General features: G+C 66.5%; 51 protein-coding genes (1 of these 51 only partly in view). 31 read left to right on the top strand and 20 right to left on the bottom strand.

Annotation, left to right across the window (positions count from 1 at the left end; translation table 11 throughout):
* Positions 1–1,293 carry the 5' portion of an adenylosuccinate lyase gene (purB, locus tag HTS88_RS09415; protein WP_174177701.1) on the bottom strand. The gene continues 150 nt to the left of window position 1, outside the view, so only the first 1,293 of its 1,443 coding nucleotides appear in the window; its start codon is at positions 1,291–1,293; its stop codon lies beyond the left edge, outside the window.
* Positions 1,294–1,532: 239 nt separating this feature from the next.
* On the opposite strand from purB, the gene HTS88_RS09410 reads away from it, so the two are divergent.
* Together HTS88_RS09410 and HTS88_RS09405 are read left to right on the top strand one after the other, a co-directional pair.
* The gene (locus HTS88_RS09410; protein WP_174177699.1) at positions 1,533–1,835 is read left to right on the top strand and encodes a hypothetical protein; all 303 of its coding nucleotides are present in this window, start codon (positions 1,533–1,535) and stop codon (positions 1,833–1,835) included.
* The gene (locus tag HTS88_RS09405; protein ID WP_174177697.1) at positions 1,836–3,206 is read left to right on the top strand and encodes an alpha/beta hydrolase family protein; all 1,371 of its coding nucleotides are present in this window, start codon (positions 1,836–1,838) and stop codon (positions 3,204–3,206) included.
* Between the two features lie 9 nt (positions 3,207–3,215).
* Here the strand turns inward: HTS88_RS09405 and HTS88_RS09400 are convergent, their stop codons facing one another.
* A complete protein-coding gene (locus tag HTS88_RS09400) occupies positions 3,216–3,641 on the bottom strand; it encodes a phage holin family protein (protein WP_174177695.1) in 426 nt (141 codons plus the stop codon).
* A gap of 272 nt (positions 3,642–3,913) precedes the next feature.
* Between HTS88_RS09400 and HTS88_RS09395 the strand changes: the two genes are divergently transcribed.
* The 7 genes from HTS88_RS09395 (at position 3,914) to HTS88_RS09365 (ending at position 12,852) form a co-directional block, all read left to right on the top strand.
* Complete coding sequence (locus tag HTS88_RS09395) at positions 3,914–5,287, top strand: pectate lyase family protein (RefSeq protein ID WP_174177693.1); 1,374 nt, start codon at positions 3,914–3,916, stop codon at positions 5,285–5,287.
* Positions 5,287–7,173 (top strand): pectinesterase family protein, encoded by a 1,887-nt coding sequence (locus HTS88_RS09390; protein WP_174177691.1) that lies wholly within the window; start codon positions 5,287–5,289, stop codon positions 7,171–7,173. The genes HTS88_RS09395 and HTS88_RS09390 overlap by 1 nt, the downstream gene beginning before the upstream one ends.
* A 59-nt stretch (positions 7,174–7,232) precedes the next feature.
* Positions 7,233–8,351 (top strand): histidinol-phosphate transaminase, encoded by a 1,119-nt coding sequence (locus HTS88_RS09385; protein WP_174177689.1) that lies wholly within the window; start codon positions 7,233–7,235, stop codon positions 8,349–8,351.
* A 149-nt stretch (positions 8,352–8,500) separates the two neighbouring features.
* Positions 8,501–9,736: a pyruvate dehydrogenase (acetyl-transferring) E1 component subunit alpha gene (gene pdhA / locus HTS88_RS09380; protein WP_174177687.1), complete on the top strand. Its 1,236-nt coding sequence runs from the start codon at positions 8,501–8,503 to the stop codon at positions 9,734–9,736.
* Positions 9,736–10,716 (top strand): alpha-ketoacid dehydrogenase subunit beta, encoded by a 981-nt coding sequence (locus HTS88_RS09375; protein ID WP_174177685.1) that lies wholly within the window; start codon positions 9,736–9,738, stop codon positions 10,714–10,716. Before pdhA ends, HTS88_RS09375 begins: the two co-directional genes overlap by 1 nt.
* A 21-nt stretch (positions 10,717–10,737) precedes the next feature.
* Entirely contained in the window at positions 10,738–12,225 is a 1,488-nt protein-coding gene (locus tag HTS88_RS09370; RefSeq protein ID WP_174177682.1) for a dihydrolipoamide acetyltransferase family protein, read from the top strand.
* Between the two features lie 9 nt (positions 12,226–12,234).
* Positions 12,235–12,852 carry a phosphatase PAP2 family protein gene (locus HTS88_RS09365; protein WP_174177830.1) on the top strand — a complete coding sequence of 206 codons (618 nt, stop codon included), beginning with the start codon at positions 12,235–12,237 and terminating at the stop codon, positions 12,850–12,852.
* Between the two features lie 7 nt (positions 12,853–12,859).
* Here HTS88_RS09365 and HTS88_RS09360 read toward each other — a convergent pair whose 3' ends face one another.
* From HTS88_RS09360 to HTS88_RS09335, 6 genes are all read right to left on the bottom strand, one after another.
* On the bottom strand, positions 12,860–13,195 hold the full coding sequence (locus tag HTS88_RS09360; protein WP_174177680.1) for a hypothetical protein: 336 nt from the start codon (positions 13,193–13,195) through the stop codon (positions 12,860–12,862).
* 151 nt (positions 13,196–13,346) lie between these two features.
* A complete protein-coding gene (locus tag HTS88_RS09355; RefSeq protein WP_104186955.1) occupies positions 13,347–13,775 on the bottom strand; it encodes a universal stress protein in 429 nt (142 codons plus the stop codon).
* A 44-nt stretch (positions 13,776–13,819) separates the two neighbouring features.
* Positions 13,820–15,112 (bottom strand): aminotransferase class I/II-fold pyridoxal phosphate-dependent enzyme, encoded by a 1,293-nt coding sequence (locus HTS88_RS09350; RefSeq protein ID WP_174177668.1) that lies wholly within the window; start codon positions 15,110–15,112, stop codon positions 13,820–13,822.
* Between the two features lie 84 nt (positions 15,113–15,196).
* Positions 15,197–16,024 carry a hypothetical protein gene (locus tag HTS88_RS22170; RefSeq protein ID WP_246256128.1) on the bottom strand — a complete coding sequence of 276 codons (828 nt, stop codon included), beginning with the start codon at positions 16,022–16,024 and terminating at the stop codon, positions 15,197–15,199.
* A 150-nt stretch (positions 16,025–16,174) separates the two neighbouring features.
* A complete protein-coding gene (ligD, locus tag HTS88_RS09340; protein ID WP_174177666.1) occupies positions 16,175–17,419 on the bottom strand; it encodes a non-homologous end-joining DNA ligase in 1,245 nt (414 codons plus the stop codon).
* A gap of 134 nt (positions 17,420–17,553) precedes the next feature.
* The gene (locus HTS88_RS09335; protein ID WP_174177664.1) at positions 17,554–18,111 is read right to left on the bottom strand and encodes an NAD(P)H-dependent oxidoreductase; all 558 of its coding nucleotides are present in this window, start codon (positions 18,109–18,111) and stop codon (positions 17,554–17,556) included.
* A gap of 126 nt (positions 18,112–18,237) precedes the next feature.
* Between HTS88_RS09335 and HTS88_RS09330 the strand changes: the two genes are divergently transcribed.
* The 6 genes from HTS88_RS09330 to HTS88_RS09305 all read left to right on the top strand — a co-directional run bounded on the left by HTS88_RS09330 (position 18,238) and on the right by HTS88_RS09305 (position 26,410).
* Positions 18,238–18,852 carry a TetR/AcrR family transcriptional regulator gene (locus tag HTS88_RS09330; RefSeq protein WP_374724865.1) on the top strand — a complete coding sequence of 205 codons (615 nt, stop codon included), beginning with the start codon at positions 18,238–18,240 and terminating at the stop codon, positions 18,850–18,852.
* A gap of 360 nt (positions 18,853–19,212) precedes the next feature.
* Entirely contained in the window at positions 19,213–20,196 is a 984-nt protein-coding gene (locus tag HTS88_RS09325; protein WP_174177660.1) for an ABC transporter permease, read from the top strand.
* A gap of 2 nt (positions 20,197–20,198) precedes the next feature.
* A complete protein-coding gene (locus HTS88_RS09320; protein ID WP_174177658.1) occupies positions 20,199–21,188 on the top strand; it encodes an ABC transporter permease subunit in 990 nt (329 codons plus the stop codon).
* The gene (locus HTS88_RS09315) at positions 21,185–23,422 is read left to right on the top strand and encodes an ABC transporter ATP-binding protein (protein ID WP_174177656.1); all 2,238 of its coding nucleotides are present in this window, start codon (positions 21,185–21,187) and stop codon (positions 23,420–23,422) included. The genes HTS88_RS09320 and HTS88_RS09315 overlap by 4 nt, the downstream gene beginning before the upstream one ends.
* Positions 23,423–23,474: 52 nt before the next feature.
* On the top strand, positions 23,475–25,193 hold the full coding sequence (locus tag HTS88_RS09310; protein WP_174177654.1) for an ABC transporter family substrate-binding protein: 1,719 nt from the start codon (positions 23,475–23,477) through the stop codon (positions 25,191–25,193).
* A 143-nt stretch (positions 25,194–25,336) separates the two neighbouring features.
* The gene (locus HTS88_RS09305) at positions 25,337–26,410 is read left to right on the top strand and encodes a Gfo/Idh/MocA family protein (RefSeq protein ID WP_174177652.1); all 1,074 of its coding nucleotides are present in this window, start codon (positions 25,337–25,339) and stop codon (positions 26,408–26,410) included.
* A 91-nt stretch (positions 26,411–26,501) separates the two neighbouring features.
* Here the strand turns inward: HTS88_RS09305 and ald are convergent, their stop codons facing one another.
* On the bottom strand, positions 26,502–27,620 hold the full coding sequence (gene ald, locus HTS88_RS09300; protein WP_174177650.1) for an alanine dehydrogenase: 1,119 nt from the start codon (positions 27,618–27,620) through the stop codon (positions 26,502–26,504).
* A gap of 233 nt (positions 27,621–27,853) precedes the next feature.
* On the opposite strand from ald, the gene HTS88_RS09295 reads away from it, so the two are divergent.
* Positions 27,854–29,074 (top strand): PucR family transcriptional regulator, encoded by a 1,221-nt coding sequence (locus tag HTS88_RS09295; protein WP_174177648.1) that lies wholly within the window; start codon positions 27,854–27,856, stop codon positions 29,072–29,074.
* On the opposite strand, the gene HTS88_RS09290 is transcribed toward HTS88_RS09295, so the two are convergent.
* Positions 29,071–29,478, bottom strand: a complete 408-nt coding sequence (locus HTS88_RS09290) for a helix-turn-helix domain-containing protein (protein ID WP_174177646.1) — start codon at positions 29,476–29,478, stop codon at positions 29,071–29,073. The genes HTS88_RS09295 and HTS88_RS09290 overlap by 4 nt on opposite strands.
* Before the next feature lie 48 nt (positions 29,479–29,526).
* On the opposite strand from HTS88_RS09290, the gene HTS88_RS09285 reads away from it, so the two are divergent.
* Positions 29,527–30,309 carry an alpha/beta fold hydrolase gene (locus tag HTS88_RS09285; protein ID WP_174177644.1) on the top strand — a complete coding sequence of 261 codons (783 nt, stop codon included), beginning with the start codon at positions 29,527–29,529 and terminating at the stop codon, positions 30,307–30,309.
* 33 nt (positions 30,310–30,342) lie between these two features.
* Here HTS88_RS09285 and ptsP read toward each other — a convergent pair whose 3' ends face one another.
* On the bottom strand, positions 30,343–32,028 hold the full coding sequence (gene ptsP / locus HTS88_RS09280) for a phosphoenolpyruvate--protein phosphotransferase (RefSeq protein ID WP_174177642.1): 1,686 nt from the start codon (positions 32,026–32,028) through the stop codon (positions 30,343–30,345).
* 161 nt (positions 32,029–32,189) lie between these two features.
* On the opposite strand from ptsP, the gene HTS88_RS09275 reads away from it, so the two are divergent.
* The 3 genes from HTS88_RS09275 to HTS88_RS09265 all read left to right on the top strand — a co-directional run bounded on the left by HTS88_RS09275 (position 32,190) and on the right by HTS88_RS09265 (position 36,269).
* Complete coding sequence (locus tag HTS88_RS09275; protein ID WP_174177640.1) at positions 32,190–32,918, top strand: TetR/AcrR family transcriptional regulator; 729 nt, start codon at positions 32,190–32,192, stop codon at positions 32,916–32,918.
* 79 nt (positions 32,919–32,997) lie between these two features.
* Positions 32,998–35,106, top strand: coding sequence for a PTS mannitol transporter subunit IICBA (locus HTS88_RS09270; RefSeq protein WP_174177638.1), 2,109 nt, complete (start codon positions 32,998–33,000; stop codon positions 35,104–35,106).
* Entirely contained in the window at positions 35,106–36,269 is a 1,164-nt protein-coding gene (locus HTS88_RS09265) for a mannitol-1-phosphate 5-dehydrogenase (protein WP_174177635.1), read from the top strand. The genes HTS88_RS09270 and HTS88_RS09265 overlap by 1 nt, the downstream gene beginning before the upstream one ends.
* A gap of 112 nt (positions 36,270–36,381) precedes the next feature.
* Here HTS88_RS09265 and HTS88_RS09260 read toward each other — a convergent pair whose 3' ends face one another.
* The gene (locus HTS88_RS09260; RefSeq protein WP_174177633.1) at positions 36,382–36,666 is read right to left on the bottom strand and encodes a hypothetical protein; all 285 of its coding nucleotides are present in this window, start codon (positions 36,664–36,666) and stop codon (positions 36,382–36,384) included.
* A gap of 149 nt (positions 36,667–36,815) precedes the next feature.
* Between HTS88_RS09260 and HTS88_RS09255 the strand changes: the two genes are divergently transcribed.
* Complete coding sequence (locus HTS88_RS09255) at positions 36,816–37,304, top strand: GNAT family N-acetyltransferase (protein ID WP_174177826.1); 489 nt, start codon at positions 36,816–36,818, stop codon at positions 37,302–37,304.
* A gap of 81 nt (positions 37,305–37,385) precedes the next feature.
* On the opposite strand, the gene HTS88_RS09250 is transcribed toward HTS88_RS09255, so the two are convergent.
* The 3 genes from HTS88_RS09250 to rraA all read right to left on the bottom strand — a co-directional run bounded on the left by HTS88_RS09250 (position 37,386) and on the right by rraA (position 41,293).
* A complete protein-coding gene (locus HTS88_RS09250; RefSeq protein WP_174177632.1) occupies positions 37,386–38,825 on the bottom strand; it encodes a sugar porter family MFS transporter in 1,440 nt (479 codons plus the stop codon).
* 210 nt (positions 38,826–39,035) lie between these two features.
* Positions 39,036–40,688 (bottom strand): MDR family MFS transporter, encoded by a 1,653-nt coding sequence (locus tag HTS88_RS09245; protein ID WP_174177630.1) that lies wholly within the window; start codon positions 40,686–40,688, stop codon positions 39,036–39,038.
* Positions 40,689–40,792: 104 nt separating this feature from the next.
* Positions 40,793–41,293 carry a ribonuclease E activity regulator RraA gene (gene rraA, locus HTS88_RS09240; protein ID WP_174177627.1) on the bottom strand — a complete coding sequence of 167 codons (501 nt, stop codon included), beginning with the start codon at positions 41,291–41,293 and terminating at the stop codon, positions 40,793–40,795.
* Positions 41,294–41,413: 120 nt separating this feature from the next.
* Here rraA and HTS88_RS09235 point away from each other — a divergent pair, with 120 nt between their 5' ends.
* From HTS88_RS09235 to HTS88_RS09210, 6 genes are all read left to right on the top strand, one after another.
* The gene (locus HTS88_RS09235) at positions 41,414–42,691 is read left to right on the top strand and encodes an MFS transporter (protein WP_174177625.1); all 1,278 of its coding nucleotides are present in this window, start codon (positions 41,414–41,416) and stop codon (positions 42,689–42,691) included.
* A 138-nt stretch (positions 42,692–42,829) separates the two neighbouring features.
* On the top strand, positions 42,830–43,438 hold the full coding sequence (locus HTS88_RS09230) for a TetR/AcrR family transcriptional regulator (protein ID WP_174177623.1): 609 nt from the start codon (positions 42,830–42,832) through the stop codon (positions 43,436–43,438).
* 280 nt (positions 43,439–43,718) lie between these two features.
* Complete coding sequence (locus tag HTS88_RS09225; protein WP_174177621.1) at positions 43,719–44,918, top strand: NAD(P)-dependent malic enzyme; 1,200 nt, start codon at positions 43,719–43,721, stop codon at positions 44,916–44,918.
* 98 nt (positions 44,919–45,016) lie between these two features.
* The gene (locus HTS88_RS09220) at positions 45,017–45,520 is read left to right on the top strand and encodes a DUF456 domain-containing protein (RefSeq protein WP_174177619.1); all 504 of its coding nucleotides are present in this window, start codon (positions 45,017–45,019) and stop codon (positions 45,518–45,520) included.
* A gap of 40 nt (positions 45,521–45,560) precedes the next feature.
* A complete protein-coding gene (locus HTS88_RS09215) occupies positions 45,561–45,935 on the top strand; it encodes a nuclear transport factor 2 family protein (RefSeq protein WP_174177617.1) in 375 nt (124 codons plus the stop codon).
* Between the two features lie 71 nt (positions 45,936–46,006).
* Positions 46,007–46,984 carry a hypothetical protein gene (locus HTS88_RS09210; protein WP_174177615.1) on the top strand — a complete coding sequence of 326 codons (978 nt, stop codon included), beginning with the start codon at positions 46,007–46,009 and terminating at the stop codon, positions 46,982–46,984.
* Between the two features lie 6 nt (positions 46,985–46,990).
* Here the strand turns inward: HTS88_RS09210 and HTS88_RS09205 are convergent, their stop codons facing one another.
* Positions 46,991–47,647, bottom strand: coding sequence for a LysE family translocator (locus HTS88_RS09205; protein ID WP_174177613.1), 657 nt, complete (start codon positions 47,645–47,647; stop codon positions 46,991–46,993).
* Between the two features lie 105 nt (positions 47,648–47,752).
* Between HTS88_RS09205 and HTS88_RS09200 the strand changes: the two genes are divergently transcribed.
* On the top strand, positions 47,753–48,208 hold the full coding sequence (locus tag HTS88_RS09200) for an Lrp/AsnC family transcriptional regulator (protein ID WP_082874273.1): 456 nt from the start codon (positions 47,753–47,755) through the stop codon (positions 48,206–48,208).
* A 42-nt stretch (positions 48,209–48,250) separates the two neighbouring features.
* On the opposite strand, the gene HTS88_RS09195 is transcribed toward HTS88_RS09200, so the two are convergent.
* On the bottom strand, positions 48,251–48,709 hold the full coding sequence (locus HTS88_RS09195; protein ID WP_174177824.1) for an Lrp/AsnC family transcriptional regulator: 459 nt from the start codon (positions 48,707–48,709) through the stop codon (positions 48,251–48,253).
* A gap of 340 nt (positions 48,710–49,049) precedes the next feature.
* On the opposite strand from HTS88_RS09195, the gene gluQRS reads away from it, so the two are divergent.
* Both gluQRS and HTS88_RS09185 read left to right on the top strand, forming a co-directional pair.
* Positions 49,050–49,931 carry a tRNA glutamyl-Q(34) synthetase GluQRS gene (gluQRS, locus tag HTS88_RS09190; RefSeq protein WP_174177611.1) on the top strand — a complete coding sequence of 294 codons (882 nt, stop codon included), beginning with the start codon at positions 49,050–49,052 and terminating at the stop codon, positions 49,929–49,931.
* A gap of 9 nt (positions 49,932–49,940) precedes the next feature.
* Positions 49,941–50,615, top strand: a complete 675-nt coding sequence (locus tag HTS88_RS09185; RefSeq protein ID WP_246256126.1) for an HD domain-containing protein — start codon at positions 49,941–49,943, stop codon at positions 50,613–50,615.
* On the opposite strand, the gene HTS88_RS09180 is transcribed toward HTS88_RS09185, so the two are convergent.
* The 3 genes from HTS88_RS09180 to HTS88_RS09170 form a co-directional block, all read right to left on the bottom strand.
* Complete coding sequence (locus HTS88_RS09180; RefSeq protein ID WP_174177609.1) at positions 50,593–51,849, bottom strand: low temperature requirement protein A; 1,257 nt, start codon at positions 51,847–51,849, stop codon at positions 50,593–50,595. The two genes, HTS88_RS09185 and HTS88_RS09180, sit on opposite strands and share 23 nt — an antisense overlap.
* Positions 51,850–51,894: 45 nt before the next feature.
* Entirely contained in the window at positions 51,895–53,220 is a 1,326-nt protein-coding gene (locus tag HTS88_RS09175) for an ATP-binding protein (RefSeq protein WP_104187045.1), read from the bottom strand.
* Between the two features lie 138 nt (positions 53,221–53,358).
* Complete coding sequence (locus HTS88_RS09170) at positions 53,359–54,306, bottom strand: L-lactate dehydrogenase (RefSeq protein WP_174177607.1); 948 nt, start codon at positions 54,304–54,306, stop codon at positions 53,359–53,361.
* Between the two features lie 166 nt (positions 54,307–54,472).
* Here HTS88_RS09170 and ggt point away from each other — a divergent pair, with 166 nt between their 5' ends.
* Positions 54,473–56,362 (top strand): gamma-glutamyltransferase, encoded by a 1,890-nt coding sequence (gene ggt, locus HTS88_RS09165; protein ID WP_174177605.1) that lies wholly within the window; start codon positions 54,473–54,475, stop codon positions 56,360–56,362.
* The last annotated feature ends 113 nt before the right edge of the window (positions 56,363–56,475 follow it).

The following is a 56,475-nucleotide window of genomic DNA, read 5'->3' as shown; positions in this document are numbered from 1 at the left end:
GTCCTTGAGGCGTTCGTAGGGGTTTTCCATGCCTTCGACGCCGGCGATCGCCTCTGCGCGCATGACCATCTGGATGGCTTCACCCAGGACTTCCCAGTTGGTGTCCAGGTCTCCGGCCAGCACATCTTCAGCCACGTCCAGGCGCTCCAGGCCCTTGGCAACGTTCGAGATTGCCAGCAGTGAGTGGCCGAATGCCACGCCGATATTGCGCTGGCTGGAGGAGTCGGTGAGGTCCCGCTGCCAGCGGGAAGTCACCAGCGTGGACCCCAGGACGTCCAGCAGTCCGCACGAGATTTCGAGGTTGGCCTCCGCGTTCTCGAAGCGGATCGGGTTCACCTTGTGCGGCATGGTGGAGGAGCCGGTGGCGCCGGCAACCGGGATCTGGGCGAAGTAGCCGATCGAGATGTAGCTCCAGATATCCGTGCAGACGTTGTGCAGGATCCGGTTGAAGCGGGCGACGTCGGCGTACAGTTCCGCCTGCCAGTCGTGGCTCTCGATCTGGGTGGTGAGCGGGTTCCAGGCCAGGCCCAGTCCCTCCACGAAGGACTTGGAGACCTGCTGCCAGTCAGCGCCGGGCACGGACGCCACGTGGGCGGCGTAGGTGCCGGTGGCGCCGTTGATCTTGCCCAGGTATTCAGTCTTCTCGATCCGGTCCAGCTGGCGGGTGAGCCGGTGCGCGATGACCGCAAGTTCCTTGCCCAGCGTGGTGGGCGTGGCGGGCTGGCCGTGCGTGCGGGACAGCATGGGGACCGCGCGGTTTTCCTCGGCCATTGCGCTGATCTGGGCTACCAGCGAGCGTGCGGCCGGCAGCCACACGTCCTCCACGGCGCCCTTGACGCCCAGCGCATAGGACAGGTTGTTGATGTCCTCGGAGGTGCAGCCGAAGTGGACCATCGCGGTCAGGTTTTCGATGCCGATGGCCGGCAGGCGGCGGCCGATGTAGTACTCCACAGCCTTGACGTCGTGGACCGTGACGGCTTCGATGTCCGCGAGTTCGGCCACCGAGCCGGCGTCGAATTCGGTCACGATGGCCCGCAGCTGGTCCTGCTGTGCGGCGGTCAGCGGCCCGGCGCCCGGAAGGACGTTGTTGCTGGTGAGGTGGATCAGCCATTCAACTTCCACAGCAACACGGTCACGGTTGAGGGCCGCCTCGGAGAGGTAGTCCACCAGGGGCGCGACGGCTGACTGGTAGCGGCCGTCCAGCGGGCCGAGCGCGATCTTTTCCGGGGACGCGGCAAGGGCCAGGCGTCCTGAGGGCGTACGGGTGTCAGCTGTGGCGGCAGTTTCAGGCATGTGCTGATTCTTTCACGAACTCCGGCGGCCCCTTAAGCGGCGGTCATCCACGTTACTTGTCCACATAGCCGACGGCGGCCCTACAGCCCGGGACAGTCCTTCCGTAGCGTCGGGGAAGGGAAGAGGGCCGGGCGGTGTGTCCTGGCGGGCGCTACGGAAGTGGGGCGGCATGGAAGGGACAGTTGCGGGATGGGAACGGGACTTGTGGCGGCGGTGCGGGGCGTCCGTGGGGCGGAAGGGTGAGCATTGAGCAGGCAGGGGCGGACCTGCAGGCCGACTTGCACCGGGTTTCCCAGGTGGACCAGCTGGCTGCCCGTGTGGCGGCCTGCGTGGTTCGGGGAGAGGAAGTGCTTGCGGGATTCAGGGACATCCAGCTCCTGCAGTGGGAGTCGCCGGCAGGGCGGGCCTACCGGGACACCGTGGCTCTGCAGGCGGCGGCCCTGCGGCGCTCCCTCGAATCATTGATGGAAGCAAAGGCGGCCGTGGAACGGCACAGCCGCGAGACCCTGGTTGCCGGCTGCTCATACGGCGGCAGGTTCTAGATGGCCGAGGCGACGCCGTCCGGCACCGGCGGCCCTGTCCGGGTCACCGGCCCGGAACAGGACGGCCCCCTCACAATCCGGGGCGGGGTGGGCGGCATCAGCTTCCAGCTGGAGGAGCTGGCCGCGGGCGCGGAAAAAGTGGATGCCCTGGCGGGACGGCTTGCCGGGGTGGAGGCCGAGGCCCGCCGCATTTGGGAAGAGCTCATTCCGTTCCAGGACCAGCCCCGGTGGACCGGGACCATGGCCCTGAGCGCGGTGGGCGAGTCAGAACGGAGCCTCCAGGCCGTGCGGACCGAACTCCAGCGCATCAGCAGCCAGGTCCGGGCGTGCAGGCAGGAGTACGAAATGGCGGAGGCGAGGGCAGCCATGGAGCGGTCCTTGGGGATGATGAGTATTGGAGACCTCGGCAATGCCCTTGTGAATGCGTCAATCACAGGCGCCGCTGACGAGAGGACGATGGAAACACTCGTCGCGTCCCTCGGACTCGACGCCCAGGGAGTGAAGATGCGCATTGAAAGGGAACCCTGGCCGTGGGAGGTGCTGGAGGACGCAGGCGCGTTCAACCGTCCCCTCGTCCTGGACCGCCAAGAGACGGTTTCCGTTGATCTCGACTCCTCCCCGGCCGGCCTGCTGGAGCGCATCCGCCTCATCGATGCCCGTGGCCCGGGATTCATCGAGGTCATCCAGGTCCAGGTGGGAGGAGAAAGTGCCTATGTTGTGGTGATTCCAGGCACGCAGCCCGAACTATTGGGCGCCGGCGGTGCCAATCCCCTTGACGAGGTGGGGGTGGGTGAGGCGATGCTCTACGGCTCGGACGAAATGAACATTGCGGCCCTGCAGGCTTTGAATGCCGCAGGTGCCGGGCAGGGAGACCCGGTGGTTGCCGTGGGATACAGCCAAGGTGGGATTCACGCCATGAATTTGGCTGCAGATCCCCGGTTTCTCCGGCAATACGACCTGCGGTACGTCCTGACGGCGGGTTCCCCTGTCGCCGGGATCAACGCCGCGCCGGGAGTGCAGTCTCTTCACCTCGAGCATCGCGCAGACTGGGTGCCGGGCTCCGACGGTGCACCCAATCCGGACACGAAGGGCCGTGTGACCGTGTCCATGGGCCATGCCCCCAGGGCAGTGGACGGGGAGGGCGGCCTCGGCACCGGCCACACCCTCACTACTTACCAGGACGGCGCCCGGCTGGTGTCAGCAAGCTCCGATCCGTCGCTGGTGCAGTCCACTGCCGCGCTGGGTGCTGTCCTCGGCGCCGGGGGCGCGGCAACGGCCATGCGGTTTTCCCTGGCACGGACACCGGCGCCTGCGTCACATCTCCACGCCGCGGACCTCCGCCGGCGGGAACGCGGGCATGGCGGGCGGTAGGCAGGCCTGTTAGCGGCGCACTCCGGTAATCCGGCCGGCCACCAGCGAGATCAGGGTGATGATGATGGCAGCGAACACGGCCGTCCAGAAGAACGAATCGATGGTGAAGTGCACCGGTGTGAAACTGCTGATCCAGGAGGTCAGGTACAGCATGGCGGCACTGATGACGATGGTGAAGAGGCCCAGCGTGAGGATGGTGATCGGAAGGGACAGGAAGCTCACCAGCGGGCGGATGAACGCATTCACCAAGCCAAAAATCAGGCCGATGAACACATACGCCAAAGCCGTTCCGGCCACGTCCGTTCCCTGCGAGACACCCGTCTGGGCTACCGCGTCTGTTGTTGCCGCTGTGGAGATTTCCAACCCGGGAAGGATCCAGCTTGCAATCCACAGTGCCAACCCGTTGATGAGGACGCGGCCAATGAAAGAGAGCATGCGCCCATGTTTTCACACCTGCCTGTGAGCCAGGTGCAGGAGACGGCTGTCCCCTCGGGGCGTCGGCTGGAGTCGGCCCTGCGCAGGCACCCTCCCGCAGCGACTGTCACACGCTTGCATGCCACTGTGACAACGCTGCAATTCCTTTGTCAAGGATCAACTAAGGCCTTGACATTCAGAAAGCGGTTTCTCATAGTAGAGAAATCGCTTTCCGACGTGCAGGCCGTCGCCTGTGCCGAAGCGTGGTTCGTTCCAATGGAGGAAGAGAGATCATGCGTCACAAGAAGCCCCTAACACCCGTGTCTGTGGTGGCGGCCCTTGCCGTTTCACTGCTGGCAGCACCAGCCCCCGCGTTGGCATCGCCCGCGCCGCAGGCGGACCCAACAGCCCAGACCGCCCGGCAGCCGCTCGAACGCCAAGTACTGCCGGAAAACGACGGTTGGGCGGCGGCGGGTGCCGGCACCACCGGCGGGTCCACCGCCGGCGCGGACCGCGTGTACGACGTTTCCAGCAAAACCGAACTCCTGGCCGCCTTCGCAAGTGGCGGCACGGACCCGAAGGTCATCCGGGTCCACGGGGACATCGCGGCCAACGTGGACGCGAGCGGCTCTCCGCTCAGCTGTGAAGACTATGCCAGCGGCACCGGCTATTCCCTGGCGCAGTACCTTTATGATTTCGATCCCGCCCGGTATGGGACAACCAGGGAACCTGAGGGCGCCCAGGAAACTGCGCGGCGCGCAGCAGCGGCCAAGCAGGCCGCCACCATCCGCTGGGACATCCCGAGCAACACCACCATTGTGGGCGCTGGCCCGGACAGCAGCATCACGGGTGCAGTACTGCGGATCAACCGCGCCGGGAACGTGATTTTCCGGAACCTCACCGTGCGCGATGCGGCAGACTGCTTTCCGGCCTGGGATCCGACCGACGGCGCCACCGGCAACTGGAACAGTGAGTATGACCTGCTGCAGATCATCAACGGTTCCACCAACGTCTGGGTTGACCATTCCCACTTCACCGACGCCCCCAACCTGGACAGCGCCCAGCCCAGCTACTTCGGCCGGCCCTACCAGGTCCATGACGGAGCGGTTGACGTCACCAACGGCTCGGACCTCGTCACCATGTCCTACAACCGGTTCTCCGACCATGACAAGCTCCTGCTCATCGGATCCACGGATTCCACCAACCGGGGTGACGCCGGCAAGCTGCGCGTAACAATCCACCACAACGTGTTTGAGAACGTGGGCCAGCGGGCACCGCGGGTCCGCTACGGCCAGGTGGACGTCTACAACAACCACTTCAAGGCCTCCGCTGACTCTGAGGTCCCCTACGGATATACCTTCGGGGCAGGGGTGGAATCGCACCTCTACGCTGAGGCCAACGCCTTTACCCTTCCCGCAGGTACCCCCGTCGCCTCGCTTATCGCCTATTTCAAGGGCAAGGCCATCGCCACCACCGGAAACGCGGTCAACGGCAAAATCGTCGATCTGCGGGCAGCCTACAACGCAGCTGCTCCGGCGGACCGTCAGCTGGGTGCCGATGACAGCTGGACGCCGGTGCTGCGGACCCATGTGAACGCCGCCCAGGCCGTTCCCGCCCTTCTCGCGGACGCCGTCGGGCCCGTCTTTACGGCTGGGGAGGCCAACTGATGCGACGCCTCAAGCCCAGCCGCCGTTCAATCCTGGCTGCTGTTGCGGCAGGAGCAGCGACGGCCGCGGCGGTAATCTCCGGACCGGGCGCTGCGCGCTCGCAGGCCGCCGTCCGCCCCGCCAATGCGTCCCCGCAGGGCCGGACCCGTCCGGTGATCTTCGTGGTGGGGGACTCAACCTCGTCGGCCTACCAGCAGTCGGAACGGCCCCGCGCAGGCTGGGGCCAGGCGCTCCCCCTGCTGCTGGGGCCGCAGGCGGAGGTGTTCGACTACGCATGGTCGGGCGCGTCGTCCAAGAGTTTCGCCGACGCCGGCCTCCTCGATGAGGTGGCGGCAATGCTCCAGCCGGGGGATTACCTGCTGATTTCTTTCGGACACAATGACGAGAAGGTCCAGGATCCGGCCAGGGGCACAGACCCCCAGACCACGTTCAAGGAATACCTGCAGAAGTACATCGACAGTGCCAGGGCCCGCGGCGCGAAGGCGGTGCTGGTCACGCCTGTAGAACGTCGGCGGTTCAGCGCGCTCGGCGTTGCCCAGGATTCGCACGGCGCCTACCCCCAGGCTGTCCGGGAGCTTGCCGCTGCGACGGGGACGCCCCTCGTGGATCTCACCGCCTCCTCCAAGGACCTGTGGCAGAAGCTCGGCCCGGAAGGGACAAAGTCGCACTTCCTCTATGCGTCGCCCGGCCAATATCCGCAGTACCCGGAGGGCGTGGCGGACAACACCCACTTCCAGGCGGAAGGTGCCCTTGCCGTGGCCGGGCTGGTGGCCTCGGAGCTGCAGGCGCAGCAGGCAGTCCCGCCGGGATACTTCCAGCATGTTGATGCCCAGCTAGACCCCCTCGGCGGAATCCACTGGCCCAGCGAACGTCCCGTCGACAAGCCCGTGGTCCTGGAGGTCGGGGCAGCATCCGTGTTCCGGACCGTGCAGGCAGCCGTGGACGCCGTCCCGGCCGGAAGCACCCATCGCACGCAGATACGCATCGCTCCCGGAACCTACCGGGAACTCATCAGGGTGCCGGCCAACAAGCCCAGGATTTCGTTCATTGGTCTGGGGGAGAGGGCCGGGGATGTTGTGCTGGTCTACAACAACGCCTCCGGCACCGCGAAGCCTGACGGCACCGGACCTTATGGCACGGGCGGAAGCGCCAGCGTGCGGATTGACGGGGCGGATTTCACGGCGGCGAACCTCACGTTCAGCAACGACTTCGACGAAGCCGCCAACCAGGAGATGAAGAACCGGCAGGCGGTGGCGCTCTTCCTGACGGGCGACCGGGCGGTCCTGCGCAATGTCCGGTGCCTGGGAAACCAGGACACCCTGCTGGTTGATTCGCCTGCCCGGGGAGTGCAGTCACGGTTCTTCTTCAGCGACTGCTACGTAGAAGGGGACGTGGACTTCATCTTCGGCCGGGGTACGGCGGTGTTTTCCGGCTGCGAGATCCGGTCCCTGGACCGGGGATCTGACAGCAACAACGGCTACGTGTCGGCCGGCAGCCTCAACATCCAGATCAAACACGGCTACCTGTTCACGGGCTGCCGGTTCGTCTCGGATGCCGCGGCAGGCACCGTCCACCTGGGCCGTCCCTGGCACCCGAGCGGCGACGTGGAGGCGGTTGCCCAGGTGCTCATCAGGGACTCCTGGCTGGGCGCCCACATCTCCGGTCAGCCCTGGACGGACATGAGCGGATTCTCCTGGCAGGAAGCGCGCTTCCACGAACTCAACAACAACGGTCCGGGATCCCGGGTCACCCCCACGCGGCCCCAGCTCGACCCGGCCCTGGCCGGGGAGTACACGCTGGAGGCCTACCTGCGCGGCACGGACGGCTGGGCGCCGCAGCTGGCGGGCACCAGGGCGGACAGCGCCGCAGCACCGTCCGGCGCCTAGGCCAAGAGCATGCGACCAGCCTGCTTCCCTCGTGCAGCACGGGAAGTAGGCTGGTCTGCATGACGTCTTCTGAGACCCTCACGGGTGGTGTCCAGCCCCGTCCCGTGGTGGCCGGCCTGCCGCGCTATGCCGCTGGGAAGCCGCCCGCCGCCGTTGACGGGATGGCCAGCTACAAGCTGTCCTCCAATGAAAACCCGCTGCCCCCGCTACCCGCTGTCCTTGAGGCCATAGCGCACCAGGCCGACTTCAACCGGTACCCCGATCCGCTCAGCAGCAGGCTGCGCGCGGAATTGTCCGGCTTCCTGGGCGTGCCCGCCGAGGATATTGTCACTGGCGCGGGCAGCCTGGGCGCACTGAACCAGCTTCTGGCCACGTTTGCCGGACGGAACGACGACGGCACACCGGACGAAGTGGTCTACGCCTGGCGCTCCTTCGAGGCGTACCCCATCAGCGTGGGACTCTCCGGGGCCAAAAGCGTGCGCATTCCCGTCACTGCCGACGGCAGGCATGACCTCCGGGCCATGGCGGCAGCCGTGACCGCCCGGACCAGAATGGTCCTCCTGTGCACACCCAACAATCCCACCGGACCCGTCCTGGGCACTGCCGAAACAGAGGAATTCATCAGGCGCGTCCCACCGCACGTGGTGGTGGTAATCGATGAGGCCTACCAGGAATTCGTCAGGTCTGAAGATGCCGTGGACGGGCTTGCCATGTACCGCAAATTTCCCAATGTGGTGGTGCTCCGGACCTTCTCGAAGGCACACGGCCTGGCCGGGCTCAGGGTCGGCTACAGCGTGTCCAGCCCCGTCCTGACGCAGCACATCAGGGTGGCAGCCACTCCCTTTGCCGTGTCCCAGATTGCCGAGACGGCCGCGATTGTTTCGCTGCAGAACTACCCCCAGGTTGTAGAAAGGGTACAAAGCCTGGTGGAGGAACGCGAGCGTGTCACGGCGGGGCTGCGGAGCCTTGGCTGGGCTGTTCCTGACGCGCAGGGGAACTTCGTATGGCTGGACCTGGGCGAACACAGTGCCGGATTTGCTGAACTTGCGGGCACCCAGGCGCTGTCAGTGCGGGCGTTCCCCGGCGAAGGGGTGCGGGTGAGCATCGGCGAGGTGGAGGCCAACACCAGGTTCCTCCAGCTGTGTGCGAACTATACAAACGCGCCACGGGGTTCCTAGCGCTTAACAAGTAGCTCGGCGCGTACCTACTGAAGATAAAGTTAGGATCAGTAAAGCAATATATATGCCGCGCCGGGAATCTATTCCTCTTGAGGCATATATCCCAGCGACATTGCACTGCATCCGCATGCGGCAAGCGAGGAGACGGTATGGGCACACATCTGCCTTCCACCGAGTTCGACGGAACAGCGGTAGACGACCAGCGTGAGGCTGATGCCGAGGCGGTCATGGGCGAGCCCCCCGCGCAGATGGTCCAGCTCCTGGGCCCCGACGGGAAGCTGGGCTTCGACCCCGTCTTCACCGGGTACGCGGAGAAGGTTACCCCGGAGGTTCTCCGCGGCCTTTACGCGGACATGGCGGCCATCCGGCGCTTCGACGTGGAAGCCACCGCGCTGCAGCGGCAGGGACAGCTCGCGCTTTGGGTCCCGCTGACCGGCCAGGAGGCCGCACAGATCGGCTCCGGCAGGGCCAGCCGGCCACAGGACTACATCTTCCCCACCTACCGTGAGCACGGCGTCGCCTACACCCGCAACGTGGACCTTGCCGAGCTCCTCCGGCAGTTCCGCGGAGTGTCGAACGGCGGCTGGAACCCCAAGGACACGAACTTCCACCTCTACACCCTGGTCCTGGCCGCCCAGACGCTCCACGCCGTCGGCTATGCGATGGGCATCCAGCGCGACCAGAAGCTGGCGGCAGCGCAGGGCAGTGGGGACGAAGCCGCGGTCATCGCCTACTTCGGTGACGGGGCCAGTTCCGAGGGGGACGTCCACGAGTCAATGGTCTTCGCCTCCTCCTACAACGCGCCCGTCGTGTTCTTCTGCCAGAACAACCACTGGGCCATCTCCGTCCCCACCAATGTCCAGACCCGCGTGCCGCTGTCCAACCGCGCCAAGGGCTACGGCTTCCCGGGGATCAGGGTGGACGGCAACGACGTCATCGCGGTCCACGCCGTCACCGAATGGGCCCTGGAACACGCCCGCCAGGGCAAGGGCCCTGTCCTGATCGAGGCCTTCACCTACCGGGTGGGCGCCCACACCACCGCGGACGACCCCACAAAGTACCGCCACTCCGCAGAGGAAGACGCGTGGCGGGCAAAGGATCCGCTTGCCCGAGTGGAAAAGTACCTGCGCGCCGAAGGCCTGGCCGACGACGCGTTCTTCGCGAAAGTGAAGGCCGACGGCGACGAACTCGCCGCGTACGTCCGACGCACCACCCATGACCTTGAAACCCCGGACATCCGCTCCGCCTTCGCCAACACCTACGCCGAGGCGCATCCCCTGGTGGCGGAGGAGCTCGCATGGTTTGAGGAATACACCGCAGGGTTCGAAGGCGGAGACCTGCCGGCCGAACCTTCCGGACAGCCCGCAGCAAAGGCAGGCCACTAATGACAACCATGACCATTGCCAAGGCCATCAACGAGGGCCTTCGCGAGACACTCGCCAGCAATCCAAAGTCCCTGCTGATGGGGGAGGACATTGGTCCGCTGGGCGGGGTCTACCGCGTCACGGACGGCCTGATCGGCGAGTTCGGCCCCGACCGGGTGGTGGACACGCCGCTGGCTGAATCGGGAATCATCGGAACTGCCATCGGCCTTGCGCTCCGGGGGTACCGGCCGGTCTGCGAAATCCAGTTCGACGGGTTTGTCTTCCCCGGCTTCAACCAGATCACCACGCAGCTGGCCAAGATGCACGCGCGCAGCAATGGCAACCTCACCGTCCCGGTAGTCATCCGCATCCCCTACGGTGGCGGCATCGGTTCCGTTGAGCACCACTCCGAATCGCCGGAGGCACTGTTCGCCCACACTGCCGGCCTGCGCATCATCACCCCCTCCAACGCGCATGACGCCTACTGGATGGTCCAGCAGGCCGTGGAGTGCCAGGATCCCGTCATCATTTTCGAGCCCAAGCGCCGCTACTGGCTCAAGGGCGAGGTGGACACCGCCGCGCCGGGCCGGGCAGAGGATCCATTCAAGGCCCACGTCCTCCGCGAGGGGACGGACGCCACCGTCGTGGCATACGGCCCCTTGGTGCCGGTCGCGCTGGCGGCCGCGAACGCCGCGGAAGAGGACGGCCGCAGCGTGGAGGTGATCGACCTGCGGTCCATTTCCCCGCTGGACTTCGACACTGTCGCAGCCTCCGTGCAGAAAACCGGGCGGCTGGTGGTGGCCCACGAGGCGCCCACCTTCGGCGGAATCGGCGGTGAAATCGCCGCCCGGATCAGCGAGCGGGCCTTCCACTCGCTCGAGGCGCCGGTCATCCGGGTAGGCGGCTTCCACATGCCCTACCCCGTTGCCAAGGTGGAGGAAGACTACCTTCCGGACATCGACCGCATCCTGGAGGCGCTGGACCGCGCCCTTTCCTACTGAGGCTTCCCAACCGAGGACACCATGACTCTCAACAAGTTCAACCTGCCTGACGTCGGCGAAGGGCTCACCGAGGCCGAGATCGTCTCCTGGAAGGTCAAGCCGGGCGACGCCGTCGCCATCAACGACGTCCTCTGCGAGATCGAGACGGCCAAGTCCCTCGTGGAACTTCCCTCGCCCTTCGCCGGGACCGTCACTGAACTGCTGGTCCCGGAAGGGGTGACCATCGACGTGGGCACCGCCATCATCAGCGTCAGCGACAACGTGTCCGGAGACCCCACCCCGGCGGATGTCCGCGCGCCTGAGGCTCCTGCGCAGCCGCTCTACGGCAAGCTTCCAGCGTCCGACGGCGGCACGGCAGACAGTGCGCAGGCCGCGGAAAGTGCCCTGGCAGGCGGGCCCCTGGTGGGCTCCGGCCCCAAGGCTGACGCCGTCAAGCGCCGGCCGCGGAAGACGTCCCCCTCCTCCTCCCTTTCGCGCAACGCTCCGGAGGGGGAGCCCGTCCAGCCCCATTCGCCGGCCGAAGTGACCCAGGACCCGGGCCCGGCAACAAGCCCGGGCGCCGACGTCGACAACCGTCCCACCCTGGGAGGCACCATCACCGGGCTGGTCAGCCGCGTGCTCGCAAAGCCCCCCGTCCGCAAGATCGCCCGCGACCTGGGCATCGACCTGGCAGACGTGGTGGCCACCGGATCCCGCGGCGAGGTGACCCGCGAGGACCTGGTGAGCTACCAGGCCCAGCGGGACGCGGAACTGGACAAGGCGGACGGGTTCTGGGGCAAGGCGGGCAAGCCGCAGGACCAGCGCATCGAGCGCATTCCCGTCAAGGGCGTCCGGAAAGCCACCGCAAAGGCCATGGTGGATTCCGCGTTCGCGGCACCGCACGTCAGCATCTTCGTGGACGTGGACGCCAGCCGCACCATGGAGTTCGTCAAAAGGCTCAAGGCGTCCCGGGACTTCGAGGGCATCAAGGTTTCACCTCTGCTCATCCTCGCCAAGGCAGTCATCTGGGCCGCTGCCCGGAACCCCAGCGTCAATGCCACGTGGGTGGACAACGCCGACGGAACCGACGGCGCGGAAATCCAGGTCAAGCACTACATGAACCTGGGCATTGCGGCAGCCACGCCGCGGGGGCTGATGGTGCCGAACATCAAGAACGCCCAGGACCTTTCCCTGAAGGAACTGGCACTGGCGCTCAACAACCTGGCCGTTACGGCCCGGTCCGGAAAGACGAAGCCCGCCGAGATGCAGGGCGGCACGCTGACCATCACCAACATCGGAGCCCTGGGGATCGATACCGGCACACCCATCATCAACCCCGGCGAGGTTGCCATCGTGGCCTTCGGAACCATCAAGCAGAAGCCGTGGGTCCTTGACGGGGAAGTGATCCCGCGCTGGATCACCACGCTGGGCGGATCGTTCGACCACCGGGTGGTGGACGGCGACCTGTCCGCCCGCTTCATGGCCGACGTCGCCGCCATCCTGGAGGAGCCCGCGCTCCTCCTCGACTAGGACAGGACACTGGCAATCAGCGGCAGCACCCTCCGCGCGAAGAACAGGGCCGCGCGATGGGTGACGGAGGCCTTCCAGCCGCCCGTGGTGGTCAGCATCCAGCTGCTGATCAGTCCCATAACGCAGCCGGGCTTTCCCGGAACAGTGGGGTACGGTGCGCTGGCAGCCCTGTTCGTCTGCGTGCTTCCGCTGTTCCTGCTGCTGATGCTCGTCCGGCTGGGGAAAGTCACTGACCACCATGTCAGCGACCGTCGTCAGCGTGCCCCCGTGCTGCTGATGGCGCTGGCTTCCATCCTGGCCGGGCTCCTGGTGCTGGCGGCAGCGGGCGCCCCGCAAAGTGTGGTGGTGATGGTCCTCGCCGTGGTGGCAGGGGTGGTGGTGCTGGCGGCAGTCAGCCCGTTCTGGAAGATCAGCGGGCATGCGGCGGCGATGTCCTCGGCGGCAGTGATCAGCGTGCTCATGCTTGGTCCGGCGTGGCTCCCGCTGCTGCTCCTGGTGCCTGCCGTCGGCTGGTCCAGGGTGGTGCTGCGCGCCCACACCGTTGCGCAGGTGGTCGCCGGTTCGCTCTTCGGCGGCGTGGTGATGGCCGGGATCTGGTTCGCCCTCCAGGGCCGGATGGTGGCTTAGCCCGGCCTCAGTAGGCGGTGTAGGCGGTCAGCATCTCAAGGGTGGCCGGGTCCGCGGTGGTACCCAGGGCCACGGCAGCACCCGTCATGAGGACAGCCATGGCCGCTGCCATCCCGCCCCAGGCCGTCAGGAGCTTCCAGTCCTCCCGGAGCACGCTGCCCACCGTCTCGGGGAGCTTGATCCCCGGCGTGATGAGGTTGGGGGCGCTGTCCACGCTGCCATCATCCAGTAAAGCCACGACGCGGTCGTTGCTGCGGTCAACGCGCATGGAGCAGATGTGGTTGCCATGGCGGGCGAGGAGGATGTCGTGGCCGGCAAGCTGGCGGCGCTGGAGGGTGATCAATGGGGCCCCTTGATGGTGGTGGATGCTGGGTGTCCGCACCGTTGGGGGCTCCTCCAATTTTATCGCCGGGGTAGAGCCGGGAACGCGCTTTCGGGCGTGAGAACGGACACCATGCGGGACGCGCTGACCGCATGGTGTCCGTTAAACTCTGCTATTCGGCGTCGTACGTATTGGCGATGTAGACGTCGCAGGGCGCGTTGTGGGCCACGCTGTTGGCAACGCTGCCAAGCACGCGCCCGATGCCGTGCATCCTGCGGTTTCCCACCACGATGATCCGTGCGTCCATCCGCAGGGCTTCCTTGATGAGGGCGTCGGCCGGCCTGCCGCGGGCGGCGGAGTACGTGACCTTGATATCCCTGCCCAGCGACTCCGCAACTGTCCGCGCCACATGCTCGGCGGCATCGGCGTCGGACACGATCCAGCGGTCACTGCCACTGCCGAACACCTCGGTTCGGTCGCTGTCGAAGGCGGATACCACGTGGAGCGAGGCGCCAAGGGCTGCTGCGAGGTCGCGGGCCGATTCGGCCGCCTTCTTGGCAGTTGCGCTGCCGTCAACCCCTACAACGATGATTCCGCTCATGTGTGCTCCTTTGCTTGGTTTCAGTAGCGCTGGTCAGGCCAAGGCTACAGCGCGGCGATGGCTTGCTGAAGCACCGGCGCCAGGCGGCGTACCCCTTCGGCGATGGCCTCGGGCGGGACGGCGCTGAAGGCGAGGCGCAGCTTGTTGGAAGGGTCGTCCGACGGCGTGAAGGCGGCTCCCGGGATAAACACGACCCCGGCGTCGATCGCCTTGCGCAGCAGGGGGTAGGTGTCCACACCCTCGGGGAGGGTCACCCACACGAAAAAGCCGCCTTCCGGACGGGTCCATGTGGTGCCCGGCGGCATGTGTTCCTCAAGGGCTGCCAGCAGTGCGGCGCAGCGCTCGGCGTACAGCCCGCGGTATGTCTCGATCTGGCCCCTCCAGTCGTAGTCGCGGAGGTAGGCCGAGACCAGCATCTGGTTGAAGGCGGGCGGGCAGAGCGTTACGGCCTCGGCTGCCAGGTAGTAGCGGCGCTGGAGGTGTTCCGGGACAAGCGCCCAGCCGATCCTGAGGCCCGGGGCGAAGATCTTGGAAAAGGACCCCATGTAGATGACGTCATCCGGATTCGCCGCCCGCAGCGGTGCCAGCGGCTCGCCGCTGAAGCGGAGCAGTCCGTACGGGTTGTCCTCCACCACGAGAATATTCGCACTGCGGCATATATCGACGATCCGTTGGCGCCTGCCCGCCGGCAACGTGATGCCCGAAGGGTTGTTGAAGTTGGGGATGGTGTACAGGAACTTGATGTTCTTGCCGGCCAGTTGAAGGGCGGCAATCCGTGCCTCCAGCTGCTCCGGAACCAGGCCTTCGTCGTCCATCTCCACGGTTTCCACCTGGACCTGGTATGCCTCGAAGGTGTTGAGGGCGCCCACATAGGTGGGATCCTCCACCAGGACCACGTCGCCGGGGTTGCAGAAGACCTTCGTGGCCACGTCCTGGGCGGACTGCGAACCGGCGGTGATCACCACGTTCTGCGGCAGCGCGTCCGTGATGCCTTCTGCGGCCATCACTTCGCAGATTTGCGTGCGGAGTTCCTCCGATCCCTGCCCGCTTCCGTACTGCAGGGCGGTCAGTCCGTCCTCGGCAATGATCTTGGCGGCTGTTGCGGCAAGGCGGTCCAGCGGGAGGGACTGCAGATAGGGGCTTCCGCCGGCGAGCGAGACGAGCCCGGGCCGCATGGAGATATCGAAGACGTCCCGCACTGCTGACTGCCGGATATTCGCGGCGCGTTCCGAAAAGAGTTCTTCGTGGCGGTGCGCGGAGGTCGCCGCCCGCTCGATGGCATCAATGGCTTCTGCTGGCAGCGTCCCTGCTGCGGCGTCGAGTGTTTCGTGGCTCACATCATCAGGATACAGCGAGGTGTTGCCCTAAAAGCAACACCTGTTTATATATACGCCACAGGTTGAGGCTGACGCCCACGCCCGTTATTCGAGGCTCAGCACTTCCTCAAGGGTGAGGCCATTGACGTAGATCTCTGCCCTGATGGCGCCGACGGCAGCCACCGCTGTCTGCGTGAGCTGCGCTTCCAGCCGGGGGAGATCGCACGCTCCGCCGGGGCGGAGGCTTCCGGCCAGGTAAACCGTCACGGTGGTCCCGTCAAAGCTGCCAGAGAGGAACTTCAGGCGTGAGCTGGCAAGGGCGTTGTAAAGATCCGCTTCCGGACCTCCTGCAGTTGCGTTGCCTGGCGGGTCAATCAGCGCGCCGACCGCCGCAGGAAGGGCTTCCCCGGCAGCGGAAGTTTCATGGGGGACGCCCACCAGGCTGTCGTTGCAGCCAAAACGCACACCGTTCCGGCCGCCGTCGTCCAGGAGCACGTAGTACGCCGTCACCGTGTGCGGCGCGGCCGGAGTGCCGGTGGGCCCGGGCTTGCCGGAAGCCCGCAGCACTGCAGCACCGCCAAGGTCCTGCGGGGCTTCGGTGCCGGGAGCGGGGGTACTTGGCGTGGAAACATCCGGTGCCGGGGCGCTGGGCCCGCCGGCCCCGGCGGAGAAACCGGCCGATGCCTGGTTCAGTGATCGGGCAGGGGGAGCGGCCGTCTCCGTCCGGGCAGCATCCTGCGGCTGCGGGGAGGGAGCAACGGGTGGCGGGGCGGCCTGTGTACTGCTGCTGATGGCGAGCGGAGCGGGCGGCGCGGGGGTGGGTTCCAGGGGTGCTCCTGCCGCGCAGGCGCCGAGCCACAGCGGAAGCGCCAGGCTGGCTGCTGCTGCCGTCCGCAGCCCTGCCCTGCGCCTTCCTGCACTCCGTGCCCGCATGCCTCCACCGCAATCCCGTCCGGTTTGGTGGATTAACGTTACGGCTGGCGCCCCGGCCCGGGAATGCCGGGAAGGTACCGGTTGGGACAAGAGTTGATCACGGGGCAGCGCCAGCCCGGACCCGCGCCAAGTTCGCGGACGGAGCCGCCGTCAGGACGCCGGCCGGCCCGGCCACTCTTTGCCCGCCCAGGGGTCGTAATCGGCTATCAGGTCTTCCTGCGGCGGACGCTCGCCCTCTGGGACGTGCTGCAGGTTCACCCGCACCCGGTACCAGAGCGAGCTCGATCCGCGCATCCCGTCCACCAGCACGTCGGCCGGATGCAGGGCCGGAACAAGGTCCGCGTGGCGGGATTTCCATTCGTCGAGGGCGGCCTGCGCTTCGGGCTTTGTCCTGGTCCGGGCAACTTCAATGAGCGGCATCGCCGACTGCCGGCGGCCGGAGCCGTCGCCGCTGCGCGGTGGCTTTTCCGCAGGGCCGAGCTCCTCGGCCAGTGCCAGGAGCCCATCCAGGCTGCCCGCGGCGTCATCGATACCGGCGTGCGGGTCGCCCAGGTCCGCGAAACGCCGGGGCACCGTGAGCACCGTGAACTGGTCCGGCCTGGCGGTCCGGACCTCGTCCCAGGTCAGGGGGGTGGAGACCCGGGCGTCGGGCAGTGGCCGCACCGAGTAGGCGGACGCCACGGTGCGGTCCTTGGCGTTCTGGTTGAAGTCAACGAACACACTCTCGCCGCGCTCCTCCTTCCACCACCGCGCGGTGGCGAGGCCGGGAGCGCGGTTCTCCACCTCGCGGGCAAGGATCTCGGCGGCGAGCCGGACCTCCCGGTAGGTCCACCGCGGCGCGATGCGCACCAGGATGTGCAGCCCGCGCGAGCCGCTGGTCTTCGGCCACCCCGCCAGGCCGGCGTCGTCGAGCACGTCCCGGGCCACGAAGGCGGCGTCCACGATCTGGGACCAGTCCACGCCCGGCATCGGATCGAGGTCCACCCGGAGTTCGTCGGGGTGTTCCAGGTCCTCTGCGCGCACGGGGTGGGGGTTCAGGTCGAGGCAGCCGAGATTAACCACCCAGGCCAGTCCGGCGGCGTCCCGGATGACGGCTTCCTCCGCTGACGTCCCCGAGGCGTAGTGCAGGGTGGCGGTGTCGATGAAGTCCGGGTGGTTTTCGGGCACGCGTTTCTGGAAAAACGGCTCGGCGTCGATGCCTTTGGGGAAGCGCTTGAGGACCATCGGCCGTCCCCCGGCCCCGCGGAGGGCCCCGTCGGCGACGGCGAGGTAGTACTCCACCAGGTCGAGCTTCGTCAGCCCGGGTTCGGGGAACAGCACCCTGTCCGGGCTTGAGATGCGGACCTCGGTCCCGGCGATGGTGAGGATCTCGGCCGGGGTCTTTGAGGGACTCATGCGGTCACGGTAGCAACGATCAGGTGCGGCAGCCAGAGCAGCGCCGGCGCGGCCGGGCGCCGGGGTCAGCTGCCGGGCGGGTTTAAAAAGGCTGTACCCGGCGCATTGGCTGCGCCGGGTACTGGAGGCATTGGTTAAGCCGCGGGCCGGGAGGCGGTGAGTGCGTCGAACACGCCCTTGATCTGCTCCACGACCTCTGCGTCGTCTTTCGGGTGGACCTCAGCGAAGCGGACCATGGATCCCGGCACGGCAAGCTTGACGTCCTCAAGGATCTGCGCGCCGGCAATGCCTGCTGCCTTGCGTGCCTCATCCTGGGCCCAGACCCCGCCGTACTGGCCGAACGCGGTGCCGACGACGGCGGTGGGCTTGCCGGCGAGGGCGCCGGCACCGAAGGGGCGGGACAGCCAGTCGATGGCGTTCTTCAGTGCGGCAGGCACGGTGCCGTTGTGCTCCGGGGTGACGAGCAGCAGCGTGTCTGCCTCATTCGCCGCGGCGCGCAGGGCTGCCGCCGCCTCGGGGACCTGGCCTTCGACGTCGATGTCTTCGTTGTAGAACGGGATGTTGCCCAGGTTCCCGTGGATCACCACGTCGACCTGCTCCGGTGCGTTCAGCTGGATGGCTTCGGCCAGCTTCTGGTTGGTGGACTCGGCGCGGAGGCTGCCGACGAGGGTAAGGACGGTGCTCTTGGTCATGGGAACTCCTGGGGTCTGGGTCCGCGGGAGGGCCGCGGGCCGGTCTAAGCTGAGGCTTGTCAGTGCCTTCACCCATCTAAACGGACTACGGTCCGCTTATTATTCCCGAGGTGTGGAATGTCGGATGTGAGTTCCATCCCACCGCGGCCCGGCCTCCCTGCGGGGGCGGGGGCGGCGGCGGAACGCCGGGACGCCGCAAGGAACCGGGAACGCCTGCTTGCGGCTGCCCGGGAGCTGATTGCTGACTGCGGGGCAGAGGGGCTGACCATGGATCGGCTGGCCGAACACGCCGGGGTGGGCAAAGGCACGGTCTTCCGGCGGTTCGGCAGCCGTGCGGGACTGATGCTGACCCTGCTGAGCGAGTCCGAGGCCGATTTCCAGGCCCGGTTCATGTTCGGGCCGCCGCCGCTGGGCCCGGGTGCGCCCGGGATGGAACGCCTCATCTCCTTTGGGGCGGAACGGATCTCCTACGTCATGGAGTTCGGGGACCTGGTGCTCGCCGCCGAGCATGCCTCGCGCGGGCGCTTTGAAGCCCCCGCCGCCGTCCTGTGGCACCGCCACATCGAGATCCTCCTGCGGGAAGAGGGTTTCGGGCCCGACCCCTGGCTGATGGCCGGCTCCCTGGCGGCGACCCTGGATCCGGAGCGCCTGTTAAGCCTTGTCAAGGTTCACGGAGTCAGTCCCGAGAGGCTCACCGCCTCCTGGCGGGATCTTGTCACACGCGTGGTCCGCGGCGCTTAGGTTACGCCACAGCTCGGATACGCGTCCAGTCACACCAACTTCACAGAACTATTCATAACGATCTGATACGGGCGGGTAGCTTTCCGGGCATTCGCCCGCATTTTCGGTTCCGGCTTGTGATAGTTTCCTCTGGAATGTGACCCGCGACATAGTCCACAAGGACTAAGCCCTGACAGGCTGCGGGACGCCAGCTACCCGCTGGCAAGGACCCGGTAAGGCGGCGCAACCCCCGCTGATCACGGGAAAACGGAAGGATCCAGCACGTGATTGTTGATTTGCCCAACAGCCTGGCCCGCCTGCGGATGACGCGGTGTCTGACCGTCTGGCTGCCGGCGGCGACGATCCAGAAGTAGCTGCCGCATGCTCAGGTATCTCGCCAAGCGGGGCATCACGTATGTCTTCATGATCTTCCTGACAACGTCGGCGGGATATTTCCTCGCCGTCAGTTCCCTCAAGCCCGCGCTGCTTGAACAGGAACGGATACCCCGTCCCACCCCTGAACAGGTGGCGAACTCCATGCGCCTGAAGGGCCTCGACCCCGACCTCAGCCCCTGGGAACGCTATGTCGAATGGCTTACGGCGATTGTCACGCGCTGGGACTGGGGCCGCAGCCCCAACGGCGCCTTCATCAACGCCGAGTTCGGGGACCGGGTCTGGATCTCCACCCGCCTTTTCCTGGCCTCCATCATCCTCACCCTGGTGATTGGGGTTGCCCTCGGCGTCTATTCGGCCGCACGGCAGTACCGGTTCCAGGACCGCGTCATCACTTCGTACAGCTACCTCGCGTACATCGTGCCGGCCCCCATTGCCTACTTCCTGGTGCAGCTGGGTGCCATCAACATCAACGAGACCGTGGGCGAACGCATCTTTTTTGTCACCGGCATCTCCACCCCGGGGATGGAACCGGGCTGGGCCCAGTTCATCGACATGCTCGCGCACTACGCCGTGCCCACTGTTGCCATCACACTGGTGGGCTGGGGGTCCTACCAGATTGCCCAGCGCCAGTACCTCCTGGACAACGTCAATGCCGACTTTGTCCGGACCGCCCGCGCCAAGGGACTCACCAGGAACCAGGCCATCTCGCGGCACGCGCTGCGGGTCTCGTTCATACCCGTGGCCCAGAGCATCGCCTTCACCATCCCGGCCATCTTTGCCGGCGGCTTCTTCGCGGAGAAAATCTTCGCCTGGCCCGGCGTGGGTTCCTGGAGCATCGACGCCATCTCACTCCAGGACGTCAACGCCGCCACGGCCACCCTGGCCTATGGTTCCGTGATCTTCGCCCTGGGAGCCATTCTGGCGGATTTCGCCACCACCCTTGTTGACCCGAGAGTGCGGGTGCAGTAACCGTGACCAACCTCAATGCAGTAGACCCCGCCGCCGTCGCGCAGGACGCCCACCTGGAGAGCGCCGACGTCGTCATCGGCAAGAACACCATCATCTTCCGCCGCTTCATGCGGAACAAGACAGCCGTGGCAGGGCTTGCCATCTTCCTCGCCCTGACCGTTTTCTCCTTCGTGGGCGGGTACTTCACCGAGTGGGACAAGCAAACCATCGACCCCTTCAACATCGGCATGCCGCCGTCGGCCGAACACTACCTGGGCACCTCCCAGGCCGGGATCGACCTCTACGCAATGACGGTGGAAGGCACCAGGATCTCCATCCTGATCGGACTGATCGTCGGGCTCGTGTCCGTCCTCGTCGCCGCCGTCTACGGGTGCACCATGGCCTACTTCGGCGGCAAGGTGGACAAGGTGATGCTCTTCATCCTCGAAGCGCTCATCATGATGCCGGCCCTCCTGGTGGTGGCTGTGGCCACCAGCGGCGGAGGCGAAGGGCTCAGGCGGGACCTGCCGTCCTGGCTGCTGCTGATCATTGTGCTGCTCGTCTTCAGCTGGATGGGAACAGCGAGGCTCATCCGGTCCCTCTCCATGTCACTCATGCAGCGGGACTTCGTCAAGGCCGCCCAGTACATGGGTGTTCCGGCGCGCCGGATCGTGTGGCGCCACCTCGTGCCCAACATCGGGTCGCTGCTGGTCCTGGACATCACCCGTGGAGTCACCGGCGCCATCCTCGCGGAAGTTGCCTTCTCCTTCATCGGCATCGGCATCAAGGTTCCGGATGTGAGCCTCGGCGTCCTGATCGGCGGCGCGACATCCCAGGTCCAGACCTTCCCCTGGATGTTTTGGGTGCCGTTGACCGTCATGTTCCTCCTCACGGGCTCGCTCGCGATGATGAACGACGGACTGCGCGACGCCTTCGATCCAAGCTCAAGCTCTTCCGGCAGCGCCAAAAAGCGTACCGCCCTGAAAGCCCGTGTTAAGGGGAACGCCTCATGAGCAGCGAAATTGCCGCCGGACCGGTTGACCAGCCCCAGTCAGCTGTGGAACGGCTGCACGTGGCCGGCCTTCACGCGCCGGCGGACGCAATCCTGTCCGTCAGGGACCTGAACGTACGCTTCAACACCGAAAACGGTGTGGTTCATGCAGTCCGGGGTGTCGACTTTGACCTCATGCCTGGAAAAACGCTCGGCATCGTGGGCGAATCCGGCTCCGGCAAATCGGTCACGTCCCTGGCCATCATGGGCCTCCTGCCCACCACGGCGGAGGTCACCGGCTCGGTACGGCTGAAGGGCAGGGAACTGCTGGGCCTCAGCGACAAGGCCATGTGCGAGTTCCGCGGCAATGAGCTTGCCATGGTCTTCCAGGATCCGCTGTCCTCGCTGACGCCCGTCTACACGGTGGGCAACCAGATCATCGAAGCGCTGACCATCCACAACCCCGCCATGAGCAAGCAGGCGAAAGAAGCCCACGCCGTCGAACTTCTTGCCATGGTGGGCATTCCCAGCCCCAAGGAACGCCTCAGGGCCTTCCCGCACGAGTTCTCCGGCGGCATGCGCCAGCGCGTGATGATTGCCATTGCCATCGCCAACAACCCGCGGGTCCTCATCGCAGATGAGCCGACGACGGCGCTGGACGTCACCATCCAGGCGCAGGTGCTGGAGGTGCTGCATACGGCGCAGGAGGAGACCGGAGCCGCCGTCGTGATGATCACGCACGACCTCGGCGTTGTGGCGGGCATGGCCGACGACATCATGGTGATGTACGCAGGCAGGCCGGTGGAGACCGGAGCGGTGGATGACATCTACTACAACCCTCGGATGCCGTACACCATGGGCCTGCTCGGGGCCGTTCCGCGCGTTGACGTTGCGGAGAAGTCATCGCTGGTGCCCATCGAGGGCATGCCGCCGAACCTGATCCACGCGCCCACCGGCTGCTCTTTCGCGCCCCGTTGCCCGCTCGCCACGGACGCGTGCCTGGAGGGTGAACCGGCGCTGGCGCCGGTTCCGGGGCCGGCCGCCCACCGCGCCGCCTGCATCAAATCCGGTTCGCTGGGCGGCGACGTTGATGTCCATGACGTCTTCGCCGCTCCGCCGGTGCCGGTATCCCGCTTCGACGCCATCCCGAGGGAGGAGCGCTCCACCGTCCTGCAGCTGAAGGACGTCCGGAAGCACTTCCCGCTCACAAAGGGCGCACTGCTGAAACGCCGCATCGGTACCGTCAAGGCCGTGGACGGACTGAGCTTCGATATCCGCGAAGGGGAATGCTTCTCCATCGTGGGCGAGTCGGGCTCAGGGAAGACCACCACCCTGCTGGAAATCATGGAGTTCCACAAGGACCAGGACGGCGAGGTGGTGATCGGCGGGATCAGCAACAAGCAGGCCGCCGACGGCAAGACCAGGAGCGCCATGCGCCGGGAGCTCCAGATGGTGTTCCAGGACCCGACCGGCGCGCTTGATCCCCGGTTCACGGTGTATGAAGTCCTTGCTGAACCGCTGCAGAACGCGGGCATGAACAAGGCCGACACCAAGAAGCGGATCATGGAACTGATGAAGCTGGTGGGCCTGCAGCCTGACCATGTGAACCGCTTCCCCAACCAGTTCTCCGGCGGGCAGCGCCAGCGCATCGGCATAGCCCGCGCACTGGCCGTGAACCCGAAGCTTGTGGTCCTGGACGAGCCCGTCTCGGCCCTGGACGTCTCGGTGCAGGCCGGCGTCATCAACCTCCTGGACAAGCTCCGGGCCGAGCTGGGCCTCAGCTACCTGCTGGTGGCGCACGATCTGTCAGTGGTCCGGCACATCTCCAACCGGGTGGCGGTGATGTACCTGGGGAAAATCGTGGAAATCGGCGAAGTGGACCGGGTGTTCGACAACCCACGCCACCCCTACACCCGCGCCCTGCTCTCCGCCATCCCCGTGCCGGACCCGCAGCTGGAGCGCACCCGGGAACGCATCATCCTCCAGGGCGACCTGCCGTCTCCACTGGGCACCCCCAAGGGCTGCAACTTCGCCACCCGCTGCCCGGTCTTTGCTGCGCTGCCGGCAGCGAAGCAGGAAAAGTGCCTGACCCTGGAACCGCCGCTGGAGCAGGTAGCACCCTCCCCGGCGGCCCAAACCCTGGCGGCGGAACCACTGCCCGCCCCGGACCAACGCTTCGCCTGCTTCTTCCCTGACGGAGAGCCGGACGAGGACATGCTGGTAGTCCACGAATCGGCGGGCCACCATGCGCCCTAGGTTTCTTCGACCTATCACAAGCACCACCACTCGCACCAACGAAGGGAACACCATGAGGAATCTGAACAGGATCGGCGGAGCGGCGGCCATCACCGCAGCTCTGGCGCTGACGGCCTGCGGCGGCGGTGGCGGGTCCACTGGCCCGGAAACGGCCAAGGGACAGGAGGCAGGCAGCGACCTGTCCAAGCTCATCAGCATCAACGAGAAGCCGGCAGCCGATCTTGAACAGGGCGGCAAGGTCACCCTTCCGCTGGGCAACATCGGGCCGGACTTCAACGGGTTCTCCAACAACGGCAACAGCGCGGACAACTCCGCGCTACAAATCCCAATGAACCCGGTCGCTGTGAACAGTGGCGGCATCGGGGGCTGCTGGAAGCTCGACTTCGAGGGCAAGGCGTCCCCCAACAAGGACTTTTGCGAGACCGTGGAAAACGAAGTCGAGGATGGCAAGCAGACCATCACCATCAAGGTCAACGAGAAGGCCACCTACAACGACGGCACCCCGATCGACGTCAAGGCCTTCCAGAACACCTGGAACATCCTCAAGAGCCCGGATGCGGGCTACGACATCGTCAGCTCGGGTGCCTATGAATTCGTGGAATCCGTCGAGGCAGGCAGCAGCGACAAGGAAATTATCGTCAAGACCAGCCAGCCGGTTTATCCGCTGGAGGACCTGTTCTTTGGACTGATCCACCCCGCCGTGAACAGCCCCGAGATCTTCAACGAGGGCTTCAACGGCGAGCTGCACCCGGAATGGATGGCCGGTCCGTTCAAGCTGGACCAGTACGACACCGCCGCCAAGACCGTCACGCTGGTGCCCAACGAGAAGTGGTGGGGCAACAAGCCGGTCCTGGAAAATGTGGTGTTCCGCCAGCTGGAGACCAGCGCCCAGATCGCTGCCTTCAAGAACGGTGAGATCGACGCCATGTCCGCTAACACCATCTCCCTCTACAAGCAGCTTGAGGGCACCAGCAACTCCGAGGTCCGCCGCGGCCAGCGCCTGTTTGCCGGCGGCATGAACCTTAACGCCCAGCGCATCACCGACGTCGCCGTCCGCGAGGCCATCTTCGCGGCGGTTGACCGTGAAGCCCTCCGCAAGGTGCGCTTCAACGGCCTGAACTGGGAAGAGCCCAGCTCCGGGTCCATGATGCTCCTGCCGTTCTCCGAGTACTACCAGGACAACTACCCCGTGAAGGAAACCGGACCGGAAGCCGCCAAGAAGGTGCTGACGGACGCCGGCTACACCGAGAACGCGAACGGCATCATGGAGAAGGACGGCAAGCCCGCAGCCTTCAAGATCAGCAACTTCGGTGACGATCCCACCACCCTCGCCTTCACCCAGACCCTGCAGCAGCAGCTCCAGGCCGGCGGCATGGATGTTGGAATTGACCAGCGGGCCTCGGCCGACTTCGGCAAGGTCCTGGGTTCACGCGAGTTCGACATGAGCGTCTCCGGCTACACCGTGGGCGCGGACGCCACGTCCGCCGTCAAGCAGTACTACGACTCCAAGACCAACGAGAACCAGCTGGGCGACGCCGAGCTGGACAAGAAGATCGCTGATCTGGCCTCCATCGAGGACAACGCCGAGCGTAACAAGGCGGCCATGGAAGTGGAGAAGGAGCACATGGCGAAGTACTTCTCCATGGGTGTGGTCATGAACGGCCCGCAGATCTCCTTCGTCCGCACGGGCCTGGCCAACTACGGCCCGTCCCTGTTCCAGAGCCTCTCCCAGGTTCCGGATTGGACCACCCTCGGCTGGGAAAAGAAGTAAACCCCCACCTTGTAACGCTCTCTCACTCCCTGCAGGTTTTCCTGCCACGCTCTCTCACTTTCCGGTGATCCTTGCCGGAAAGTGAGAGAGCGCTTGTGTTTTTGGGGCAGGAAGTGAGAGAGCGTCCGGAGTACGGTAGCCCTATGACCGGGACTGAAGCTTCAGCACGCACCATTCGCACCGCCGTCGTGGGTTTCGGGTTGTCCGGGAGTGTGTTCCACGCGCCCCTGATAGCAGCGGACCCGCGGTACACACTCAGCATGATTGCCACGTCCAACGCCCGCAGGGAGGCTGCGGCGGCCGCGCAGTACCAGGAGGTGAAGACCGTGCCGGACGGCCAGGCAGTCCTTGAACACGCCAACGATGTGGACCTGGTGGTGTTGGGGACCCCGCCCGCCACCCATTACCCGCTGGCCAAGGCAGCCTTGGAAGCGGGCCTTGATGTGGTGGTGGACAAGCCTTTCGCCGTGACAAGCGCGCAGGGGCAGGAGCTCGTCACGCTGGCCCGGCAACTTGGCCGGGTCCTGACGGTATTCCAAAACCGGCGCTGGGACGGCGACTTCCTGACCCTGCGGAAGCTCCTGGCAGCTGATGCCCTGGGCAAGGTGACACGGTTTGAATCACGTTTTGAGCGGTGGTCGCCCGCCATCGCCAAGGCCTGGAAGGCCCGCGCCACCGCGGCCGACGGAGGCGGAACGCTGTTCGACCTCGGCAGCCACCTGATCGACCAGGCCCTCCAGCTCTTCGGGCCGGCCGCCGTGGTCCACGCGGAACTGAAGGTGCGCCGCTCGGACGAACGGGCGGACGACGACGTTTTCCTGGTCCTGCGGCATGAGTCCGGTGTGATCAGCCACCTCACCATGAACATGCTCTGCGCGCAGCAGGCCCCGCGGTTCCGCGTGCTGGGTTCCGTGGGCGGTTTCACCAAGAACGGGGTGGACCCGCAGGAGCCGTACATTGCAGCCGGCGGCAGCCCCCTGGACGCGGAATACGGCCAGGAGGCACCCGAGTGGGCAGGCCTCCTGGGCCGCGATGGACACCTGGACGCCCTGCCCACCGAGCGCGGCGCCTACCCGGAGTTCTACCGGCTCCTGGCAGACAAAATCCTCGACGGCGGCACGGCGTCAGACCTGCCCCTCCCCGTAGACCCAACAGACGCCGTCGAGTCCTTGAAAATCATTGAACAAGCACGGGAACTGGCCGCATCAGTTCGTTAACGGCCGCAACGGAGGCCATTCGGAAGCGTGCGTCAAAGCGACGAAGGAGCAGCACGCGGGGATGGCCGCCGTTGCGGCCGGAACCCCGAGACTACGCCGAGACCAGTTCGTGCCAGTCCGCTACGAGGGGCAGGTTGTGGGCCTCGGACACGGAGTGGTGCGCCACGTGGCCGGCGGCAATGTTGAGGCCGGCTGCGAGGGCGGGGTCGCGGTCGAATGCTGCCCGGACGCCCAGGTTGGCGAGGGCCACCGCGTGCCGCAGGGTGACGTTGGTCAGCGCGTAGGTTGAGGTGTTGGGCACGGCGCCGGGCATGTTGGCCACGCAGTAGAAGATGGTGTTGTGCACCTTGTACGTGGGCTCCTGGTGCGTGGTGGGGTGGGTGTCCTCGAAGCAGCCGCCCTGGTCCACGGCGATGTCCACCAGGACTGAACCGGGCTTCATGCGGGCCACGAGGTCGTTGGTGACCAGCTTGGGGGCCTTGGCGCCGGGGATGAGGACGGACCCGATCACCAGGTCCGCATCCACCACGGACTTTTCGATCTCGTACTTGTTGGAGGCCACGGTCTTGAGCCGGCCCTGGTACTGGGCGTCCAGTTCACGCAGTCGGTTGATGTTGATGTCCAGGATGGTGACGTCGGCGCCCAGGCCCAGCGCCATGGCGGCGGCGTTGGTGCCGGCCACGCCGGCGCCGAGGACAACGACCTTGGCCGGCCGGACGCCGGGAACGCCGCCGAGCAGCACGCCCTTGCCGCCTGCGGGGGCCATGAGCGAGGATGCGCCCACCTGCACGGAAAGCCGGCCCGCCACCTCGGACATGGGGGCGAGCAGCGGAAGGGTGCGGCCCTCCTGGACGGTTTCATAGGCGATGGCGGTGACGCCGGAGTTGATGAGCTCACGGGTGAGTTCGGGCTCGGCGGCCAGGTGAAGGTATGTGAAGAGAATGAGGCCCTTGCGGAAGCGGTGGTACTCGGCCTTGACCGGCTCCTTGACCTTCATGACCATGTCCGCGCGAGCCCAGACGTCGTCCGTCTCGTTGACGATCTCGGCACCGGCGATGGCGTATTCCTCATCTGTGATGCCCGAGCCCAGCCCCGCGCCGCGCTCCACCAGCACGGTGTGGCCGTTACTGCGGAATTCGTGGACGCCGGCGGCGGTGATGGCCACCCGGAACTCGTTGTTCTTGATTTCTTTGGGGACGCCGATGATCATCGTGGGCTCCATATCTTCGGCCTGGTCAGCCGGAAAGTGCGGAAGGATTTCGTGTATCAACGATAAATCCGGTTGTGAGCCAGCTGACATGAAGGCAAGGCGAGGGCTGAAGCGGATCCGCGCCATTCCGGGAATTCTGGCATCAGTGGCTCGACGTTTGTCGAGCCGCGGGGCGGCAGGTGTCGCCTCATGTCCGTTCGTCCACGGGACCTTCCGGGCAGTAGTGTTGGCGCATGCAGCTGCAGGGTGTGGAACAACTGGTTGAGCAGGTGGCGCAGAAGCTGGGCCGTGGCCTGTCGCTCGAGGACCTGGACGGTGTGCTGCTTGCCTACAGCTCCAACCAGTCCCACGCCGACCGGGTCCGGGTGAACTTCCTGCTGAGCAAGAAAGTCCCCGCGGACGTCAGCGCCTGGCAGCTCTCGCACGGCATTGCCACGGCGGTGCGGCCCGTGGTGGTCCCCGCCAACCAGGACCTGGGCATGCTGGGCCGCGTCTGTGTTCCGCTGATGGTGCGCGGCTTCCGGGTGGGATACCTGTGGGTGCAGCAGGACTCGGCGGATGAAAGCCCGACGGCGATCCTCACCCAGTTGCCGGCCGTCAACCACGAGCTCGAGATGCTGTCGGGGCTCCTGCTGGACTCGAACACTGCGGAATCGGAGTTCCGGCGTGGGCGTGAGCGGGAGTTCCTGGCCGCCTGCGCCGGCGAACCCAATGCCGTGGCCGCCGTCGCGGGCTGGAAGGAAGTCCAGGGCCGCGGCCCCTGGCAGGTAGTGACGGTGCTCGACGCCGACGGGTGGTCCGGCGGGCCGGACCCCATCGCGTCCACCCTGATCCACCGGTCTGCCGCGCTGCAGGCGACCATTGGCGTGGACTCCGCACTGTTCAGCGCGGGGACGGAGACGCATTCGGTGGTCCTGTTCCGCGAGTTGTCCGGCAGGGCGAACCACGCGCAGGTCCTGGTGCACTACCAGCTGGAACTCGCCAAGCGCTCCGGCCGTCCGGTCCACCGCATCATCCTGGGCCTTAGTGAGGGCTTTGCCCGGCCGCGGGAGCTCGCCGCCGCGTACCGGCAATCGAAGGTGGCGGCCCAGGCCGCAGCCGTGGACCCGCAGCTGGGCGAACTCGTTGACTGCCGGGCCGCGGGGGTCTATCAGCTCCTCGCGTCCGCAGGGGGCGGGGCCAGTGCCTGGGCTGACTCGGGTTCGGTCTACTTCCGCATGCTTGAGGACCACGACCGCAACGGGGAGCTTCTGCCGGTCCTGGAACTTCTCTACGACAATGACGGCTCCGTCCAGGACGTGGCCACCAAACTCCACCTGCACCGCAGCAGCATCTACAACAGGCTGGGCCGCATCCGGCAGCTGCTTGGCGTGGATCCGCTCAAGGGGATGCCCCGCCTGGAGCTCCACGCCGCGCTGAAGATGCGCCGCTGGGCAGCCAGGCCCAGGATCTAGGCGCCCGCCCCGGGGTCCTTCCCGGCCTCGCGCAGCTCCGCCTTTTTCTGCTGCTCCAGCCAGGCCATGATGGCGGCCCGCGGAATCCGCCGGTGGGTTCCGCGGTACTCCACCGGGATCTCGCCGCGGTCCGTCATGTTCCGCAGGTAGGTGTGCGAGATGCCGGCCAGTTCCGCTGCCTTGGAGGTGGTGAGCATGTCCTCCACGCTGCTGACCGTCACCGCTTCGCTGCGGCTGAGCCGGTGCAGGAGATCGACGACGGCATCCCTCGCCTGGGGCGGCAGCCGGTGGACGGTGCCGTCCACGAAGACGGTGATGTCGTCGCTGCCAGCCAATGCCCGGCCCAGCTTTTCGGCATCCTCCGACGGGAGCGCGCCAGTGATCCGGGGAGCTATCAGTGCCATGCACCCAGCCTACCGGCGGCCATCCCGCACCAGGCGTATGCTCGGCTGATGGAACTTAGTGGCGGCCGGGACGTCGAGGCGGGCGGATTCAGGGGCAGGCTGTACGCCTCGGCAAAACCCGCGGGCTCCGCGCCCAGGCCCGCCTACGTCCTGCTGCACGGCATCGGAGTGTCCCACCGGTACCTGGCCCGGCTGCATCTCGAACTGGCCCGGGAGGCGGACGTCTACACCTTCGACCTCCCGGGCTTCGGAAAGGCTTCACGGCCCCCGCGCCAGCTGCAGATCGGGGACTTTGCGGCGTTCGTGGGCGCTGTCCTGGCGGAGGAAGGAGTTTCCAGCTACGTGGTGGTGGGCCACTCCATGGGGACGCAGTCCGCGGTGGAGCTCGCGCTCCAGGAGCCCGGCCGGGTGGCGGGCGCCGTGCTGATGGGACCCGTGGTGGACTCCCCCCGGAAGACAGTCACCAGGCAGGCGCTGGCACTCACGCGCGATGCCCTGTTCAGGGAGAGCCTGACCTCGAACGCCCTCGTGTTCAGCGACTACTTCAGGGCCGGCCCGCGCTGGTACCTGACCGAGCTGCCCGTGATGATGGACTACCCCATGGAGGAAAAGGTGGCCGCCCTCAGCCAGTCCGTCCTCATCCTTCGCGGCGCCAGGGACCCCATCGCGCGCCGCCCCTGGTGCGAACACCTGGCCGCAGTCGCCCGCCAGGGCACCATGGCTGAAATCCCGGGGCAGGGCCACGTCCTGCAGCACACCGCCCCGGGCGCATCGGCCGAGGCCATCAGCGGCTGGGTCCGCGCCCTGGACGGCTTCGGCGTCACCGCCTAGGCCGGGCGGCGCCAGCCCAGGCGGGCCTCGTCCCTAGAGTCCGAGTTCGTCCAGCACGGGCAGCTTCTCCCGAACCCACGCCCGCGCTTCCGTGGCACTGGGAGCGGACAGTGCCAGCTTGGCCAGCTGCTGTGCCTCCTCGAGCGTGACGGTCTTCAGGACGGCGGCCACGGCAGCGAGGGAGCGGGCCGTCATGGAGAGGGTGCTGACGCCAAGGCCGGTCAGGACGACGGCGAGGGCTGGGTCGGCGGCTGCCTCCCCGCAGACGCCCACGGGTTTGTTGTTGCCTTCCGCCCGGGAGCCTTCGACTGTCAGCCCCACGAGGCGCAGGACGGCAGGCTGCCACGGGGTGTTGAGGTTGGCGAGCGGGCCGAGCTGGCGGTCCGCGGCCATGGCGTACTGGGTGAGGTCGTTAGTGCCGAGGCTGGCGAAGGCCACCTCCCGAAGGATGGCTTCCGCGGTCAGGGCGGCGGAGGGAACCTCAACCATGACACCGGGGGTCTTGATGCCCGCATCGGCGCACATCGAGGCAAAGCGTGCGGCTTCTTCCGCGGTGGAGATCATGGGCGCCATGACCCAGACGTCCGCCTCGGACTGCTTTTCCGCCAGGGCGATGGCCTCCAGCTGGCGGTCCAGGACCCCGGGGGTGGTGAAGTCGGTGCGGTAGCCTCGGACGCCAAGGGCCGGATTGGGCTCGGTGGAGTCAGTCAGGAACGGAAGCGGCTTGTCCGCGCCGGCATCGAGCGTTCGCAGGACCACTTTCTTGCCCGGGAAAGCATCAAAAACACTCTTGTAGGCTGCGGCCTGCTCTTCAACGCTGGGCTCGGTATCCCGCTCAAGGAAGCAGAACTCGGTGCGGAACAGGCCCACGCCCTGGGCGCCCAGCTTGGCGGCGGCCTCGGCATCCTTGCCGCCGCCAACATTGGCAAGCAAAGGCACCAGGTGGCCGTCCGCCGTCGCACCCGTTCCGCTGAACTCGGCCAGGAGGGACGCCGTGGCAGCCCATGCTTCCGCTGCTGCGCGAAGAGACTCGTCGGGTTCGGAGGTGATGCTGCCGGCGGCGCCGTCCACATAGACTTCGGTGCCGTCGGGGAGCTCGTCCACGCCCACTGCGGCCACAACGGCGGGAAGGCCCAGGGACCGGGCGATGATGGCGGTGTGGGACTGCGGACCTCCGCCGGCCGTGACCAGTGCCAGGACCTTGTTGGGGTCCAGGGTGGCGGTGTCGGCGGGGGCCAGGTCCTCGGCCACCAGGACGAACGGGGTGCTGGAGGCGGGGATGCCGGGGGCGGGCACGCCCCGCAGTTCGGCAACGATCCGGGCGCGGACGTCCAGGACGTCGGTGGCGCGTTCGGCCATGTAGCCGCCCAGGTTGTGGAGCATCTCTGACACTGAGGAGCCGGACTCCCAGATGGCGCGCTCGCCGGACATGCCGCGTGCCACAAGCTTGGCCGCGCCCTTGATGAGCATGGTGTCCTTGGCCATCAGTGCTGTGGCTTCCAGGACAGCCTTGCCGTCTCCGGTGGCGTGGGCGGCGCGGGCCTTCAGTTCATCGTGCACCGCCTGGGATGCTGCCTTCAGCGCTGCGGTTGCTTCCTCGGCGGTGGTCCCTGGTGCCAGCTGCTCACCGGCGGGAGGTTCGCTGATGGGTTTGGGCATCTGCCGGACGGTGCCGATGACGCGGCCTGGGCTGACGCCTACTCCTGGGAAGTTCTGCACTGAAGGTCCTCATTCTCTGCCGGTTGCCAGGCCCGCCCGATATGTCCGGCGCCATGCCGGTCCGCCGGAAGACTGCTGCGTCCGGAGGCGTGAACGTGCCTGAAAAAAATTGTATGTGATTCAGTTCATATAGCAATGCTATAGGTGCTAGGGTAGCGGTTATGAGTTTGGATGGCCAGCTTCCCCCCAAAATGCGGCTGCTTCGGGCTGCCGCGGAGCTGCTGGCGAACTCCGGGGGAGCTCCCGTCTCCACCCGCCAGATCACCCAGCTGGCGGGGGTCACAGCCCCCACGCTGTACCACCACTTCGGTGACAAGGAAGGTTTGTTCGACGCCGTCGTTGCCGCAGGGTTTGAAGAGTATGTTGCGGGCGAAAGGGATTTCGCCCCCTCCGGACAGCCGCTCGAGGATATCCGGAGAATGTGGGACAACCACGTCCAGTTCGGGCTTAACCAGCCGGAGCTGTACCTGGTGATGTTCGGCAATATCCGCCCGGAAAGCCGCCCGGCAATCGTCGCAGATGCCGAGGCGCTCATGGAGGAAATGCTGAACAAGGCAGCGGTGGCGGGCCAGCTGAACGTCCAGCCCCGGGAAGCAGCCAGGTCCATCCTGGCGGCCAACGTGGGCGTGACCCTCATGCTGATTGCGGAGCCCGCCTCCGAACGGAACCTCGAACTGTCCACCATGACCCGGGACGCCATGATCTTTGCGGTGTCCGCCGAGCCCGCCAGCGGCGCGGCTCCGGGCGACGCCGGGAAGTCCTCGGTGGTGGTGGCCGCGATCGCCCTGAACGCCGCACTTCAGGCCTCGCACTCTGACCAGCTTTCAAGCTCGGAACTCAAGCTTTTCCTCGAATGGCTTCACCGCATCTCCACCAGCCCGGCGGGCTGAACCCGCACATTCCGGCAGTACGTCGTCGTAAGTATCGGACCATCCTGCGGAGCCGCAGGAATGACGGTTAGGAAATCACATGGCAACAGAGACAGTTGCAAAACCCCGCACCAGCGCACGCGTGCATGTCCAGAAGTTCGGGACGTTCCTGTCCGGCATGATCATGCCCAACATCGGCGCCTTCATTGCCTGGGGCCTCATCACCGCACTCTTCATTGAAAAGGGATGGTTCCCCGTTCCCCAGCTTGGCGGCTTTGGGGAGACGGACGGGGTGGCGAACACCGGCCTGGTGGGGCCGATGATCACCTACCTGCTGCCGCTCCTGATCGCCTACACCGGCGGCCGGATGGTCTATGACGTCCGCGGCGGCGTTGTCGGTGCCATCGGCACCATGGGCGTGATTGTGGGTGCCGGCATCCCGATGTTCATCGGTGCCATGATCATGGGCCCGCTCGGCGGCTGGACCATGAAGAAGATCGACTCGATCTGGGACGGCAAGATCCGTCCCGGCTTTGAGATGCTGGTCAACAACTTCTCCGCCGGCATCTGGGGTGCCCTGTTGGCCATGCTGGGCTTCTTCGGCATCGCCCCGGTAGTTACGGCCTTCAGTGAGGGCGCCGGCAGGGTGGTCCAGTTCCTGGTGGACAACGGACTGCTGCCGCTGACCAGCATCTTTATTGAACCGGCCAAGGTGCTCTTCCTGAATAACGCCATCAACCACGGCGTGCTCACCCCGCTGGGTGTCCAGCAGTCGCTGGAGCAGGGCAAGTCCATTCTGTTCCTGCTTGAAGCCAACCCCGGTCCGGGCCTGGGCATCCTGCTCGCCTACATGTTCTTCGGCCGTGGCGCCGCAAAGGCTTCCGCCCCGGGTGCAGCCATCATCCACTTCCTGGGCGGCATCCACGAGATCTACTTCCCCTACGTTTTGATGCGCCCGCTGCTCATCCTCGCTGCCATCGCCGGCGGAATGACTGGCATCGCCACCCTGGCCATCACCGGCTCGGGCCTGGTGGCGCCGGCCGCCCCCGGCTCCATTTTCGCCGTGCTCGCCCAGACCTCCCGGGACAGCTACATCGGCGTGATCCTCGCGGTCCTGCTGGCGACGGCCGCCTCCTTCCTGGTGGCCTCCGTCATCATGAAGACCACCAAGCACAGCGATGAGGTGGACCTCAACGATGCCACCTCACGGATGGAGCAGATGAAGGGCAAGAAGAGCTCCGTGGCCTCCACCCTGACGGGCGCCGGGGCAGGTGCTGCCGCGGGCGGCGGTGTTGGTGTCCTGGCGGGCCCGGTGCGCAACATCGTGTTTGCGTGCGACGCCGGCATGGGCTCCAGTGCCATGGGCGCCTCGGTGCTGCGCAACAAGATCAAGGCGGCCGGCTTCCCGGACGTCAAGGTCACCAACGCGGCCATCGCCAACCTTCGCGACGACTACGACGTCGTGATCACCCACCAGGACCTGACGGAACGGGCCAAGCCCGCCACGTCCAGTGCCGTCCACTACTCCGTTGACAACTTCATGAGCAGCCCGCGCTACGACGAAATCGTGGAGCTGGTCAGGGAGAGCAACAGCGAGGGTGCTGTGACAGCGGAAGGTCCGGACGCCGGTGCCGGATCGCCCGGCGGAGCATCCGCTTCCGGCCCCGCAACTGCCGCTGCAGCGGGGGCAGGGGCAGGGGCTGCCGCCGCCAGCCACGGCGCCCACGCGGCCGACGCCCCCGCGGACGCGGCTCCCGCCGCCGGAACCGCCGGTGCGCCGGAGATCCTGGCCCGTGAGAGCGTGGTGCTGGACGGTTCAGCCACAACCCGCGACGCCGCAATCGACGAAGCCGGCAGGCTGCTGCTGGCCCGCGGCGCCGTGGATGAGGGATATATTGCCGCCATGCACGAGCGCGAGGAATCCGTGTCCACCTACATGGGCAGCTTCCTGGCCATCCCCCACGGCACCAACGCCGCCAAGGACCACATCCGGAAGTCCGCGGTGTCCGTGATCCGCTACCCGCAGGGCATCGACTGGAACGGCAAGCAGGTCAAGTTCGTGGTGGGGGTGGCAGGAGTCAACAACGAGCACCTGCACATCCTGTCCTCCATCGCGAAGGTCTTCACCAGCAAGGAGCAGGTTGCCCGGCTGGAGGCGGCCACCTCGGTGGATGAAGTCCTGGAACTCTTCGGAAAGGTCAACGCATAGTGAAGGCTGTTCATTTCGGGGCCGGGAACATCGGCCGTGGCTTTGTGGGCCTGCTCCTGCATGACGCCGGCTACGAGGTGGTGTTCGCCGACGTGGCGGAGGAGCTCATCGCCCAGCTGGCAGCGGCGGACAGCTACTCCGTGCACGAGGTGGGGGAGAACCCCGCAGTGCGGACGGTCAACAACTTCCGGGCGCTGAACTCCACCACGCAGGAAGCGGAACTGATCGGGGAGATTGCGACGGCGGACATCGTCACCACCGCCGTGGGCCCCCACATCCTGAAGTTCGTGGCCCCTGCCATTGCCAAGGGCATCGCGGCGAGGGATGCGGGCCTGGCTCCGCTGCAGGTCATGGCCTGCGAGAACGCCATCAATGCCACGGACATCCTCGCCAAAGAGGTGGTCTCCCAGCCGGGGGCTGCCGCCGGCGCGCTGGACGGGAAGGCTGTGTTTGCCAACACCGCCGTGGACCGGATCGTTCCCAACCAGGAAGCGGGACAGGGCCTGGACGTCACCGTGGAGACGTTCTACGAGTGGGTCATCGACCGCACGGCCTTTGCAGGGGCAGCGCCGGCCATTCCGGGTGCCACGTTCGTGGACGATCTCTCGCCGTACATCGAACGGAAGCTGTTCACGGTGAACACCGGCCACGCATCGGCGGCCTACTTCGGGTTCGAGGCGGGCCTGGAGAAGATCTCCGAGGCCATGGCCGACCAGGACGTGGCCGAGGACGTGCGGGCGGTGCTGGAGGAGACCAAGCAGCTGCTGGTCTCCAAGCACGGCTTCAGCAACGACGAGCAGGAGGCCTATGTCCAGAAGATCCTGGTGCGCTTCTCCAATCCGTACCTGCCTGACACGGTGAACCGGGTGGGCCGCGCGCCGCTGCGGAAGCTGAGCCGGCACGAACGGTTTATTGGTCCGGCCGCCGAGCTGGCGGAGCGGGGCATTGTGCCGGAGGCGCTCCTGGGCGCCATTGCCGCGGCCCTGCGCTTCACCGATCCGGCCGATGCCGAGGCAACGGAGCTGGCAGGCATCCTGGCCTCTTCCAGCCCGGCGGACGCCACGGCCCGCATCACCGGGCTGGAGCCCGACCATCCGCTGTTCAACGCGGTGGCAACCCTGGTGGAGGAGCGGCAGGCGGAGGCGGCCAAGGCCCCGGCCTAAACCCTCTCGCACTTGCTGCAGCCTTTTCAGGAACCCTCTCGCAGATCCTGCAGCTTTCCCCAACCCTCCAACAACGCACGACGCCGGCACTCACCCCAGTGCCGGCGTCGTGCTACTTCGCCTGGCCAGGCGCTGCGGCCCCGGTGAGCACCCGGCCCACGTACCGCATCACCAGGGATCCGGCTATCAGGGCCGCGGAGAACGGCAGGAAGAACAGGGTGACGAGCTGGAAGACCACGCTGAGGAGCGCCCCCACTGCCTGCGAATAGGACGGCCCCAACTGCAGCGACTGGAGGATCTGGGGAGCGAGGATGACCGCGATCGCGCCGGCTGCACCAATGATGATTCCTGCCCGCAGGGTTGTTTTCGGCAGGGCTGACAAAGTTTTCTGATCCATGACGGACTCCCCCAATAAGGTGATTCACTCCAACGCTGGTCCCCCCACCCAAACATGGGGCGCGGCTGAGGGCAAGGATGCTGGAGAGGCCGTGGAATGCTGGTTCAGTGACAACGAAACGTGCTTCTTCGGATACCCCGCCCTTTTTGATGACGGCCGACGTCGGCAGCGGGACTTTCCGTCTCCGCCCCGCCTTGCGTGGAGACCTGCCTGCCATCGTCCAGCTCCTTGCGGACGATTCCATGGGCGCCGCGCGCGAAAGCGACGGGGACATGGAACCGTATGAGCGGGCCTTTGAAGCGATCGACGCCGACCCCCGCCACCTGCTCGTCGTGGGGGAGTTGGTGCGTCCGGGGTCAGCTGACACTCCCGTGGTGAGCACCTTCCAGATCAGCTTCCTGCCCGGCATGTCGCGGCGGGGCGCCTGGCGCTCGCAGATCGAGGGCGTGCGAGTGGCGGCCGGCGTCCGGGGCCAGGGGCTCGGAAACCTCATGGTGCAGTGGGCCATCGACGAGTCCCGGCGCCGCGGGTGCTCACTGATGCAGCTGACCACCCACAAATCACGGACGGCGGCGCAGCGTTTTTATGGGCGCCTCGGCTTCACGGCGGACCACGAAGGCATGAAGCTTCCGCTCTGATCGCTGCACCCACAAACGGGCACCGCACCCGGGAGTTCCGGGGTGCAATGCCCGTTGAAGGGTGCAGAACGAAAGCGGGCGCTATGCCTTCTTCGAACCCTTGGCCACGAACAGCGTTTCGGCCTGCTCCAGGGACATCCCGTTGGTCTCCGGCACCTTGAACATCACGAAGAAGAAGGACGCGGCGGCGAACAGGGCGTACATGGCGTAAGTGAGCGGCAGCGAGCCGGCCGCCATTACCGGGAAGCTGAGCGTGATCACAAAGTTGGCCACCCACTGGGCTGCCGCGGCCAGGCCCAGGGCCCGGGCACGGATCCGGGACGGGAAGATCTCACCCAGCAGGACCCACACCAGCGGACCCCACGATGCGCCGAAGCTGACCACAAAGACGTTGGCCGCCACCAGCGCCACCGGACCCCAGGCGCCGGGAAGGGAAATCTCCTCGCCGGACCCAACGGCGGTGGAGAAGGCCACAGCCATGGCACCCAGGGACACGGCCATGCCCACGGAGCCGGCCAGCAGGATGGGCCGGCGCCCGATGCGGTCCACCAGGGCGATCGCCACGAGCGTGACCAGGATGTTGGTGACGGACGTGGCCACGGAGATGGTGAGCGAGTCCTTCTCCTGGAAGCCCACGGCCTTCCAGAGGGTGGTGGAGTAGTAGAAGATCACGTTGATGCCCACGAACTGCTGCAGGACGGACAGGATAATGCCCACCCACACCACTGCCTGCAGGCCGAACGTCTTGCCGCGCACCGAGCCCTTTTGGCCGGCCAGCTTGTCCTCCTCGATGGCATCCTGGATCTCGCGGATGTGGCGGTCGGTTTCTCCGGCGGGGACGATGGAATCAAAGACCTTCCGGGCTTCGTCTTCCTTGCCCTGGAACACCAGGAAGCGCGGCGATTCGGGAAGGGTAAAGGCGATCCAGCCGTACACCACCGCGGGCAGGGCCGCGGCCAGGAACATCCAGCGCCACGCCTCGATCCCCAGCCAGTAGGCCTGGTCGGCGCCGCCGGCGCTGGTAGCCAGGAGCGCGTCGGACAGCAGCGCGGCAAAGATGCCCGTGGTGATGGCCAGCTGCTGCAGCGAGGCCAGCCGGCCGCGGACGTGCCGCGGCGAAATCTCGGAGATGTAGGCGGGGGCGATGACCGAGGCGAGGCCGATTCCCAGACCGCCCACCAGGCGCCAGAAGACCAGGTCCCAGACGCCGAAGGCGAACCCCGTGCCCAGGGCGCTGACCAGGAAGAGCAGCGCGCCCAGCTTCATGGCAGGGATGCGCCCGTAGTGGTCCGCCACCTTGCCGGCGAGATAGGCGCCGGCAGCGCAGCCAAGCAGCGCAACGGCCACCGCGAAGCCGGTCACGGCCTCTGACAGCGCAAACTCGTCCTTCATGGCATCCACGGCGCCGTTGACCACCGACGAGTCAAAGCCAAACAGGAATCCGCCCACCGCGCCCGCAAGCGCCAGCCAGATCACCCGCTGCGGTATTTGGGCGGTTGTCTGCTCCTGTGCAGTGGGCATGGGTCTCCCTAGGTCTGGGTTTTGGTGGATGCGGTGCGGACGTCGTCGGCTGCGGAACCGGCCCTGGGCCGGCGCACACGCGTTACACAGTGTTCCATGCCACGGAGCGCCGTTCCAGTTGAGGGCACAGCAGGGCCTCGCGGCGCTTTAACGAACGACGACGGCGGGAGGCGCCGCCGTCGTGGTCGTCCGTCTTGGGGGCCGGCTGGCTTAGTGGGCCGGCACCGACTCCTGGGAGGCTGCCTTGGAATCCGTGAGCTTCTTGTTGGGCAGCGCGAAACTGATCAGGAACGCGACGCCGGTGAGCACGGCCGCCGTGAGCATGACGGCGTCGATGGCGTACGCGAAGCCTTCCGTGATGGGGCGCGTCAGTGTGCTGTTGGCGGTGTGGAGCCAGCTGGTGTCATTAAGGGATTCGTTGGAGGCGCCGTTCTGGAAGAACTCGTACAGCTTGGCGTTGGCGGGATCCGTTGCGACGGCCGGGTCCTGCAGGACTGCCTGGTACTCCGGGCTTCCCATCGCCGACTTCATGGTGTCGGCGATCCGGGCCGCCGCCAGGCTGAACAGCATGGAGATGAACACGGCCGTGCCTACGGCGCCGCCCATGGAGCGGAAGAACGCAGCCGAGGAGGTGCCCACGCCCATGTCGCGGCGCGGTACGGACACCTGCATGGCCAGGGTGAGTGGCTGCATGCAGAAGCCCAGGCCCATTCCGAAGAACACCGCGATCACGCCGGGAACCCAGAGGCCTGTGTCCACGCCCAGGGACAGCCCCATGGCGGTGGCGGCCGCCGTGAGGATGGCCGTGCCCAGGATGGGGAAGATCCGGTACGTGCCGGACGCCGAGATGGTGCGGCCCGCCGTGATGGAGCCGGTGAGGATGCCCACGGTAAAGGTGATCATCATCAGGCCCGCTTCGGTGGGCGTGAGGCCCTTCACCAGTTGCAGGTACAGCGGGAGCATGGCGATGGCCCCGAACATGCCGATGCCGATGATGAAGTTCAGCAGCGAGGACAGGCCGAACGTAACGTTCCGGAAGAGGCGCAGGGGAATGAGGGCGTAGTCGCCGGCACGTTTCTCGGCCAGCAGGAACCAGGCGATGCCCGCCACGCCCAGGCCGTAGCAGAGGAAGGAGTTGAAGGACGCCCAGCCCCAGCTGCGGCCCTGCTCCGCCACCAGCAGCAGCGGCACGATGGCAAGCGTGATGGCCGCCGCGCCAAAGTAGTCGATCTTCTGCTTCACGTGCTTTGCCGGCAGGTGCAGGAACAGGAACACCACCGTGAGCGCGGCCAGGCCGATGGGCAGGTTGATGAAGAACACCCACCTCCAGCCCTCAACACCGAGGATAGTGGCGGAACCGGCAAACGCGCCGCCCACCACCGGCCCCAGCACGGAGGAGATGCCGAAAACGGACATGAAGTAGCCCTGGTACTTTGCCCGGTCCTTGAGCGAGACAATGTCGCCGATGATGGTCAGCGCGAGGGCCAGCAGGCCGCCCGCCCCGAGCCCCTGGACACCGCGGGCCAGCGCCAGTTCGGTCATGGAATGCACCGACCCTGCGTACAGCGAGCCCGCCAGGAAGATCACGATGGCGGTCAGGTACAGCGGGCGGCGGCCGAAAATGTCGCTCAGCTTGCCGTACAGCGGGGTGCTGACCGTGGACGTGATCAGGTAGGCGGTGGTCGCCCAGGCCTGGAGCGAGAGCCCGTCCAGGTCGTTGGCGATGGTGTAGATGGACGTGGACACGATGGTCTGGTCCAGCGATGCCAGGAACATGCCCAGCATCAGGCCCACCATCACGGTGACAATCTGGCGCTGTGTCAGGTTTTCTCCGGCGGCGCGCGCGGCAGGTGCTGTGGACATGGGTACTCCAAGGAAGGAAAGGGATCACGCGTTGATAGTTGCTTTCAGTAACTATCCTAGGTGCAGTCCTATTCCTCCCTACGGATAATTTTCCGGGCGGGCGATTACCGCTCCACGAGGATCCCGTCCGGGTCGCACCAGATCATGGACCCGGGGCGGATGGTCACGCCGTCGATCTCCACGTCAACATCCACCTCGCCTGCGCCGGCCTTGGCGCTCTTGCGGGGGTTGCTGCCCAGGGCCTTCACGCCGAGGTCCAGTGCGGCGATTGCCTCACGGTCGCGGATTGCGCCGTTGATGACGACGCCGGCCCAGCCGTTGGCCACGGCGCTTTCGGCGATCATGTCCCCCATCAGGGCGGTGCCCAGCGAGCCTGCGCCGTCCACCACCAGCACGTTGCCGTTGCCGGGCGTGGCCAGCGTGGACTTCACCAGGGCGTTGTCCTGGAAGCAGCGGATGGTCCGCGCCTGTCCGCTGAAGTGGGAGCGGCCGCCCAGGGACTGGAACTGCAGCGATACGGACGCCAGCTCGTCTCCGCGTTCGTCGTACAGGTCCGCGGTGTTGACGGCGGCGGCGCCCTCCGCCGGCGTTGGCGCTGCGCTCATGGTGTTCTCCTCGGTGCTCGTGGGCCGTCCTGGTGACCGGTGCCGTCTTGCGAGGCGGCACGGTACCGCCCACGATAGTCTGACTCCGTCGCCATTTAGCCGCAGCCGGGGGAACACGTCATGAGCCAGTCCAACACACCGGTCCCGCCGGACGTTCCACGGACCACGGCCGCGGCGCTCGCCGAACCCACGCAGCGGGTCACCGCGCGCTGGGTCACCGGGCTTGTGCTGGTCAACGTGGGCATCAACGCTGCATTCTTCGGACCCATCAACGTCTTTATCGCCCAGCAGGCCACTGGCATCGACGAAGCCAACAAGGAAGCCATCGCCTCCCTCGTCCTTGGGTGCGGGGCCGCCGTATCCCTGGTTGCCAATCCGCTCTTCGGCGCGCTGTCCGACCGGACGGTCTCAGGTTACGGCCGGCGTTCCCCCTGGGTTCTTTCCGGTGCCATCCTGGCCGCGGCAGCGTTGCTGGCAATGTCAGGGGCCACGGCTGTCGCCCTGCTGGTCCTGTTCTGGTGCCTGGTCCAGCTGGGCGCCAACGCGGCCTACGCGGCCATCACCGCCGCCATCCCCGACCGCGTGCCGGTGCTGCAGCGCGGCGGCGTGGGGGGACTGGCCGCCCTGGGCCAAACGGCGGGGATCCTCCTCGGCGCAGTCTTCGGGGCGGTGGTTTCCGGCAACTTCATGGTGGGTTACTGGCTGTGCGCGGCCGCCCTGCTGCTCTCCGTGCTGCCCTACCTGTTCCACCGGAATGACCCGACGCTGCCCAGGGAGCTGCGCCCGCCGTTCTCGTGGGGCAATTTCCTCCGCGGCTTCTGGATCAGCCCGGCCCGCCACCCGGACTTCGCGTGGGCGTGGCTCACCCGCTTCCTGGTCAACGTCTGCAACCAGCTCACCATCGTCTACCTGATCTTTTTCCTCACGGACGTCATCAAGCATGAGAACCCTGCGCTGGGGGTCCTGACCCTTACCGGCATCTATGCGGTGCTGGTGATGATTACTGCGGTGATCGCGGGGCCGTGGAGCGACAGGGTGGGCAAGCGCAAGCCGTTCGTGATCGCCTCCTCCGCCATGATCGCTTTGGCAGGCCTCACCATGGCGTTCTTCCCCGTGTGGACCGGCGCCCTGATTGGAGCCGCCATCCTTGGCATCGGCTTCGGCGCCTACCAGGCCGTTGATTTCGCCCTGCTGACGCAGGTGCTCCCGCAGGCCGCGGACCGTGGCAAGGATATGGGGGTCATTAACGTGGCCGCCTCGCTGCCGCAGGTATTCGCGACGGGCCTCGCTTACCTCGCGGTGACGCAGTTCGGCGGGTACGGCACCCTCTTCACCACGGCGGCCGTCATCGGCCTGCTGGGCGCCGTTTTTGTGGTGAAAATCAAGAGCGTCCGCTGACCTGCCGGGGGCACGGAACTAAGGCCTCTGACTAATGACGCCACACTGCCGTGCCGTATAGTTGATCCGGATTTGGCAGCGGTCCGGCAGGGGAGGATCGTGGCTGCTGCACCATAGGAACCCAACCCCGGAACGCTGATGCCCGACACCATTCCAGACCATCCGCCCATGGCCCCGAGGCCGTCCGCGCCGCGCCAGCGGCACCGCTATACCAAGATCCTGGAAGCTGCAGGAGGGTTTGCGCGCAAGGGACTGGAATCCGTGGACATGGCCGAAGTGGCGGCGAGGGCGGACGTGCCTTTGGGGACCCTCTACCGGTATTTTCCTTCCCCGGTGCACCTGATGCTCGCGCTCTACCGCCACCAGCTGGAGGAACTCCAGGGAACCGGGCGGACCACGGCTGCCCGCTTCCGAGGCAGGGCCCTCGGGAACCTGGTGATGGAGATTTTCCATATGCGGGTGATGCAGCCTGCTGTCGAACAGTGCCTCAGCCGCGGTGTCTACCTGCCGGACCGGGACACCACCGGACTCCTGCGCGAAGTCGACGCCCTGAGTGAAAAAGCGGTTGCTTCAGCCTCCGGTGACGCTATCGCTGCCCGTGTGCTGCTGCTGGCGATCACTGGTCTGGTCCAGTCCGTCCGGAACCGCCGGCTGTCCCTCTTCGAGGCGGAGGAAGACCTCAAAAAGGCGTGCGCGCGCCTCTCGCCGGCCAGCGAGCCCGGCTACACACTCCACCAGGGCGCGTAACAGGTCTAGACCAATCCGGCCTTAAATCAGCCATAATGCAGTGACGTGAACCACATTTGAGTGCGGTAAAACGCTTAGGCAGCGGGCCGGCCATGTCAAACCGGACGCTGCCCCTCGTGGCGGCCCCTACGATTGTCGAAACGGAGCAGCAGGGACTAATCCCCCAAGCTCCCACGGGCCCGCCACCCCTGGGCATCCTGCCGCACCCCAGCCACCGCCCGAGCCATTGGCTCTTGCCTCACGAGCCGTGCGCCCACGGCCAGCACCAGGAGACAACGACGTGTCCATTGACGCACTTGCAGCAACTGACAATTCCGCAGCCACCGCGCTGACGGAAGCCGAGATCTTTGACGCCCACCAGGGCGGCAAACTCTCCATCACCAGCACCGTTCCGCTGTCCAACAAGCGGGACCTGTCCATCGCCTACACCCCGGGTGTAGCAGAGGTCAGCCGGGCCATCCACGCCAAACCCGAACTCGCCCGTACGCTCACCTGGGCCGAGCGGCTCGTCGTCGTGGTCAGTGACGGGACGGCCGTCCTGGGCCTGGGCAATATCGGAGCCAGCGCCTCGCTCCCCGTCATGGAGGGCAAGTCCGCCCTGTTCAAGACCTTCGGCGACCTCGACTCGATCCCCCTGGTCCTCAACACCACCGACGTGGATGAAATCGTGGAGACCCTGGTCCGCCTGCGCCCCAGCTTCGGCGCCGTCAACCTTGAGGACATTTCCGCGCCCCGCTGCTTCGAGCTGGAGGAAAAGTTGATCGAGGCGCTGGACTGCCCCGTCATGCACGATGACCAGCACGGCACCGCCGTCGTTGCCCTCGCCGCCCTGACCAACGCCGCCAAGGTGACCGGCCGCAACCTGGAAGGCCTGCGCGTGGTGGTTTCCGGAGCAGGGGCGGCCGGGATCGCCGTCGCCGAGATCCTGCTCGCGGCCGGCATCACCGACGTCGTCCTGCTGGATTCCCGGGGCGTCATCAACAGCAGCCGCGCCGATCTTGCCACGGACACCGCCAGCAAGAAGGCGGACATCGCGGGGCGCAGCAACCCCCGCGGCGTGGAAGGCGGCCCGGCCGAGGCCCTCGACGGCGCCGACGTCTTCATCGGCGTCTCCTCCTCCAAGCTGGACGAGGAGCACCTGAAGCTGATGAACCGGGACGCCATTGTGTTCGCCCTCTCCAACCCGGACCCGGAGGTGCTGCCCGAGGTCGCCGTGAAGCACGCCGCCGTGGTGGCCACCGGGCGCAGCGACTTCCCCAATCAGATCAACAATGTCCTGGCCTTCCCCGGGATCTTCCGTGGTGCCCTGGACGCCGGAGCCCGCCGCATCACCCCGGCCATGAAGCTCGCCGCAGCCTATGCCATCGCCGATCTTGCGGCGGAGGACCTGTCGGCCGACTACATCGTGCCCAGCCCCCTGGATCCGCGGGTCGCCCCCGCCGTGACGGCGGCAGTGGCGGCTGCGGTGGTAGCCGGGTAGCGCCCCTTCCCTCAGGGAACGTACGTCGGCGGTGCCTCCCCTGCGCGGGAGGCGCCGCCGTCGGGGGTTAAGGGGGCGCCAACCATAGACTGGGACCCATGAACTCGGAAACCGTGGTGACCGTCCTGTCCGGCCTGGCAATCCTTGTGGGCGTGGCGGGCACGGTCATTCCGGTCCTGCCGGGCAGCATCCTCATCGGCGCGGGCCTGCTCGCCTGGGCCATCTGGGGCGGGGCCGGCACGGCGGGGTGGGTGGTGTTCGCGGTTGCGATGGTGTTCGTGGTGGCAGGCATGGCCGCCAGTGCCGTCCTCACCGGCAGGAAGCTCAAGGAGCACGCCATTCCGAGCCGGAGCATCGCCGTTGCCCTGGTTGCGGGCGTGGTGGGCATGTTCATCATTCCCGTGGTGGGGCTCTTTGTGGGCTTTGCCGCGGGCCTGCTGCTGAGTGAATTCCTGCGCACGCGGAACATCGGCTCCGCAACAACCTCCAGCTGGGCCGCCCTCAAAGCCACCGGACTGGGCATGCTTGCGGAGTTCGGCCTGGCCTGCCTCGCCGCCAGCACCTGGGTGATCGGCGTCTGGGTGGCCGCCGCTAACGGCTGAAAGTCTTGCGCCTGCACGGTTCAGGGCGTACAACGGCACCATGACGGACCAGCCTTCAGCCCGGGACCACGTGCACGCCTGGATGGAAAAGTACCAGGCCGCCTGGGCCAGCAACGAGCCACAGGACATCCGGGACCTCTTCGCGGAGGACGCGCGGTACGAGACCCGGCCGGGCGATCCGGAGCCGTGGCTTGGCCGGGACGGCATTGTGGACGGCTGGCTTGCGGCCCGGGACGAACCAGCCGACTGGACCTTCACGTGGAAGCTCCTCGGAGCGGACGCGGACACCGCCTTCATCCAGGGCATGACCACCTACTCCGCCGGGCGGCCTTCTTATGACAACCTGTGGGTTATCCGGTTCGACGGGGCAGGCCGTGCAGCCGCATTCACTGAATGGTTCATGGAACGGGCTTAGGCCTGCCTCCGTACCGTCCGGCCGGCAGCCGGGCCTCGGCGTGGGCGGCGGTGCACGGTTAGCATGGAAAGATGACCGCCGGGGACACTGCACCGATCTATTGGGACAGCCGCGACCTCACACCTTTCGGCCGGCCGCAGCTGCGTACCCCCGTCCATGACCTCGCCGGGGGAGTGGGCGAACTGCTCACCGGCGTGCTTGGCGGACGCCACCCGGCGCTGCTCTCGGTGGACGGCGAGATCCCCCGCCTGAAGCGCATGACGCCCAAGCCGGCCAAGGCCGTGCACGACGCCGTGTTCACCAGCCGGCAGCCTGAACAGCTGATCACGCTCGCCAGGGCCTACCCGGGATGGGCCGGCCTCTGCTACCTCATGTCCGGCCTGCTGGTCTACAAGCAGGGCGGCTACCTGCGGGCGTCGGAGCTTCTCCAGCGCGGCCTCACCACCAGGAATGAGGATGAAGCCAACCGCTACTCGTCCACGTACCTCACCAGGATCGTTACCCGCATCGAGCTGGCCGAGCGGGTTGAAGTTCCGGTTCTGTTCAGCGAGGAGTCGGTCTTCCTGGCACTGGCGCACTCGCTGCGGGAGACGGGGCGCACGGAAGCTGCGCTGGACGCTCTCTCCGGACTGCCGCCGTCGCTTCCCATGGCACTGGCACGCTGTTCCCTGGCGCTGGCCCTGGGCAGGAGCCGGACGGTGATCGACTGGACAGACGGGCTGCTCAACGCTGATGACCTCTCCGCCGCGCTGCTGCTGGTCAGGGCCCGGGCACTGCGGCGGGAAGGGCGCCTGGAGGCCGCGAACCAGACCCTTGCCGAGGTCCTCCGCCGGCGGAAGACGCACCTGACGCTGCGTAACGACGCCCTCACGGACAGGGCGCTGCTGCTCCTTGAATCCAGCCGGAGGTCGCTTAACCCGCGGGACTGGGGGCGGCGGCACGAGGACCCGGTGCCGCAGAGGGAGATCGCCGCGCCGGTGCCCATCCGCAAGGACGAGGAGATGCGCCGGATCTGGGAACAGGACTGGAAGAAGCTCAGCGGCGACTAGGGCGGCCTACCCGGCCGTGGCGAAGGTGCCGGCCGTCAGGAACGGAAGCAGCTGCTCGGCCAGCAGCGCCAGCGCCAGGACCACCATGATGATGCCGCTGGCCAGGGTCACGGTCCGGGCGGCGCCGGGGCGGGTCTGCAGCAGGGTGCGGGACAGCAGGGCGACGGCGGTGTACACGAGTCCCGCGAGCAGCACGAACGTCAGGCCCAGCAGGCCGGACTGCACCGGGACCGGCAGGGACGCCTCCGCGCTGACGAACTGGGGAACGAGCGCCACGTAGAACAGCAGCCCCTTGGGGTTGATGCCGCTGGTGCCCATTCCCTGCAGGAAGGTGCGAAGCCCCGTGCTGCCCCCGCTGCCGTCCCCGGCCGTGAAGCTCGCCGCCCGCCAGGAGCGGAGGGTGCTGATACCGAGCCACATCAGGTACCCGGCGCCGGCGAGGGTGATCCAGCCGAGAACCCCCGGCGCGCCCGTGAGGACCGCCGCCAGACCCGCCACCAGCAGGACGGTATGAAGGACGTATCCGCCGCAGAGTCCCGCCACCGCGGGCACAAAGCTGCGCTGCCTGAGGCCGGCGGCGATGGAGTAGGCCCAGTCCACGCCGGGGGTGCAGGCAAGGGCTGCGGCCACCAGTACGAAGGCCAAAAAGAGCTCGGGGTTCATGGTTTCTCCTGCGGCGTGATCCAACAGGAGAAACCCTAGATACTTTGGGGGCGGAAGTGCTGTCCTTTTTCGCTGGCATAGAGAGGTAAGCGGTAAGATTCTTGCGTGATTGATCATATCGACAGGAATATCTTGCGGCACCTCAAAGAGGACGGCCGCATGACTGCCACGGCGCTCGCCGGAAAAGTGGGCCTGACGGTTGCTCCCTGCCACCGGCGGCTGCGCGACCTGGAACGGGCAGGCGTCATCCGGGGCTACAAAGCGGACATCGACCCCGCTGCCGTGGGCCTGGGCTTCGAGGCGATTGTTTTTGTCACGCTCCGCCAGGTGGACCAGGCAACCATGGAGATCTTCGAGAACCGCGTGGCGGACAACCCCAACATTGTGGAGGCCCAGCGGCTTTTCGGTTCCCCCGACTACCTGCTGAAGGTCATCGCCGAGGACCTGCCCGCGTACCAGCGGTTCTACGACGCCGAACTTACGTCCCTGCCCGGCGTGGAGCGGCTGACGTCCACGCTGGTGATGAAGAACCTGAAGTCCAACGCGGGACCTCCCGTCTAGGCCGTGTCCCGGATGCTGCCAGGCACTTGATGCTCCTGCGCCCTACTCCTTGAGCAGTCCCGTGGTGCGGTACGGAATGACCTCGCGCAGGAACATGCTGGTGGAGGTGCGCACGATGCCCGGGCAGAGCCTGATTTCCTCTGACACCCGGTAGAGGTCGTCAGGGCTGGTGGCCACCACGCGGATCAGCAGGTCCGTGTCGCCGGCGGGGGCGTGGCATTCCAGGACCTCCGGGATCTCCCGGAGGGCGGCGATGGCCTCGTTGAGGTGGCTCTGGTCCAGTTCGGCGCTGACCGAAGCGGCTACCCCGCGTCCGAGCGCGGCAGGCAGCACCCTGCTGCTGTTGGGGCGAAGGGCGCCCGACGCCGTCATGCGTTCCAGCCGGGACTGGACCGTGCCGCGGGCCAGGCCCAGCCGCTGGGCCAGCACCATGATGGGAACCCGTGGATCCTCGTCCAGCGCCCCGAGGATCCGCTTGTCGGTGGAGTCCAGTTCCTGCAATCTGATCACTTCCTGCCGTTTTGCGCCGCTGAGAGTGATCAGGCTGATCAACGGCAGCTGCGCCTGTTGCACCAACTGTACGGATGCTGGTGAAATGTTGGCAATGAGGGAAAAGCTATCGCTGATCCCCGCAGGCTCACAGGCTACCGGCACACCACCCGGAAACTGGACACCGCTTCCCGCAAGGAGGCTGCCCTGATTGACTCTTGTTCACACCATGGTCTTTCTGTAAACACGGCAAGGGCCCCTGAACTACCGGCGTCGGATGTCCGAAGTCATCGGTAGCTGAGGGGCCCTTGTGTTGTCCCCGGGCGCCGCGTCCCGCGCATAGTGTTGAACCATGAATTCCGCCGGCCGCTTCGCCCCGAGTCCTTCCGGGGAGCTCCACGTAGGAAACCTGCGCACGGCAATCCTCGCGTGGCTGTTTGCCCGCTCCACCGGCCGGACGTTCCTGCTCCGCGTGGAGGACCTTGACCGCGCCCGGTCCGGCGCAGAGGCCGGGCAGCTGGGGGACCTGCAGGCCGTAGGGGTCACCTGGGACGGCGACGTGGTGCGCCAGACCGCCCGCGGTCCGCTGTACGCCGGGGCGATCTCGCGGCTGGAGGCGGCAGGCCTCACCTATGAGTGCTTCTGTACCAGGCGCGAAATCCAGGAGGCTCCGTCCGCCCCGCACGCGCCGCAGGGTGCCTACCCCGGAACGTGCCGGAACCTCGATACCGCTGAACTGGAGTTCAAGCGTTCCACCAGGCCGGCCGCCATCCGGCTCCGCGCTGACACGGCCGAGTACACCGTGCGGGACCTCCTGCACGGGGAATTCACCGGCGTGGTGGACGACTTCGTGCTGCGCCGCAATGACGGTGTCACCGCCTACAACCTCGCAGTGGTCGTGGACGACGCCGAGCAGGGCATCGACCAGGTGGTGCGCGGCGACGATCTTCTGCCGTCCACCCCGCGGCAGGCCTACCTGGCATCCCTGCTGGGTATTCCTTCTCCGGAATATGCGCATGTTCCCCTGGTGGTGAACAGCGACGGCGCCCGCCTGGCAAAGCGCGACGGAGCGGTGACGCTCCGGGACCTCGCGGACGCGGGGAGTCCCCCCGCTGCCGTACGGGACCGGCTGCTGGAATCGCTGGGGCTGCCGGCAGGGCCGCTAGGGAACGCCCTGGCTGCGTTCGCGCCGGATGCCCTGCCGAGGGAGCCCTGGGTGTGGGGCGGCCCGTAGGCTTAGGGCATGTCAGACCAGCATGCTGCGGAGCAGACCCCGGCGCCCTCATTCACCGTAGAGACCGCAAAGGTCCTTGCCGAGGTGGCCCACAACCGCCAGAAGGACAAGCTGAAAAGGCCCTACAAGGACCACGTCCTCGCCGTGGGGGACGCGCTGGCCGACTTTGACGACGACATCCGGATCGCCGGCTACCTGCACGACATTGCCGAGGACACCCCCATGACCCGGCAGGCCCTGCTGGACATGGGTGTATCGGAGCGGGCCGTGGAAATCATCGAACGGGTCACCAACCGGCTGCACAGCAACCCGGACGATTACCAGGCAGGGATCCGCGAGATCGCCGAGGACCATGACGCCGCCTTGGTCAAGATCGCGGACAACGCGCACAACTCGCTGCCTGAGCGCGTCCAGGCTCTGGCGGACAAGTGGCCGGACAGGCCGCCTGTCACCAAGTACCGGGACGCCCGCCCGGTGCTGTACGCCGCCGTCGAGGTTGAGGAGATCCGGAAGATCCTGGCCCGCGTGAATCCGTGGCTGCTGGAGGAACTCGATGACCGGTTGGACGAGGAGGACACCACGGACTACGAGAACCTGTCCTACGACGACGGCGTTCCTGCCGCCCCGGAGGGGGATGCTGCCGGCAGTGAGGCTCCCGGAGCTACCTCGCCCGGGGAGCGGTAGCTGCTTCCAGCCTCTGCAGCGCAAGATGCAGCCGGCCGGACCCGCGGCGTTCATCGATCACGATGGAGGCACCGAGCGCCAGCACAATGACCAGAAGGCAGACGGGGACCGATGCGCCCGCCGCAGCCAGGCCGACTGAAGCGGCCATGGCGGCCAGCACGCCGCCGGCGACCGTGATCACCGTGCGGTCCGGGCCCACCATGATGCTGTACAGCCACGTCACGGAGCCCTTGAACAGTGCTACCGGAATGGCGATGCTGGCCACCGCCGCGGCTGCGCTGATGTGGGCTTCGTGGTCAATGTAGTACGCGGCCACGTGCAGGCCCGCGCCGGTGGCCGCAATGGCGGCGAAGATGGGGATATGGCCGTAGCCAAAGAGGAAGGACCGGTGCCGGCGCAGGTGCAGGGCCCGTCCGGCCGGCAGCATGAAGTAGATCCACCACATGGCAAATGCCAGAGCCGTCCCGCCGAAACCCACCAGCGCCGCGTCGACGCTCCAGCCGTGGTTGGCCACGATGGCCCGGAGTGTCTCGATGGCGCCGATCAGGCATTCACCGAGGGCAATGATGGCCAGCAGGCCGTACCGTTCAGCGATGTGGTGCGCGTGCCAGGGTGTCCTGGTTTTCCGTTCGGCGGCGAAGGGGGTGGCCATTTCAAGGACGATCAGCGGCGCAATCATGATGAGCGTGGTGGGCACGTCAGCCTCGATCACGGCCACCGCGATCCACCCCAGCTGCACCAGCGCGAGATACCGCGCGTAGCGGAGGCACGTTTCACGTCGGGCCGGGTCCTGCCGGGCTGCCCTGAGCCACTGGGATACCAGGGCGAGCCGCATCACCACGTAGCCGCCCACCATCACCGCGTTGTCCACATGGTCGCCCTCCACCAGCGAGTGGAACATGGGCTCAATCCCCATTGCCAGGACCAGGACCCCCACGATCTGGATCATGGTGACCACGCGGAAGATCCAGTCGTCCGTGTCATAGGCGCTGGCGAACCAGGTGAAGTTGATCCATGCCCAGATCACGGCGAACATCGCGAAGGAGAAGCCCAGCAGCCCGGCCAGGACGTGGGCTTCCGCGATTTCGTGGGCGAACTGGCTGCCGGCAACCCCAAAGGCGATGACGAAGGTCAGGTCGAAGAAGAGTTCAAGCGGAGTGGCGGCCCGGTCTGCCTCGTGCGGGTCTCGGCCGCCCATGCGCGCCATGGCATGGCGGAGGGGATTGGAGGACATGGGTCAAAGATTACGCCCCGCCGATCCCGCCCCGAAAGTTATGTCCTAGACGCGGCCCAGGGCGTCGATGTCCTCCAGGAACTCCTGGTGTACTTCGGCACTGACGGTTGTCCGGGTGTCGGCGATGGCGTCCAGGTAGTCCTCGGTGGACGGGCCCTTCCGCACCGCCCCGCGGACGGAAAGCGCGCCTCCGGAGCCCAGCCCGCCGTCGTCGTCCTTGCCGTAGACCACGTTCTCCAGAGCCCGCTGCGAAGCACTGCGCGCGGCGTACTCAATGTCTGCCGGGGAAAAGCCCTCGGTCCGCTCCACGAGCAGTTCCACGTCCACGGTGTCCACCACGGGCGCGGGAATGAAACGCTGCCACATGGCTTCGCGGGCCTGCCGGTCCGGCAGTCCGATCGGGATGACGTAGTCGAACCGGCCATGGCGCAGGAAGGCCGAGTCCAGGGCGCGGATGAAGTTGGTGGCGCAGACCAGCAGGCGGCCGGGCTGCTCGCGGAAAGCCGGGATGATCTTGAGCAGCTCGTTGGTGACGCCCTGCAGCGGGGACGGCGGCTCACCGGAGCGCTGGGACGCGATCTCCTCCACCTCATCGATGAACACCACGGCGTGCTCAAGTTCGGCGATCTCAAGGAACGTCTCCCGCAGTGCCCCGGCCAGGCCCTGCGGGTCGGCCGCGAGCCGGGACGGGAACACCTCCACAAACGGCCATTCCAGCCTGGACGCGATGGCTTTGGCGAAGGTGGTCTTGCCGGTGCCGGGCGGGCCGAAAAGGACGACGGCGCGCGGCGGCACTACGCCGAACTCGTCAGCGAGGTCCGCTTCGGCGAGCGGAAGGACCAGGCGGCGTTCCAGCAGTTCCTTTTCCTTGCGCATGCCTGCCACGTTTTCCCAGAGGTCCCGAGCCAGGACGCGTCCGCCGAGCTGTCCGAGCGCGCCGAGCTCCTGCCGCTGGACGGGGATGGTGCGCTCGAAGTAGCGCAGGTTTTTCTTCAGGGCGAATCCCCGGCTGAGGAACGCCTCCACCCGGGTTTCGGACTCCGGCATGAGGGCTGAGAGCTTGTTGAGGCCGTGGGGTGCCATGCGGTTTTCGACGGCGGCGAGCAGCGAGGTGCCGATCCCGCGGCCACGGTATTCGGGCAGCGTGGCCAGGAAGACGATCCAGCCCTGGTCGTGGGCGGCGCGTCCGACGGCGGCCCCCACCACCTGCTCGCCCTGCACCGCCACCACGGCGTGGTCCTTCTCGCAGGAAGCCAGTACCTCGGAGAGGGCGTAGACGGGTTCCACGTTGCTTGCCTTGAGGCTTTCCCAGAGGTGCAGGATGCCGTCCAGGTCCGCCGAGTGGAAATCCCTGATGCGCCAGTTGGTCATGGGTCTACTCCTGTGGTGGTTCTTCGTTGAACAGTTTGAGCAGCGGTGTGCAGCGCTCTGCTGAGCATATGCGAACCGCGGCGGCCCGGGGGTTGCGGGGGCGTTGCATGACGGCCGGCCGCGCGCCGGCGAAGGTTCTCAGATGCCCAGGGTGCCCAGCGTGTGCCGCAGGGTGTCGGCGGAATGCTGCAGGGCTGCCAGCTCGCCGTCGTCCATGGGCATTTCCAGGACGGTGTGGACGCCGCCGCGCCCCACGACGCTCGGCAGGGAGAGGGCCACCCCGGAAATTCCGTGCTGTCCGTCCAGCACCGTGGACACCGGCAGCACTGCTTTGTCATCGCGGAGCAGGGCTTCCACGATGCGCGCGCCGGAGAGGCCGATTGCGTAATTGGTTGCACCCTTGCCGGCGATGACTTTGTACGCCGCCTGCGTCACTTCGCGTGCCGTCTCGGCCAGGTATTCGGGGGTGAAGACGTGCTCCCCGTCCACCGTCCAGTCGCGGACCGGGATGGGTCCGATGGTTGCCGTGGACCACACGGGGAACTCCGTGTCCCCGTGCTCGCCCACGATGCTGGCGTGGACGCTGGGCACGGCCACTCCCGCCCGGCGGGCCAGCAGCCAGCGCAGCCGGGAGGTGTCAAGGACCGTGCCGGAGGAAAAGATACGCCCCGCCGGGAGCCCGGAGATCTTCTGCGCTGCCACGGTGAGCACGTCGCAGGGGTTGGTGACCAGGACGTAGACCGCGTCCGGGGCGTGCTTGAGGAGCCGGGGCATAAGCTCTTCCAGGATCCGCACGTTGGTTCCGGCGAGGTCCAGCCGGGTCTGGCCGGGCGCCTGCTTGGCTCCGGCCGTGATGACCACGACGTCGGCGCCCTCCGTCACGGCGATGTCGCCGCCGCCGGTCATGGACGCAGCGGCGGCAGCGAACTGGGTGCCGTGGGCGAGGTCCAGCACTTCGGCGTCAGCCTTGGCGGCATTGACGTCGAACAGGGCGATGTTGCTGGCCGAACCACGGATCAGGGCAGCGTACGCAAGGGAACTTCCCACACTCCCGGCTCCCACAACTGCGAGTTTGGATCCTGACATGAGGTACCTCGATTCCCCGGCCCGAACGGGGCCCGTGTTGGTGGTGCAACTCCCGGCAGTGGCTTTCATGCTACCGAGGCAGCAAGGGTAGGCGGGAGCGTTGAGTGTCCATTCCGGGAGGAGTAGCGTGTGATCCACCTCACCCGCACCCCTTTCAGGAGCAACCATGCCATATCTGGGACGCCGGTTCGCTGCGGTCACTGCAGCGCTGGCGATGAGCGTGACAACCGGTGCCTTAACCAGCCCGGCATCTGCCGATTCGGGGCAGGATGATAAATCCAAAAAGACCCCTGTAGCCACCGGCTATGGCGGCGCCGTCAGTACCGTCGACCTGGACGCATCTGAGGCTGCCATCAAAATCCTGCGCAAGGGAGGCAACGCCGTGGACGCAGCCGTCGCCGCCGCGGCAACGCTGGGCGTTACCGAGCCGTACAGCGCCGGGATCGGGGGCGGCGGATACTTTGTGTACTACGACGCCGAGACGGAAAAGATCAGCACTATCGACGGACGTGAGACTGCGCCTGCCGCCATGCCCAGAGATGCGTTCATCGACCCAGCCAGTCCCGCGGACAAACCTGTTGCCTACCCGTTCCGCAAGCAGGCTACAAGTGGAATGTCTGTTGGTGTCCCAGGGACTCCGGCAACTTGGGAACGCGCGCTGGATCGCTGGGGCAGCATGAACCTTGCAGAAGCGCTGGAACCTGCCATCGACGTTGCCGAAGATGGTTTTGTGGTGGACGAAACCTTCCGGCTGCAGACTGCGGACAACCAGGACCGCTTTGCTCCGTTTGCCGCTACGAGGGAGCTGTTCTTGCCTGGAGGTGCTCCTCCCGCGGTTGGAACTGTTTTTACAAATCCGGACCTTGCCGAGACCTATCGGATTTTGGGACACAAGGGCGTGGATGAGTTCTATGAGGGCCCGCTTGCCGAAGAGATTGTGTCCACTGTCCGGAACGCCCCCTCATCCGTGGACGCCAAAGTTCCGGTTCCTGGTCCGGCAGGCGTGATGACAACCGAAGACCTGGATGACTACGAGGCCCTTGACCAAGACCCCACTCACGTTGAGTACCGCGATTACGACGTGTACGGCATGGCGCCTTCCAGCAGTGGTGGTACGACCGTGGGTGAGGCCCTCAACATCCTGGACGTTTTCAACCTTGCCGATCTGGCCAAAGGCGAGGGCAGGGGCAACGACAATACCGCGCGGGCTCTGCATTACTACCTCGAGGCCAGCGCGCTCGCTTTTGCCGACCGTGGAAAGTACGTGGGGGACCCTGCCTTTGTGGATGTCCCCACCGAAGAAGTCCTTGACTCTAAATTCGGGAAGGAGAGGTCCTGCGCCATTGACCCCCATCGTGCCGCCACCAAGCCCGTGGCTGCAGGGGACGTAGGGTCGTACGACGGCGTGTGCCCGGCCAAGCCGATGGCACTGAACGACGCACCGGATACGGAGAACATCAACACCACCAACCTCACCGTCTCGGACAAGTGGGGCAACGTGGTCGAATACACCCTCACCATCGAGCAGACGGGCGGCTCCGGTATAACAGTTCCCGGCCGCGGGTTCATCCTGAACAACGAGCTTACGGACTTCTCGCCCGTCTACAGCGCTACGGACCCGAACCGCATCGAGCCGGGGAAGCGGCCGCGCTCGTCCATGTCACCCACCATTGTGCTCAAGGACGGCGAACCGTTCCTGGCACTTGGCTCTCCGGGCGGCTCCACCATCATCACCACCGTCCTGCAGATGCTCATTAATCGGATTGACCTGGGCATGAACATCCAGGACGCCTTGGCCGCGCCGCGTGCCTCGCAGCGCAACACGGCAAGTGTGACCGCTGAGCAGGCGTTCATTGACACGCCGTATGGAAAGGACCTTGCCACACGGTACGGCCACAACTTCTCCGCGGCAGGTGCGCCCGGTACGTCCGCGTCTGAGATCGGCGCCGCTACGGCCATCGAGTTCAGCGACGACGGGAAGAAGGCCACTGCCGTGGCCGAACCGACGCGCCGCGGCGGGGGCTCGGCCCTGGTGGTCAAACCTTCGCACAAGTAGCCAACGCCGGATCTTTCGTAAAACCCCGACGGCGGCACCCGGGTTCTGCAGCTTCAGAACCTTCGGTGCCGCCGTCGGGCGTTAGGGAGAGGTGTTACTTCTTGAAGGTTGCC

The sequence above is a fragment of the Pseudarthrobacter oxydans genome (assembly GCF_013314975.1).
Lineage (GTDB): Bacteria > Actinomycetota > Actinomycetes > Actinomycetales > Micrococcaceae > Arthrobacter > Arthrobacter oxydans.
This window is presented reverse-complemented; position numbering and strand designations above follow the sequence as displayed.

Bases quoted from the DNA above. Each gene is read 5' to 3' on its own strand.
- HTS88_RS09270 (WP_174177638.1), top strand. From the start codon at position 32,998: ATGGCAACAGAGACAGTTGCAAAACCCCGCACCAGCGCACGCGTGCAT.
- gluQRS (WP_174177611.1), top strand. From the start codon at position 49,050: ATGAATTCCGCCGGCCGCTTCGCCCCGAGTCCTTCCGGGGAGCTCCAC.
- HTS88_RS09295 (WP_174177648.1), top strand. From the start codon at position 27,854: ATGCAGCTGCAGGGTGTGGAACAACTGGTTGAGCAGGTGGCGCAGAAG.
- HTS88_RS09325 (WP_174177660.1), top strand. From the start codon at position 19,213: ATGCTCAGGTATCTCGCCAAGCGGGGCATCACGTATGTCTTCATGATC.
- HTS88_RS09275 (WP_174177640.1), top strand. From the start codon at position 32,190: ATGAGTTTGGATGGCCAGCTTCCCCCCAAAATGCGGCTGCTTCGGGCT.
- HTS88_RS09370 (WP_174177682.1), top strand. From the start codon at position 10,738: ATGACTCTCAACAAGTTCAACCTGCCTGACGTCGGCGAAGGGCTCACC.
- HTS88_RS09250 (WP_174177632.1), bottom strand. From the start codon at position 38,825: ATGCCCACTGCACAGGAGCAGACAACCGCCCAAATACCGCAGCGGGTG.
- HTS88_RS09235 (WP_174177625.1), top strand. From the start codon at position 41,414: ATGAGCCAGTCCAACACACCGGTCCCGCCGGACGTTCCACGGACCACG.
- rraA (WP_174177627.1), bottom strand. From the start codon at position 41,293: ATGAGCGCAGCGCCAACGCCGGCGGAGGGCGCCGCCGCCGTCAACACC.
- HTS88_RS09375 (WP_174177685.1), top strand. From the start codon at position 9,736: ATGACAACCATGACCATTGCCAAGGCCATCAACGAGGGCCTTCGCGAG.
- HTS88_RS09405 (WP_174177697.1), top strand. From the start codon at position 1,836: ATGGCCGAGGCGACGCCGTCCGGCACCGGCGGCCCTGTCCGGGTCACC.
- HTS88_RS09315 (WP_174177656.1), top strand. From the start codon at position 21,185: ATGAGCAGCGAAATTGCCGCCGGACCGGTTGACCAGCCCCAGTCAGCT.
- HTS88_RS09400 (WP_174177695.1), bottom strand. From the start codon at position 3,641: ATGCTCTCTTTCATTGGCCGCGTCCTCATCAACGGGTTGGCACTGTGG.
- HTS88_RS09305 (WP_174177652.1), top strand. From the start codon at position 25,337: ATGACCGGGACTGAAGCTTCAGCACGCACCATTCGCACCGCCGTCGTG.
- HTS88_RS09390 (WP_174177691.1), top strand. From the start codon at position 5,287: ATGCGACGCCTCAAGCCCAGCCGCCGTTCAATCCTGGCTGCTGTTGCG.
- ligD (WP_174177666.1), bottom strand. From the start codon at position 17,419: ATGAGTCCCTCAAAGACCCCGGCCGAGATCCTCACCATCGCCGGGACC.
- HTS88_RS09290 (WP_174177646.1), bottom strand. From the start codon at position 29,478: ATGGCACTGATAGCTCCCCGGATCACTGGCGCGCTCCCGTCGGAGGAT.
- HTS88_RS09310 (WP_174177654.1), top strand. From the start codon at position 23,475: ATGAGGAATCTGAACAGGATCGGCGGAGCGGCGGCCATCACCGCAGCT.
- HTS88_RS22170 (WP_246256128.1), bottom strand. From the start codon at position 16,024: ATGCGGGCACGGAGTGCAGGAAGGCGCAGGGCAGGGCTGCGGACGGCA.
- HTS88_RS09230 (WP_174177623.1), top strand. From the start codon at position 42,830: ATGCCCGACACCATTCCAGACCATCCGCCCATGGCCCCGAGGCCGTCC.
- HTS88_RS09170 (WP_174177607.1), bottom strand. From the start codon at position 54,306: ATGTCAGGATCCAAACTCGCAGTTGTGGGAGCCGGGAGTGTGGGAAGT.
- HTS88_RS09180 (WP_174177609.1), bottom strand. From the start codon at position 51,849: ATGTCCTCCAATCCCCTCCGCCATGCCATGGCGCGCATGGGCGGCCGA.
- HTS88_RS09385 (WP_174177689.1), top strand. From the start codon at position 7,233: ATGACGTCTTCTGAGACCCTCACGGGTGGTGTCCAGCCCCGTCCCGTG.
- HTS88_RS09395 (WP_174177693.1), top strand. From the start codon at position 3,914: ATGCGTCACAAGAAGCCCCTAACACCCGTGTCTGTGGTGGCGGCCCTT.
- HTS88_RS09260 (WP_174177633.1), bottom strand. From the start codon at position 36,666: ATGGATCAGAAAACTTTGTCAGCCCTGCCGAAAACAACCCTGCGGGCA.
- ald (WP_174177650.1), bottom strand. From the start codon at position 27,620: ATGATCATCGGCGTCCCCAAAGAAATCAAGAACAACGAGTTCCGGGTG.
- HTS88_RS09285 (WP_174177644.1), top strand. From the start codon at position 29,527: ATGGAACTTAGTGGCGGCCGGGACGTCGAGGCGGGCGGATTCAGGGGC.
- HTS88_RS09220 (WP_174177619.1), top strand. From the start codon at position 45,017: ATGAACTCGGAAACCGTGGTGACCGTCCTGTCCGGCCTGGCAATCCTT.
- HTS88_RS09245 (WP_174177630.1), bottom strand. From the start codon at position 40,688: ATGTCCACAGCACCTGCCGCGCGCGCCGCCGGAGAAAACCTGACACAG.
- HTS88_RS09335 (WP_174177664.1), bottom strand. From the start codon at position 18,111: ATGACCAAGAGCACCGTCCTTACCCTCGTCGGCAGCCTCCGCGCCGAG.
- HTS88_RS09175 (WP_104187045.1), bottom strand. From the start codon at position 53,220: ATGACCAACTGGCGCATCAGGGATTTCCACTCGGCGGACCTGGACGGC.
- HTS88_RS09215 (WP_174177617.1), top strand. From the start codon at position 45,561: ATGACGGACCAGCCTTCAGCCCGGGACCACGTGCACGCCTGGATGGAA.
- HTS88_RS09205 (WP_174177613.1), bottom strand. From the start codon at position 47,647: ATGAACCCCGAGCTCTTTTTGGCCTTCGTACTGGTGGCCGCAGCCCTT.
- HTS88_RS09355 (WP_104186955.1), bottom strand. From the start codon at position 13,775: ATGAGCGGAATCATCGTTGTAGGGGTTGACGGCAGCGCAACTGCCAAG.
- ggt (WP_174177605.1), top strand. From the start codon at position 54,473: ATGCCATATCTGGGACGCCGGTTCGCTGCGGTCACTGCAGCGCTGGCG.
- pdhA (WP_174177687.1), top strand. From the start codon at position 8,501: ATGGGCACACATCTGCCTTCCACCGAGTTCGACGGAACAGCGGTAGAC.
- HTS88_RS09255 (WP_174177826.1), top strand. From the start codon at position 36,816: ATGACGGCCGACGTCGGCAGCGGGACTTTCCGTCTCCGCCCCGCCTTG.
- HTS88_RS09210 (WP_174177615.1), top strand. From the start codon at position 46,007: ATGACCGCCGGGGACACTGCACCGATCTATTGGGACAGCCGCGACCTC.
- HTS88_RS09185 (WP_246256126.1), top strand. From the start codon at position 49,941: ATGTCAGACCAGCATGCTGCGGAGCAGACCCCGGCGCCCTCATTCACC.